Here is a 57,671-nt window from a genome sequence, read left to right as displayed (position 1 = left end):
GCAGAGAACAAGTTAACATAGCTCACAAATGCAAAAAGCGTGCCAATAGACAGCTTCCCTTTTATAGCCAAATACCCTCCAACAACAAGAATTATGACTGAGTTTAAGCCATTTAAGAAATTTGCAAGAGGATTGTGCACCGACCTTATATCAGCAGCCTGGATATTTTTGCTTGTAAACTCAAATGCAACTTTTTCAAAACTTTTCTTTTCAAACTCTTCATTTCCAAACGCTTTGACAACTCTTATACCTGTTATGTTCTCCTGCACCTTTGATGTGAGCTTTTCAAAGGATGTTCTTATTTCCCTGAAGGTAGGTTGAAGTTTTTTGGCAAGGCTTTTGACGTTAAAGTAAATAAGAGGTGTTGTTGCTAAGCTCAAAAACGAAAGTAAAAGGTTCATTGAAAGCATTATAGAAAGTGCCAATATTAATGTAATGACTATGCTAATTACCTGAACAAAGCCCTGATTTAAAAAGTTTCGAATAGCCTCCAGGTCACCTACCATTCTGTTCATAATAGCTCCTGTTGATGCTCTGTCAAAATATTCAAAAGATTGGTATTGAAGCTTTGTGTAGAGCTGCTCTCTGAGCTTATAGATGGCTTTTTGAGATGTGTATTCGAATATGTAGCTCTGAAAATAACTCAAAATTGCCTTAGAAAGCACAAGCCCTGCCAAAATTAGAGCAAAATAGTAAAGCTTTTCAAAGTGCCTTGCAACAAGAACATCGTCAATGATATGCTTTGACACTTTTGGCACTGCCATACTGCAAAATATCCCTGCCAGCGCCAAGATTAGGCCAACCGCTACCAATAGTTTGCAGTCGTCTAAATACTTCATGAGTCTTTTAAGATAGTCCAACTTTTCTCATCCTCTTTTCCTCAAAAATTTAATTTTATTATACACCCAATCTCAAAAAAAGTTAAGTTATTCCCACAAAAAAACACTTTTTCTGCTGCCAAAGTAACACAAAAAGCCACCCGAATCAACTACATTCTCGGATGGCTTTTTATTGGCAATAACTTTTAGTCTTTTATTATTATATCCTCTCTTGCCGGTCCTGTGCCAATGAGAAAAACCTTTGCACCTGTCTCTTTTTCTATAAACTCTATATATCTTTTTGCACTTTTTGGCAAAGCTTCATACTCTTTTGCAGCTTTTATCTCCTCTTCGCTCCAGCCTTCAAACTCTTCATACACAGGTTCACACTCTCTTGCAACCCTCAAAGATGCAGGGAAAAGATCTAAGACTTTTCCTTCAAACTTGTATCCAACACAAACCTTTATTTTTGGAAGGCCGGATAACGTATCAAGCTTTGTAAGTGCAATCTTATCAATTCCATTTATTAAAACCGCATACCTCACAACAACAAGATCAAGCCAGCCGCACCTTCTTGGTCTTCCGGTGGTTGTTCCGTACTCTCTTCCCTTTTCACGAATGCTATCTCCTATTTCATCCAAAAGCTCTGTGGGAAACGGACCTTTCCCAACCCTGGTGGTGTACGCTTTAACAACACCTATTACCTCTTGAATGTACTTTGGTGCAATCCCAGCTCCAATACAAAATCCACCAACAGTTGGATGTGATGATGTAACATAAGGATATGTTCCATAATCTAAGTCAAGCATTGTTGCCTGTGCACCTTCTAAAAGAACCTTTTTGCCAGCTTTTATTGAATCATTCAGAAGTTTTATTGTGTCTGTGATATACGGCTTCAAAATTTCTCCATACTTCATGAACTGTTCTAAAAGTTCTCCAAACTTCATCGGTGTTTTGTGGTAAACATGGGTAAGTATCTGATTTTTCCTCTCATAAACAGTTCTTAGCTTTTGCACAAACTCCTCTTCATCAAGCATGTCACAAACTCTGAGGTTTGTTCTTTCTGTCTTGTCAGTATATGCAGGACCTATTCCCCTTTTTGTTGTGCCAAGGCTCTCTTCGCCTCTCAGTTTTTCCTGCTCTTCATCAAGCACTTTGTGGTATGGCATGACAAGATGTGCTCTGTCGCTAATTTTTAAGTTCTCTGTTGATATTCCCTCTTTTTCTAAACTTTCTATTTCCTGTATCAAAGATTCTGGGTCAATCACAACACCGTTTCCTATGATGTTGAGCTTATTGTTGTAAAGTATTCCTGATGGTATAAGGTGTAGCTTGAAAACCTTGCCGAAAGCTTCAACTGTGTGACCTGCGTTGTTGCCACCCTGAGCACGAACAACAACGTCAGCTTCCTTGGCCAAAAAGTCTACAATTTTGCCTTTTCCTTCGTCACCCCACTGGGTGCCAACTATCGCGCGGATTTGCTGCATTTTTGTATCATTCTCCTTCTTTTATAGGCTAAGATTATTTACCTTAAATAAAATATTAAAAGTCCTTTAATATTATATCAGAATGAAGTAAGTTTTTTAAGTATTCATTTTGTGATATAATTAATTGAAAAATATGCTTGGGAGATGAAATTAAATGAAGTACCTTGAAAATATATTTAAAGACTTTGAAAAAATGAAATGGTACTCTTTTGCGATAATTGCTGTTTTGATATTTATTAGTATCTTCGTGTACCTTGCGCAAAAACGACAAAAGTTCACAACAAAAGCTCTTGTATATGGTGGGGTAGCTATATCACTATCGTTTATACTTTCATTTATAAAACTCTACAGAATGCCACAGGGCGGTTCAATCACACCTGCAAGCATGCTGCCACTTTTTGCATATGCTTATATGTTTGGACCATTTGCAGGAATTGTCGCAGGCATGGCTTATGGAATACTGCAGCTGATTCAAGACCCATATGTTGTTCACTGGGCACAGCTACTTTTAGACTATCCACTGGCCTTTGGTGCTCTTGGACTTTCTGGGTTTTTCAAGAAGAATTTAGCACTTGGAATCTTAGCAGGTGGCTTTGGAAGGTTTGTTTTTCACTTTATATCTGGAGTTGTGTTTTTTGCATCATACGCGCCAAAAGGTACAAGTCCGGTTGTATACTCTGCCATCTACAATGCAACTTATCTTGGTCCTGATCTTGCCGTGTGTTTGATAATATCCTTTATCCCGGGCTTGAGAAGTGCTATTGATAGATTAAAGTCCCATGCTTAGAGAAGAAGCGAACTTTCTAAAACAAAAAAAGCAGGCTTTTTACCTGCTTGCACCGCCACCGCCAGATGACCCTCCACCAAATCCGCCAAAGCCACCACCAGAAGAACCACCACCGCCACCAAAACCACCAAATCCGCCAAAATGGTGATGGTCTTTATCCCAAGGGTCTTGTCCCCACCAGTATGTTCTTCTTTGTCTTCTGTTTATAAGTGAAAAGATTATTATCAGAAATACAACAATAAAAACACCAAATCCAGATATATCTTTCTCTTCATCCCCTACATGGACTGTTGTAGAAGAGCTGTCATTTTGGGTAAAATCTTCAGAAGTACTATATTCCGAAAGCCCATTTATTTTTATCCCATACTCATTTGCAACCTCGCTTGCCACTGCAAAAAATGTATCTTTTATTCCCTTCGAATATTCTTTGTTTTCAAAGGCAGGAATAGCGTATGTATCCAATATCCAGCCTGCCTTTCCATCTGGAATTGCACCTTCCAAACCATATCCAACTTCTATTCTTATTCTTCCTTTTTTGCCTGAAAGTAAATTCTCCTTATTGACAAGAATCAAAACTCCATTGTTAAGTTCCTTGTCGCCAATTCCCCAGCTATTGAATAGCTCATTTGCATACTCTTCTATTGTGTAGTTTCCAAGACTTTCTACTGTTACAACCACTATCTCTGCTTTCGATTTGTCCTCTATCTCTTTTGCCAAAGCCCTCATCTCTTCTTCATCAGAGCTATCAATCAAGTCTGCATAGTCAAAAATGTAGACATTTTCAACAGGTTTTTTGGGAATCTGGGCGGAGGCTTCAGCAAAAGATACAAACAGAAGGCTTGAAACTGCAATTATAAACACCAATGCAAGTGTTTTGCAAACTAAACCCTGTTTTACTTTCATTGCTAATCTTCTCCCTTTCATTTTGAAAAGTCAACCGAAGGCACACTCTTTGCTTGGCTTGATGCTTGAAAATACTGTCTTTCTTCAAACCCAAACATCCTTGCAATCAAAACGTTCGGAAATACTTTTATTTTCATGTTGCACTGTTTTACTGCCTCATTGTAATCCTTTCTTGCAACCGCAATTCTGTTTTCTGTTCCAGCAAGCTCATCCATAAGCTGCACAAATGTTCTATCGGCTTTAAGATTTGGGTAGTTTTCTACTATCATCAAAAGCCTTGAAACTGCAGATGAAAGCTCATCGTTTGCTTTTGCTTTATCTTCTACTGTATTTGAACTCAAAAGTTTTGACCTTGCCTGAGCAAGAGTTTCAAAAATCTCTTTTTCATGTTTTGCATAAGCTTTGACAGTATTAACTAAATTGGGTATGAGGTCTGCCCTTCTTTGAAGCTGATTTTCAACCTGGCTCCATTTACTGTCAACATTCTCTTTAAAGCGCACAAGGCTATTGTATGTCGAAAAGGTGTAGACCACAGCTACTACAACCAAAACTAAAATAGCTAAAAGGATCTTTGTGCCTTTCTTCAATTTTTTCACTTCTCCTCCCTAAATATATTTTTTGGCTACAAGGATATATATACCCACTATTTAATTGTACTAAATCTCATGCTAAAAATTAACTATGTACTTTTTTTACTCTTTAGTTGAATGTATTTGAAAAATTGTTTATAATATCTTTGGAGTCATTTTTTATTTCAATAGTTTTGATTTGGGTAGATTTGAATGTCAAGTGAGAAAAACTTAGCAAGAAAAATTGTGAAATGGGAGGAAATTTTGTGATAAGAATTAAAAGATTTGTTTGCTTTCTGCTGGTATTTATTTGGCTCATTGGCAGTTTGACCATGGCATATTCTCAGCAAGCCTCTTCTCAAAAGTTTGTGTATATAAAACCGCAGTTTGAAAATGTGATGTTCTGGGAAAACGGCTGGATTTCTTATCTTCAAGGTGGCAAATGGGGAATTCTTAGCTCATCTGGCAATGTTCTTTTAAAGCCTCAGTTTGATAAGATAGAGCCTGTAGTTTACGACGGTCCTTCAATAATGGGTATTGAGGATAAATTTTACAAAGATATCTTTGTTGTCTGGCAAAATGGCAGAGCAGGGTTTGTGGATACAAGCGCTAAAATTCTTGTAAAACCAGAGTTAGATTCTCTTGAGGTTTTAAATCCATGGCTAAATTTATATTTTTGCAAACAAGAGGGAAAATACGGTTTTTTGAATCTGGATAAAAAAGCCTATATAAGCCCTCAGTTTGACAAAATGTACTTTGTTGTTGTGTCTTCATACAACCCAATCGCAAAATATCCTAATCCTTATATAAAATGCACTTTACCAAATGAAGACAAAAAAGAATTCTGTCTTTATGCCCTTGACTTGAAAGATGGAGTTTGGCAAAATTCTTATTTGGAATATGTTCTTGCTTCTAAAGACGGAAAGTGCGGAGCTGTTGATACTTTTGGAAATGTATTTGTAGACTTTAAATATAATTCTTTCGAAGAAGTTTTATCAGACAGCAAGTTTACAAAAGCTGTGCAGAATATGTTAGCAAATGAATCAAAGCCTGCAACATCTTTGAACAAAAATGAGACAAACAAAACATCACCTGATTATATTTCCAGCGAAATTAGTGGCAATAAATACTTCCTTGTGTTTCAAAAAGCAACCAGTAAAGGTTATACACAAACTAAAAGCAAAGAATACTATGATAATGTCAAAAATATTGGGTTTACCAATTTCATTGCAGTTTGTAAAAATAAAAAATGGGGAATTGTTGATATAAACGGAAAATACGTAGTTAAGCCTCAACTTGATGATATAAAAGAACTCAGCGAAGGAAAAATAGCTTTTAAACAAAATGGAAAATGGGGATTTATGGACAAAAACTTTAAAGTTGCTATAAAACCTCAATTTGACAAAGCAGAAAATTTCTCTGAAGGATATGCAGCTGTAATGAAGTCAAATTTATGGGGATATATTAATTCTTCTGGAAATTTTGTTATAAAACCTCAATATACTCAAGCAGGTCCATTTTTTGCTCAGATGGCTGCTGTTGCCACAAAGGATTATGTAGGGCTTATAGATACAAAAGGCAGTTTTGTTTTGAAATTTTCAGCAAAGAACTCCCAATACATGTTTGTTGACACTGAAACCTACAGGTTTAGATATGCACCAGATTCCGTATTAAATTCCTCTGGTTATTCGATCTATAAATATACACTTAACTTCCCCAAATTTGGCTATGTTGTGATTGATAAAAAAACAAAAAAAGTTGGACTTGTATTAAGAGGGCAAGGAAAATAACCTTGCCCTCTTGGTTTTTTATGCTGTTTTATGGCAATTTGATCAATGATTTTTTAATGTCTTCATCAGAAATCTCAACATCCTCAAGCCTGCCGCTTAAATAATCATCATATGCAGCTAAATCAAAGTTACCATGCCCGCTCAAGGAAACTAAAATTGTCTTTTTGGCACCTTCTTCACGTGCTTTGATTGCTTCATCTATTGCAGCTTTGATAGCATGAGCAGATTCAGGGGCTGGAATAATACCTTCTGATCTTGCGAATAAAATTGCCGCCTCAAAAACTTCTCTTTGTTTATATGCTCTTGCTTCAATTATTCCATCTTTATAAAGCTTGCTGACAATTGGCGAATCACCGTGATATCGTAGCCCACCTGCATGAATACTTGGCGGAACGAATTGGCTTCCTACCGTGTACATCTTAAGAAGAGGTGTGAGCCCTGCAACATCTCCAAAGTCATATGTATACTTACCTTTTGATAAATACTGAATGTTTATTTGAGTCAAATTTCATAATCATTACCAGTTTTATTGTATACCGAAACTGAATATTTGTCAACCGCAATTCATCTCTATCTTATAGAAGATGGAGACTTCTTGCGAAAAACTCATTAAAAAGACCTTGAAAAACTCCTCTCTCATCTTATCTTTCTCCTCTCATCTTGAGTTTTGGTTGATAGTTTTATTTTATATTTAAGTTATGAGGGTTGCAAATGTTTTGTTTTGAAGGTAGTAGTTAAGTTAACAATCTATTTAATTCCCTTTTTATACAATCTTTCAACTTTTCGTATCTTTTCTTTAAAAATTCTTTGAAAAAGGCCTCTTCTCCTCGGTATTCTGAGTGCATATTTATATCTGGCATTAAATGTTCATGGCGTGCTAATTGATTAATTTTCTCTAAATATATACGTAAGTCCATTTCTTTTATTGCGTTATTTGCTTCCTTGCTTATATACGTCATATTTAAAGGACTGTTTAATATATGGTCTTTTTTCTCACGTATCGCTTTAGTTGATTGTCCAATCTTAATATCCTTTCCACTTGCTAAGGGACATATATGATGAATGTTTACTTGAATCTTGTTCTCGGCAATATCCCATGCAGTAATATAAATATCTTTGTCTGGTTTAAAGTCAAGTGGTTGCAAACTTATAATATATTGCAAAATTGCTTTCTCAATTGCCTTTGGAATAGTATCATGAATAGGATCTTCTCTAAGTAAAACCTGCAGATTAGAGTAACCTTCTTCTTCCAAAATACGATCATAATATCTCTTAAAATATTTATTAATCTCCTCATTGTCTTTTTCAAATATCCATTTGTATAAAGTAACTATATCTCTTATACATTGCTCATTTTGTCTTTCTCTATAAGCGCCACCAAATAATGAAGCCCAGTACCAGTACTCAATTTTATTTAGTGATTTCCTATCATCCCATACTTTGAAGCTATTATATTGAAATTCATCATCATGAATAAAAACATAAGCTATTGGCAAAATCATTAAATCATATGGAATATTAGTGACACCTATTACACCACATCTAAAATGTAAAAATGCTGCTGCTTTTATCAGAGCTCTGACTACTTTTTCGGTGTTAGTATTAATTTTATCTCTTTCAATGGATAACTGTTTTGATTTTTTGATTAATTCAACTTTTAGTTCGTCTACATTACCATATTTTACATTAGAATATAATGAGAGTAAATTCAAATATTGATTTTTAAAAAACTTTGAAATATTATTATCCTCAATTAAACCTATTCTATTAGCTTGCCAATTTGTTGGTTTTGATCCTATATTATTCCCCCATAATGCATCTGATATATCAATTTTTGTAATTACAATTTCCTTAATTCTATTTGTTAAAGAAATCAAATCTGGAGTGGCAGCTTTAGCTACTACTAAATCATAAACACTTAACTGAGTTCCACCCTCATTAATACTTTCAAAAACTGATATAGCACGTGGCATTTGATCTTTATCTAATTTAATCAAATTTATTTCTGTATCAAATAAATTTTCCAAATAACTAGCTACCGATTCAACCCAACGAGCAACTAATGATGCCCATGCATCATTAATTTTCTCTTCTAGTCCACTTTCAATATACTGACGTATTAAAGGATTTATGTTTGATAATATATCTTCTGGCTTTATCTTACCATCTTTCATATCTGCTTTCAATTCGTCTCTTCTTTTCTCTGCAATTTTATATAAGACTTGTCTATGTAAGTCTTGATCTTTATCATGCGCTGTGTACTGCCAAATCGAATATAATGGCACAAAGTATTCTTCAGCTGCTTTCTCTGCAATTTCATTTAATCTTTTATTCATTTCGTCATTTTCTAATAGTTCCATTTTATATTTGGGATGAAACCATTTATTCTTTTCTCTTTCATTTATCTTTTTACACTCAATAAAATCAATTACTTGTTCTGGTTCATATTTATCTAAGCCGTTAAATTTTAATCTTGTCCAGCCAAATATATCTTCTTCTCCATCCTGCGGTTTTATTCTTAAAAACCATCGATATCTAAGATTCTTATAAATTTTTTCTATATCGTTGCCATAGTCTTTGAAAGCGCTACATAATGTGGAAATTCTTTGTTGACCATCTAAAATATATCCACATTCTTCTTTTACTTCATTCAAGTTAATATACTCTGAGACATAACAAACTTTTTTAGCTGGGAACATTCCTCTTTCTCCTTCTAAAATCAAAAATGAGCCTATCGGAAGCTTCACTAATAATGATGCTAAAAGCCTTTTTTGTTTTTCTATTTCCCATACAAATTCCCTTTGGAAATCTGGCAAGACAAGTTTATTTTCTTCTATCGCTTTAAATATTTCTCTTAAAGTAGTCCCCACTTTTATCATCTCCCTTTATTAATTTAATCTTTCAAAGTCTCCAAAATTTCTTTAATAAGTGTTGAATTGGTTAATTCGTTGTCAATTCCATAAGCCATAAAGTCTTCTGCAAAGTCAGCAATGAACTCTATAAATTTACCTATGTATTCATCTTTATCTTCTTTATCTTCCTCAATAATTTTTTCATATAAAACTTCTATTCCCCCTAATACATACTCTTCAAATATTTGCATATTTTCATTAATAATGTTCTCATCATTAGAAAAAGCTCTCTTTATCCTTTCTTCAAGGCTTTCATCTTTTAGAAAATTTTTATCGCAAAGAATAACCAATCTATAGGCAAATTCTAAGCGATGCTTTTCTGCTACTAACTGCTCTGCAAATATCTTAGCCGTTTCATTTTGATTGTTATCAACTGAAGCTTTTTTATTATAGTATAAGCCTACAATTGGAGCTAAGATATATACATCAACATATCGTGGGAACAAAACTTCGCACAATTTTTTCACATATTTTGCGTGTCTCCCTTTAAAAGCATATTCTCTTTCAAACATATACTTTCCTCCTATTCTTTTTCAACATTTATCTTATTTCTTTTATAATTGTATAGGTTTCACTTACTTTTTCTAACTCGTATTTAGCTGCCACTTTGTCTGCTAATACTCTTTGAGCATAATTCCAGTCCTTATTCATTATAAACATGATAACCTGTTCTGCTATTTCAGGAAGAATTCTCGAAACATTTTCTACGTGAATTTCATCTACATTTGAAAATGGAGCATCCATCACTAATGGATATGGTTCAGTATCCAATTCTAAATTTAAATCATCCTTTTTAACTGAAGAATCAGATTTACCAGTATTTATTATTTTTTCTCGTGCCAATTGTATTATTCCACCAATAAAGGCAAAACTCATTATAGTTTCTAATCCTCTTGATTCATCTGCTCTATCTTTTAATTGGTCACTCAAGTATTCAGTTATTAGTTGATAGTCATAATTAGAATCAATAAATATTTTTCTATCTTCTCCATGATACATTTTTGAAAATATGTCGTTTACTTTTTCGTTTAGTTTTTTTCTGATTTCTTCTTCTTTTTGCTTATAAAACTTCTCTAAAAAATCAGAAAGATATTCTACATACTTAATACACAACTTTATAAATCTATTTTTATCAGTTTTATCGCTTAGATTTTCTAATTCTTTACTTTTTTCCCTAATTTCTTTCTCGATTGCACCAAGCTCCATCAATCTTACATTTCTTTCTTGTTCCTTTTCTCTTTTCAATTTTTCCCATCTTTCCTTATCTTGTGCATAAGCCTTTAAATTCTTCTTGTCAGCTATTTCTTTCATATTTTTTTCATTTTCATCTTCTAATCTTCTTATCTCTTCTTTGTTTTCCAAAATCCTCCCATATAAATCCTTTATTTCTTCAAAGAAGTTCCTTCCATTATCTTTATAAACAGAAGCTTCTCCTAAAAAATTACTTACTGCTGTACCAATATACTTCGGAGGCAAATATTCTTTCAGTTCTATTAGTTTTCTATGCTCTTTGCTGTCCTTTAAAATCTTAGTTCCACATAAACACTCACCACGTTCAATTATGTAGTCAATGGTTTCTGTACTTATTTTAGGAACAATTTCAAAAGATAAGCAAAAACTATTTAACTTCGTTTCCAATTTTTCAACAAACGGGGAAAGTAGAAAATTAAATGCCTTTTCTTGAATTAATTTTTCAATTCTTTTTTTATTTTCTTCTATTGTTTTAGCAAGTTCAGCGATTAACTTTTTATTAGCATCAATTTTTGTCTGATATATAATTGTTTCCTGGTTTTCTCTCAAAAATTCCTCTATCTCGTCAATTTTTTTTCACAATTTTTTATTTCATCTTCTAATGTCTTTATTAAATTTTTTACTTCTTCTCTTCTATCTTCTAAATCATCTATTTCAATTTTTAATCTTTTTATAGTCACTTCTCCTTCCTCATCTAAGCTATTTCTTAACATTCCAAGAACGCTATACTTAGGCTTACCTGACAAATGTTCAATTGCATTTGCAATTTCTGCTAATCCAAGAATATTGCGCACTGCTGTAGCTAACTCTTTTTTACCATCTTTATCTCTCTTAGCAAGGTTGCCAATACGTTCTCCATCAAAGAAAAAATATTCAGAAAGTTCTTCAGGTAAGATTTTATTTATAGAATCTTTAATATCAAGTTCGTTTATTATTAGTCTTATATTCCCTTGCTCATCTTTATATTCCATTTCAATTTTAGAATTTGAAACTCTTAAATTTCGTGTTCCAATATACTCATATTGTTGCCTTCTTGTTATTGTATATTCAATTCCCCTATCTACAAGAATAAGAGAAACCATCACTTCTTTTTTCTCTCCCGGTTTCATTGAGTTAGCCTCTTCTAAATTTAGCAAAGTTTCTTTATTTTTAAAATTTGTTTTTCCATACAGAACCCAATAAAATGCTTGAATTAATGTTGTTTTTCCCGCAGTGTTATTCCCAAGAACTACAATTACATTTTTATCTCCATCAACAGGAAACGAAATAACTTGCTCGCCTTTAAATTGTCTAAAATTTTTGATTCTTAACTGCTTCAATATCATTTTCTTAGCTCCTCCTCAATAATCTTTTTTAATTTCTCCACCATATCTCTATCTTTGTATTTTTTTGTTTTTAAATTTTCTCTTTCCTTATCGATGATTTTTAACAACATCCTTATAGCTTTTTCTTTGTCAATATATTCTTCCATCACTATCAGCTCCTTTTATGTTATCTAAATCATACACTTCTTTTATCCTATCAATAAGTTTATACCCTTCACTTGAATTTAAAGCTATTCTACAAAACTCTTCTATTCTTGCAATTTCACGTTTAACCAGAGAAATATCCAATTTTATCTCTTCCCAAGTTTTATGCTTAACCTCCTCAAGTTGTCTTGGTAATATCACAAAATCATAAATGGTAGCATATACTTTGTCCCTTGCTAATCTCAAAATTCTTCCTCTTCTTTGAATATATTCCTTTGGATTAGTAGAACTTGCAAGTATAAATGCAGTCTTTATCGCTGGAATATTAAAACCTTCATCTAAACACTTTATAGCTACAATCGCTTGTAGTTTTTCTCCCTTTTCGAACTCTTCTTTAATCCATTCTCTTTCTTGAATGGTTTCTTTAGATGTAAACCGTGCAACCTTCATGCCAAACTCTTTACCTAATATCTTTGTCACCTTGTCAATCTGTTTAACACCAAAATTTATTGAATCTCTTTCCACTTCAGCATCTTCATATGATGGATTTGATACGCCACAATACACCAGTATATGTCTTTCATTGACATAATCTTTTATATGCTCTTTCAATAAATCCAACTTCATTTTGGCACCTGCTATAATCTTTGCTCTCTTTAGTGCTATCTGTTTTGCCTTCTCATTTAGTATTATATCATAATTTCTATATTTATCTTCATCAATTTCTATATATTTCCCTAATTCTCTGGACAATCTGTTGTACTCTACAAGTTCCTTTTCTGTTAAATATCCTACTATTGGATAATAGTAATAGGGAGTTAACATTCCATTTTTAATAGCAAGTTCAATCGGATAATTAATACATTCATCTCCAAAATAATCATAAATTTTATTTGTGCCTTCAGGGTCAAAGTGCCTTTCTATAGTTGCTGATAAACCTAATCGATATGTAAAATTGTCTAACAATTTTTTTGAAAGTTTTTCTGCACCAAAATAATGGACCTCATCAGCTACTAATAAAGAATTGCATTTTAATTTAGCAAGTTGATTCTGTACCTCATCACTTGAAAATGTCGAATTTGTGGTAATAAAACAAAAATTTTGAACGAAGCCTAAATTATAGTTCCTCACTGTCTGCCTCAACCTGCTTAACCATTCTTTTTGAGATGAACCCGAATAACCAATGATGGGTTTTACATTCCACTTGTAAACTTCTTCAGCCCATTGGTCGACCAAATGCTGAAATGGACAAACAATTACAACTGCAATTTTATAATTCAATTTTTCTGCAAGTCTACTTATAGCACCCAGAGCAGTTACAGTCTTTCCTGTACCTGTTGCCATATTGAAAATTCCATGCCCATTGTTAGAAAGCCAGTTTTCAATAGCCTCAAGTTGGTAATCTCGAAATTGTAAATCTTGGGGTTTTACAAATATACTTTCTCTTTTTTCAGGTTTATAATTTACAAAGAATTGTTTTTTATCAAGTTCTAAATCAAGAGTTGGTTTCATATATTTTTTCAATCTCTCATATCCTACTTTTGGAAAATCAATAACTCTAACTTTATATGTTCTATCATGCCACAAATCGTCAAAATTCTTTTCTTTCTCTTCCACTCTTATTCTTGAGTCTTCTCCCATCCAAGACATGAAAACATCTATCGATTCAAAATTGTTCATATAAGCTGTCCTTGTTTCATTCAAAGACCCTGTAAAGGCTATTTTGTTTCCTTTTTTGTCTATAATAATTCCTATCTTCTCATGATATATTCCTATTTCATTTTCATCCTCCATAAAGGCGAGCTTAATATCTAAATAACCCTTTGCTATAAGATGTGCTAAAAGATTAAGTCTTTCTTCTTCAAAATAGTCTTTCGGCTCTTGAAATGATTCTAATATCCTTTTTTCTATAATAGCTCTTTTTTCATATCCTTTTCTAATTGCCTCAATATCTTCTTCAGTCAAAGCTGGTGAAGCAACAATGTATATCTTTCCATTGTTTTTCACCAGCCCATATAAACCTTTTGTTATTTCAATTAAAGATGTAGAAGAAAAAAAGCCAACTGCCCTTTTATATACTACTGCTTTTTCTAAAACAGGTATCAAGAAATCTCTCACAATATCATCATTAGATGACCTGTAAACCATTTTCAAGTTCAATTCATCAAAACCCATTTTTCTTTTTTCACCTTCGATATCAAAATTTTAATAAGCAATGATTTTTTTCAAGCAGTCAACAAGATATTTGATTTCATCTTCATTATTGAAATATCCCACACTTATTCTTACTGTTCCGCCTCTTTCAACTGTTCCTAAAAATCTATGAACAAACGCTGCACAATGAAAACCTGCCCGGGTCGCAACATTAAATCTCCTGTCCAAAATATAACTGACTTCATCAGCTCTATATCCATCTAAATTTAAAGATACTATTCCTATGTGATTTTGTAAATCTGAAGGCAAATATAACTCGATTTCTAAATCTTTTAATTCCCTTACTAAGATTTGTGTAAGTTCTCTTTCCTTTCTTTCCATTTCTCCTTTTTTCTCTGATATCCATTTGAGAGCAGCATTCAATCCAGCGATTGCCACAATATTAGGACTACCTGCCTCAAACCGCTGAGGCAGGCTATCTGGCATCTCAAGGTTTAGTGAATCACTACCAGTGCCGCCAACAACAAATGGCTCTAATGCTTCTATTGAAAAACTTTTTGGATTCGCAATAAAGCCTCCCACTCCAAAAGGCCCATATAAATTTTTGTGTCCAGCAAAAACTACAAAGTCTGCATTCACTTCGTACAAATCTAAATTTATAAGCCCCATTGATTGTGCAGCATCTAAAATAACTTTCGCTTCGTATTGTTTTGCTAAAGTACTAATTTCTTTAACTGGCAAAATAAAACCTGTCACATTACTGATGTGAGTTATAAAAACACAATCAGGTTTATTCTCTTCAAAAAGTTTCTTAGTTTTATCAATATCCCATTCAAACGTCTCTTTATTAAATGGTAATTCTTTTATTTCGATATTTTCCTTTTTGGATACCTTGTAAAGAGGTCTCAAGACAGAGTTATGTTCAAACGGAGAAACATAGACATTAAAAGCTTTATCCCATTTCAATCCATTAATGATTACGTTTAAGGCCACTGTTGCAGATGGAAATAAAATGACATACTCACTTCTATTAACGTTCACTAATTTAGCAATTAACTCTCGGGTTTCAGCAATAATTTCTTCAGCATCTTTTGCACCTTTATACAATCCTCTACCTGCATTAAAAGCTAAATATCGATTGACATAATCCATTTGATCATAAACTATCTGAGGTTTAGGATATGTTGTTGCAGCATTATCTAAATATATAATTTTTTTCATTTTTTCTCTCCTCTAAATTATTTTAGATGTTCTAATATTATTGAAGCTAACACGTTAAGTTTCTCAGTATCATCAATTGAATTTCCAAATTCATTTAATATCTCCTCAAGAGCATCTTTTAATGTATTCCCTATTTCTGAAATCTCAACCTTTTCTATTATTTTGTTCTCTTCCCTGTCACCATTGTTATATGAAATTTTTATAAAATCGGAGATAGATTTATTTTTTTGTTCTTGCAGGGTTCGAATTATATCCTTGATTTTCTCAATAAAATTTTTATAGCTATTGTCATTCCAATTATAAATATCGATACCCAGCAAAATTGAGGATAAATCAGAAACAATTTTTTTATCTTCATAATCCTCTAACTTCTTCAGATATCTTAAAAAAGAGTTAACTGTATCATTAATAAATCTGCTTTTAGTCATCTCGGGTAATGACAAATACCATTTCCTCAAACCACTTGCAAAAGTATTTTCACTTTCTATACCCAAGATATTTTTAATTTCTATAACAACATTTACAACTATATTTTCCAGATAATTATCAAGAATTATCTTAAGCTTTTTTATTTTTTCAGCAACTTCCTTATATGAATTACTGCCAAAAATTTTCAGAAGTTTATAACTAACGAACTCAAAGGGATTTTGGTCTATTTTAGAAATTTCTCTTTTGAATGTTTTCAACTGTTCTACAGAACACACCTCTTTTATTTCAATTTTGTCAGTATTTTGGGTTATAGGAGGTAACGAAAAATACCATCTTTTCATAGCTTGATAAATTTTTGCATATCTGCTTTTGTTGTTATCCATCAGGTAATCACTAAATAGACTTTCTAACTTCTCAAGATAACTTTCTTTTTCGACTGCATTCTCATCAACAAGTAAAGAATATTGGCCAGGATTTTCATTTATTCCATTAAAGATGGCAGGATTAAACTCTATTTCTTTGTCATTATAGTAAAACACAGTGTTAGAAAGTAAATTTTTTATTTTAAAAGCTAAGAATAAAGGTATAACTCCCCTTCTAAGACCATACGGTGGGTTTTGCAAGGTTTCATACAACTCACAAAATGATTTTTTATAACCACAGGCTTTCTGGAGAAAGATTTCCACTTCTTTTAACACCTTTTCTAGGTTTGAATCTTTAATTTCTTGGCGTAACAAACCCTTGTTTATGATAGCACACTTTATTATAGTTTTCTCTGGCTTATTTCCTTCTATATCATAATTGCCTTTTAAAATATGCTCAATCGCCGACGCTAAAGCCTTTTGCATTTGTGGCGTTAAATTGTTTTTATTAATCATTTCATTATTTATTATGGGAGTTAAACAATATACTTCTTCACAGATATCAGACAAAAAAGAACTTAGCTGTTTTTCAGTCTCTATTTTTTGAAAACCTTTTTCACAAGTATAAAACTGACATTCATTGTAATCAAATAATCCTTCTAAATAATTGTACAATAACTGTTCAATATCTTCTAACAAAATTTCTAAGTTATATATGAGCGTTTCATCTTGTTCTTTTTTTGCTTCTTCTATTAAAAGTTGTAGTGCTAAATATTCCCTTAAATCCTCTATCCTTTCAAATGACCTCTGGGGCACACAAAGAACAATTCTCTTATCATTTATTTGTGTTATTTTTTCTATTGCCTTTGCTATATCCTCTTTATTGTACCATATTAAGTATATTACATATCCATCTGCAAATCTTATATTTTCTATGTCTTTATATCTATTGATACGTTCTAACTCATTCAATTCCATAAATATTTTGTAAAAGTATCTTGTCATTTCAAATTCATCATTATATCTTCGAGGCAAATTAAACTCTAAACCTCTTATCTTCTCAATTGTTTGTCCTACATTTATCTCTTTTACTTTCAAAGTTTTGTACAGATTAATTTTTTCATCTAAATCTTCTATTCGTGAAGCCAAAAAATCCAAAAATTGATTACTCTTTCTCCTTATTATGACTTTCTTTTTAAGTAAATCTTGAACAATTTGATCAAATTTATCTTCATCAATTTGCAAAGCACATTTTAAAAACTCCTCTTTCGGTGGCAATCTTTCCATCTCGTCTACCATATAGAATATTGCCAATGCTTTCAATATCTTTCTTTCATCATCGCTATCTGTTAATTGCAAAGCTCTTTGGACAATTGAATAAATTTCTATTATCTTTTTGTTAAAAATTTCTTTTTTGAATGAAAATTCAAAATAGTCAAAAAGCATATCCACATTCAGTAACTCAATATTATCCCCATTAAGCTTTTTCTCAAGAAAATGCAAAAAGCCTCCTCTTTCTCGTCCAGTCAAAAAAGTAAAAAGTGTTCTTTCATTCTGGGCTACTAACTCACATAATTTAGGCAATACAAATAACGTTACTGGATTTAGCGGAAAACTTTTTTTAGCCAATTCTTTCAGTTCTTCTTCACTATATATAGGTGAAAACAAACTTTTAGCCTGTAAAAATATCTCTTCAATCTTGCTTTTTTGTCTATTCCAAATAATGTTGAACCTTGTCTCATCTTTCTTTATTACTTGTTCTATTAAACTATAATCATCTTTCATTGTATTTATAAAATAAATTTCTCGGAACCTTCCCTCTACTGCTCTGAATTGGTCCTGCCGTATTGATGAGGCATTTTTCAAATAATGGTCAAACGGTTTATGCATAATTCCATCAAAGTAAATTAAACCTTCGTCATCTCTCTCAACCGCTTCAGCTATGTCCTGAATTATTTTCAGCTGAGGATTCCTTTTTTCGTTTACAGCTTCTTCAATAAACTTACTAAACTCATCAAAAACAATATAAATCCCATTGTATAGTCCTGTTTCTCTAAGCTTGTACGAAAATGTTTTATATGTATTTACTACATCATCATTAAGAAAAGGATTAAATTCTGCACCTGCTGTGACTTTTCTATATATTGTGATAAATAAGTCATACGCCTCAAAATCGCATTCTTTTAATTTGTTTACAAAATCCTTTTTTGAAATGTTCAACTGTTCTAAATATTCCTCAAATTTTTTTGATGCCTCTGGATACTCATTACTCCATGAATTTATTTTTTCTATTGCCGCATCAAACGAAGTAAAAATCTTTAACCTTGAAAGATTTTCTCTTTCAATTACTTCATTCAAGGCTGTAAAAAACATTTGTTGAATATCCTTATATGAGTAATTTATTATCACAGGTAGATAAGAAATTTTTTTCTTTATAATTTCATCAATCATTTCAACAACTTGTGAATCGATTCTGCCTATTTTCTCAACTAATTCATTTAAAACAGTTATCTTTGCACTGTTTTCATTACTAGTTTCTTTAGGCAATGACAAAATAAAAAGGAGAATAAGATATACATAAGATTTTCCCTTCCCATAAGGTCCAATAACAATATTAGCTTTCTTATTTTTACTCAACACATTCGACAATAAATTTTTTAATAAAGTTACGTTCTTTTCTGTTGGTATAAAAGCTCTTACCTTTTGTAAATTGTTTAAATCATATCTCAAATTTATCGAGTAATTATAAGCTTCTTCTACTTCAATGAAATCACTATATTTAGTTATAGACATATCTATTCCTTGCTTCATGAGTGTAATACTCCTCCAAAACGTCATTTTTGCTATTTAAATTTACATAAAGGGTATTCAGGTCTGCAGTCCTTACTATTTTGACATACCCTTGCTTTTCCAAAATATCCAAATATCTGTAAAAAGCAAAATTATCAATATTGAATATTTTGCCAATTGCATTGCTTCCAAAGACAACTTCCTCTAAATCAATAGCTGTTTTTCCGTTCAAATAGTCCACGAGAGCATACAAAATAACTAATGGAGGCAATAAATTGAAATTGGGACTTCCTTTTTCATACACACCCTTTTTTCTGTCTTTAAATTTAATTAAACCTAATTTTGCAAATGGAGAGATCAAATTATCTTCTGGTGAAACTTCTTCGTACTTATTATACAAATACATTTTTAAGATACATTCGCAGTCGTCTTCTAAAGACTGAGTTGAATATTTGGTAGGTTTGAAAATTTCCTCAAATTTCTCCTTCATAAGTTCGAATAGCTCTTGCTTTGAAAAATATTTGACATCTATTTTATTAAAAAATAAGTACCATAATGTACAATATTCCTTGTTAGTTGCAATATTATAATGAAGTATCCAAAGTGTAAAATAGTCCTCAAAATACGGATCATATTGGCGTATTTTTTCTCCCAATGAGCTAATACATAAAGTTTTTTTATCATTGCTATATTCCAATAATCCAGTCGAGATAAGCCAATACTTTATTGCACTGACCATATTTGCTCCAACACCTAAAATTTCATTTGCTTCTCTTTTGCTGAACAAATCAGGTCCTTCTGCTTGAAATTTCTTTAATCCTTTCTGAAGCCAGCCTTCTCTGATGTAAAACGAACCGTGTCCTTTCAATTTATATTTCACATTTTCCATAATACTTAAACACCTCTTTTTATAGTTAACACTTTTCTTATATAACAGCCCCCATCAAAATAATGAATACAATTTCCGCATCTTACACATCTATTGTCATCTATTTTGTATTCATTTTCAATGATTTTTATCGCACCCAGAGGACATATACTCTCACAAGCCAAACATCCTATACACATCTGATATTTTGTAATTTGGGCATCTATTTTTTGTTTCATTATTTTTGATTTACTGCCATAAACACTGACTTTTAAATTTGTATCACCTTCAATACCTTGCAACTTTAATACAACATTTTTGTTACTATCGAGCACATAAACTTCTCCCAATAATTTGTTCCCTATTTCAAAATTCAACTCTCCAAACGGTTTGAAATATTCATATAGTTGTTTAGAAATCGGCTTTTTAAGTTCATAATAAAAAGTATTTTCTTCATTGCTGCAAGGTTTATAACTGATAATTGAGTTATTACTATATTCTAATCCCTCTCCACCTTGCCTTGCCTTCCACTTACCTTCTTTAACATAAATTTCTGCATCTTCTTTTCCCAATCTTCTTGCAAAATCTACAAGCAGCTTTTCCCATTTCTCTGTCATCTCTGTCAAATATATACGCGACAAAAATTGCGACCATTCACTATTATTTGGACAGCACCAACAACCTACTCTTGTATAGCCTAATTTGTATGCTTCATTAAAATCAATTCCTGTAGTTAGAATATAAAGCCATACATCAAAATCTGTCCAATTAAATATAGGAGAAATTACTACTTGCCTTGTAATTTTAGGGCTTATAGTAACTTCACTATACTTACTTCTGCTATTACTTTCGCTGCTTCTTATTCCATAAAATGTTAATACTTTTTCTTTATTTTTGAAAAGCATATTAATTTTTTTAGTAATTGGACCAGTTTTGAAGACTGTACAACACCATCGCATCACTCTACTTGGCGGTCCTAAAATATCACACAATTCAAAAAAGTTCGCATCTTTATTGCTTGCAATAATTAGTGGGGTATATGGATTATTTTTTCTAAACCTATTTACATATTCAGTAGTAAAAGGAAATTCTAGTGTAGTGTCCCCGTGAATATGTATTATTTTTGACGTGCTCAAAGCTTTCATTACCAAATCACTAACAACAGTAGAGTCCTTGCCACCGCTAAAAGATATAAATATTTCGTCCAAATTATATCCTTTTGTATTTTCCTTTATAAAATTTTTTGCTTCAAATAATATTTTTTGAAAGTGAGAACTATTTGCCACAATAAATTTTTTGATTGATTCATCAAATTTTTCTTTTTCTTCTTCGTCTTCTACTTCTCTCAGTTTCCCACTAATTTCTTTTAAGTCTGATTCTGAGAGATTATTGTAAACTTGTTTTTTATTTATCCGCAATTCTTTACCATCTATGAAATATCTATTACCACTAATATCAGCCCAAACTGACGAATATTTTAATTCAAAAGGTTTGTTAAGGATTAACTCCATTAGTAACCTTTCTTTTAGAAAAACCGGGCGAACATCTGTTGCTAGATATTTTCCTTCTGACCCACATACTTCGCATCTTTCTGAATAAATGGGTACATTGCACTTTTCACAATAGTATATTTTTGAAGTTAAAGACATCTTTTGATTACACTTTGGACACGCAGATGAATACAAGTCATAGTATTCTACCTTACAGTTCTCACAATATCTTATAATCATTTTTGTACCTCAATTACTTACCTTTATTCAAGTCAATTTATGTTTAAAGATAATTATATCACACCAACTTATGTTTGTACAGTTTTCTGAAAACTCTTCTTAGAATAAATTTCAAAGCACTATATTAGTACTCTTTGAATCACTAAGCTCAATGAAGAAAAAACAAATAAATTTAGGCTAAATTAACTTCATCATGGATTTATTATAATTTAATATCCATAAAAGGTAATGCAAAATTTCATAATCTATGGTAATATTATATTAAGTACTCAGTTTATTTCTACTTCAATATCTGACTTACTTAATCTACAAATTAAAATATGTTGAAGTATACATATAACTCTCACAACGACAGATGGGGAGACAAATGAGATGTTACATTTTGTTACTACATTGAAAGATGAGTTTATTAGGTACATTCCCACTTTAGAGAAAAAGATAACAATATTGAGTGCATATGTAACCTATGAGGCTTTCCTGTTTGTAAACAATGAATTGATAAAAAATAAAAAAGACAACATAGAAAAAGTAATTGTTTTGAGGTTTGATTTAAAAGACTTTTATAATTCTGTAAGTGAATTTAAATTTGAAGAAAGTATCAAAAAATACAAATGGAAGGTATATATTAATTTTGATATGCATTCGAAAAACTATTACTTCGATGATAAATTTGCAATCATAGGAAGTCACAATCTGACAAAAAGCGGTATCGGATTAGTAAAAGTAGGCGAGAGTAATATAAAAGAAAGCGGAATTGTGTGTAATTTAACTTCGAGTATGTTGCAATATATAGAAGAGGTAATCAAAAGTTCTATTGAAGTGGATGAAACATTAGCCACAATATTAGATAATTTCATTAACCAGTCTAAAGAAAAACAAACATTATCTGAAGTAGAAGAATTAGATAGCGAATTAAAAAAGTCATTGCTCTTGAAAAAAATTAATAAAACGGCTGTTACTATTAATAAAGAAGAATCCCAGGACATTGAGAAAGTTTTATTGCAAATAATAAAAAAGTCACCTCATAACTTTTTAGAAGAAATCCCTTTAGAAGAGAGAGCACTTTATAAATTTATCCAGTACAATGAATGGTTTAGAAATTATATTATTGATTTAGATAGAAATGAATTTTCCCTCCATAGACCCTTTGAAAACTTAGTGAAGCTATATAAGCTTAAAAACAAAATTTACAGAGAAAAAGTAGATTTAGAAAATCCCAAAATTCCTCAAGAGAGCATTGAGGAATTAGCAATAAAAATAAAAGAAAAATTCAACATAACTGTAATAAAAGATAGAGTTTCATTGTTAGGAGATAAAATATTATTTAAAGTATTTCATCCAAATCACTAAAACAAAGTGAGGTTTATAAAAATGTTAGAGACACATAATAAAGTAAGATTATTAAGTCATGAAAATATAGAAGGATTAAAAAATAAAATAGAAGAAAGTAAAGGCAACTTCCTTCTTATTACTGCAACCGTAAATCTAAAAAGGTTAAGGCTAATCCAAGGAAAAAAAATGAACATTAATTTTGTTAAATACAGACACATAAATAATGAATCGTCTGAAATACCTTGTGATGACTTTAACTTATGTACATTTGAAGATTTTAAAGAATACTTAAGATTTTTAATTCACAAAGAAGGAAAGTATATTTCTACACTAGACCAAAAGATAATTTTATATGAGTTGATAAAAAACTTCTATTTTAGCAAAACTTCTGATGAGTGTCATATTTATCATTCTTTGTTAAATGAGTTGTTTGAATTATATCAATTTCTAATCTTTCGAGAGGTTACAAAAATTCCTCAATCAATTTTAAGCAATATAAAGGATAAATATCCCTCTTTTTTTTATAACGTTTTTGAACTTTTTAATAAATTTTTGGATGAATTAGAGAATATAAGGATCGGAAATACACCTACTATAAAAATCAATAGTGAACAGTTAAATCAATTGATAGGAAAAGATGTTTACATTAATAAATTAAAAAGCAAAGTGTTGGAGGTATTAAACAAATACAATGTAATATTTTTTGATGGTTTTCTGTTCTTTGATGATATCCAGTATTTCATCATCCAACAGGCTATAAAACTTAATAAAGAAGTATACCTAATTTCTAAATCAAACATTTTGGATCAAACTGAAGGAATTATTTTGCAATATTATAAAACACTGTTTAATATTGAATTGAGTGAAATTATAAACTTTAGTAAAAATTTTTATTTATCAAAACCAACTGATTCTGAACATACATCCCCTGAAAATCCAAAAAAATGGTTAGTTACTGTGCGCAATAATTTCTTAAAAGATACTTCTTTTGAAAAAGACCAAGAAGACCATTCCATAATAATTTACAAACCATTTTCTAACAGAGAAGAAGAACTTATATTTGTTATAAAGAAAATCGGAGAGTTAATCAGAGAAAAAATTGATCCAGAAAAAGAAGACCTAAAAAATCAAATAAATAATATTTTAAATGAAATTGCTATTGTAATAGGTATCGAAAAGGATAAACATGAAGAAATGATAGATGCACTTTTGCGCCAATATGGAGTATTTTTGTTTGATCAAAAGATGATGTCTGAAGAAGAATTAAAAACAATTGATATTAATTCTTTTAATAAGATCTACTATAGTAAATTCGATTTCTTTCGAACAGAAATAAAAAAGATTAATGGTTCTGAACTGTCCTTTAAAGAAAAATTAGAGTTATTTGATAAATGTTTTAAAAGGATTAATGTTATAAAAGCAAAAAGACCAATTTCTTCTTACCCCGTAGCTCAATTCATCATTCAGTTGTGTGAACTTATTGTAAAAGGAATAGATGTAGATAAGTTTAAAATTATACTATTTTCTAACTGGAAATATTTTACTGATAACAGTGATAAGTGGAGTGACTACCTGTTCCAATTTAGAATAATCCAAGAGTATTTTAGAAACAGCAATGATATTTCTGAGTGGATAGCAATTACTCTGAGAATTAAAGAAGAAAAAAAATCATTGCTAAATAAATATAGCGGGCATCCTTTCTTAGCTGTGTCCGATGATTTTTTAAATGTTATGGAAGACATACTCCTGCTATTAAATGAAATAAAAAACAAATTGAAAGATGAAGAGACAAGTATAAAAAACTTTATTGAAAAAATAAGGGATTATTTACTCGATTTTGATTCTGATGACATCTTAAAAGTAGGAGATCCAGAAACTGATTTTGAGAGAAAGTTGATTTTGAAAATAAGTGAGACTTTAAAAGAAATAAGTATTTCTTCGTTTTTAACTACAGATGTTGAATATTTTGCAAATAATATTATAAACATAATAGACGAATTTAAAAACGAACCAGAAGAATTTGAAAACGATGAGCTTTACCTCAATGTAGAAAATTTAGAGAACATGCATAAATTTAAATATGTCTTTTTTGTAATGGCGGAAGATGATAAATACCCAAGACCATATAGACTTGAATTTCCATTTTCAGAGGAGATTATAGAAATTATTGAGAATTACAAAATATGCGAAAAACCTGCGCATATTCACTCACTTGATTATCATTTGCAATTAGAAAAATATCTTTTCAAAAACGTTTTAGATTTTACTCAAGAAAGAATATATTTTACTTATTCTCAAAGAGAAGGAGATAAAGAATTAACACATTCAATCTTTATAGAAGATTTAATATCTATTTTGGGCAAAGAAGGCAAAAACATAGAAGAAGTTGCTTTAAGCCCTAAATATCAACCAAGAATTAATAGAAGTTCTATTAACATTGATAAAAATAACATAGTAATCTGCAAGGGTAAATTTAAAGAGAAAATTATAAGAAATGAAGTAGTATTGTATAATTACTGTAAAAAATTATTTTTCTATAAGAAACTTCTAAGTGATGGCAAACATATTGCATATTTTGACACTTATCAATTAGGAAGATTTTCTTCGTGGTTTTATTTTTCAAGTTGCTTATATGAACACTCACAAATATACTCAGGAAAAGTATATAGCATACACGATAATGAATACTGTCTCGATTTAATAAATATTATGAAAAATAATGAAGCTCGATTAAAAAGCTATTTCTCCTTATTGAATGAAAAAGAATTTGATGATTGCATTAAGTTTACAAAAGGTTATATTTATAGACTTATAAAAAGAATTGCTCAAAAGAAGATAAACAATTTTAATGCTATGTCTGTTTACGATAAATATATAATAACATCAATAGCAAACGAAAAAAGCACAATACAAATACCTTTATTCAGTTACTTAGAATTTGTAATAATGTTAACTATTTGGGAACAAAATAATCCAAATGATGCTAAAAGAATATTTGACAGATACTATAACAGGCAAATAGATAAAAATTCCATACAAGATTTTAGTTTAAAACTTTCCGATATTTCAATTCCACTATTAAAATGCAATGCTTGTGAAATAAAAAATATTTGTAAGCTTGACAAAGTTAGCTGGGGGGTATCAGATTGAATATAATGCACTATGCTGAAAAGTTTTCAAAATCTCCATTAACTGAGACTCAACAAAATATTTTGAAGGTAAATTTTCCCTTTTATCTTAAGGCTGGAGCAGGAACAGGTAAGACTGAATTATTAGTGGAGTTAATAATCAAATGTTTAAATGAAAATCCTAAGGCATCTATATCAAATTTTGTAGTTATTACATTTACTAACAAGGCAACATCAGAAGTCAAGAGGAGATTAGTTGAAAGATTATATTTCGATTATTCTTTAAATCATAAGAAATTGTCATCTCTTTCCTCATTATTAGCTGATAATAGAAATATTATGAATAGACAGGAAGATGAGAAAAGAAAATTTGTAGATTTAACATCTATGTTAAATGTCTATACAATCCACGGTTTTTGCGAAATTATTTTACGACAGTATGGATATCTTATAGGTATATCTCCTAAATTTGAAATAAAAAGTGTTACATGGAAGTTAAATGAAATTATTAGAAAGGCTATTGACAATTATGCAGAAAATGAATTTTTAAATGTTTTACCTTCTTATCGACTGCATCAACTTGTAAGAACACTTTATGAAGAATGCGATAATAAAGGTGACGAAATAACTGAAAAAGACATTAAAAATAAGTTTAGGAAAAATCAAGAACAATATTTTTGGTCTAACTTTAAAGATTCCTTTTTGGATCTATTTTTAGAAGTAGGAAGAGAAATTGAAAATTTTAAAAAAGAAAACAATATCTTGACTCCAAATGATTTGATTAAATATGCATCAAAACTTGTTAAAGGAAATGATTTTGTTGCAACTAAACTTGCTTCAAAATACAAGTATCTCTTTATAGATGAATTCCAAGATACTAACCGCAGTCAATTTGAATTGGTAAATACATTACTGGAAAAAGGGGTTAATATATTCCTTGTAGGGGATGAAAAACAATCTATATACTCTTTCAGAGGTGCAGACATCCAAAGCTCAATAGAAATGGGGAATATTATTGCTAATAAGTGTAACAGCCCATTGATAGAAATGACAGATAATTTTAGAAGTAACAAGAATGTGATAGAGGTAATTAACAAAATTTTCTCGCAAAGCTATTCAGCTACATATAAAGGTAAATTATATCAAATTAAATTTGATAATTATCAACCATTAATATTTCCGCAGATAAACAAATCTTACGTTGACCAAAGAAGCTTCCCACAATATAAATGGAAGGGGAAAACCTCAAAAATAGAAAACACTTTAACAATTGAAGAAATGGATATCTCAACAATTATAAAAAAGATTAAAAATGAAATGTGTTATTCAGACAACAGTGATATTAAATATTCAGATATTGCGGTATTATGTAGAAAAAATAGACAAGTTGAAAAAATTGCAGATGAATTAAAGAAAAACAAAATACCAGTAAAAATCTATGGTGGAGGCGGTTTTTTTCAAAGTAACGCAATAATTAGTACATGTAAATTGTTCGAGTATATATCTTACCCTTCTGAAATTACAAAACATGAAGTAAAAAATACAGATTATTATTTTGCTATGTTATCAACAGGCAGAAACGATTTAGAAAAATTTTTAAACGAACTTTCTCTTTATGCAAGAAGCAATATTGTAGCTGACATTCTAAATTTTGTATTTGAAAATACAAATATAGAAGAATATTATATCTCGACAAGCCAACATCAGGAATTATATAACTTATATAAATTACGAGAGATAGTTAGAAATATCCATAATCAAGAATTTTTGCATCCTCTTTCCTTCTTTGAATATCTAAATAATATGATACTGACCGGACAAAAAGAAGAAAATGCAGATTTTATTGAGGATAAACAACAAGATAGCATTCAAGTAATGACTATTCACAAATCAAAAGGATTAGCATTCAATATTGTAATCATTCCTTTTATAGATGAACCAATAGTGATAAGTGACACTGAGCCATTAATTACTTACAGGAAAACTGAAAAAGAAATGATGATTGGCTTTAATAAACATAAATTGAAAATTTATAATAATATAGAAGATGACTTAGACTTTTCTTCTATGGTAACCGATGAAATAAAAAAGCAATTTGAAGAGGAGTTGAGAGTATATTATGTGGCCATTACAAGAGCACGAGAATTGATAATACTAAAAACAAATAATAGAAGGGAAAATAATATTTATCGTAATACAATAACATCTTTTTTAGACTGGATTAAACAAATAGATAATTTCAATTTTTATAATAAACATTTTAAACTCTTAGAAAAAGGCAAACTTTGATAGTTGTGGTTTTATTAATTAATAAAGCAAGTTATTGTTGAACATATATAGTTTAAATCGGTAATATTTATAATAAAATAAAAAACGGCTGTCCCATTCATTTTTTGGGGGCAGCCTGTTCTTTTTTATCCTCACAGCTTCTTATAACAAAACCACCAATCAAAACACTCAATCTCGCCAGCTTTGGCTTTTTGAAGCCTTTCTTTTGCTAAATCTTCTGTTGCAGCAGGTGGAATTATTACTTTATCGCCAATCAACCCGTTGTTTGGCCAGTTCTCAGGAGTAGCAACACCGTTTTGGTCTGATGTTTGCAGTGCCTTTAGCGCTCTTAATATCTCATCAATGTTTCTTCCAACCTCTTGAGGATAGTACATCATAAGCCTTAAAATTCCTTTATCATCTACTATAAAAACAGCCCTGACTGTGTTTGTTCCTTTTGCCTCATGAAGCATTCCTAAAGTGGTTGCCACTTTGCCAAGCTCATCTGCAATAACAGGGAACGGAATTTTTACACCAAGCTTTTCTTCAATCCACTCAATCCACTTTATGTGAGCAAAAACTTGGTCAACCGAAAGTCCAATCAGCTCAGCGTTAAGTTTTTTAAACTCCTCTGCCTTCTTTGCAAATGCCACAAACTCTGTTGTGCAAACAGGTGTAAAGTCTCCTGGATGCGAAAAGAGCACAAACCATTTTCCTGCATAGTCATCAGGAAGTTTTTTCATACCGTGAGTTGTTTTTACCGTCATGCTCGGGAACTTCTCACCAAGCAATGGAATTCTGTTTATATTTTCCATTATAACCACTCCTTTAAAACTTTTTTTGCCCAATTTACTTATACCATCTTAAAAAGATTTATAAACACAAATTAATAAATAAAATTTTATTTTTTATTAACTCTAAATTTGTATAAATTGCAAAATTGAAATGACTTTTCTCTTTTTATTGGCAATATTTCTTTATTGCTATGGATTTTGTTTGCAAAGAATACAAAATTGGTTTATAATAATATCAAAAATAATAAACATTTGTTTTTGTGTGGGGGTAACATTTGTGAATTTGAACATTGAGCAGAAGAAGTTATCTCAGGCAAAGCCAAACGGGCATATGCTGGTAAAAGGTGTTGCAGGCTCAGGAAAAACAACTGTTGCAATATATAGATTAGTCTATCTTCTGAATGAATATTGCTTTGCGCCAGATGACAAAATTTTAATGGTAACTTTTAATAAAACGCTTGTAAATTATTTAAAATATCTCTATAACAAGTTGGAAGATGCATATATTTCATTTGATTCTCTGGTAAATGACAACAAGGATAAGGTTAAGATAGCTTCAATTGACAGCATAATTTATGGATTTTTTCAGGAATACAAAGAATATTCTGGCGAAAATCTTGAGATTGTCAACAACAAGGCAATAAAATATAATTTTTTAAATCAGGCAATTGTTAAGATTAAAGAAAAATACCCAAAGGTTCAATATATAGACCTTTCTTTTGCCAATTTTCTTTTAGATGAGATTGAGTGGATAAAATCATGTAATATTAGAGAATTGGAGGAATATCAAAGCACCGATAGGATAGGTAGAACTGTTCAGAATCAAAAGGATATGCCTCAGAAGATAGCAAAGAATTCAGAGACAAGAAAAGCTATATTTGAACTCATGCAGCTTTATACCTCGCTTTTAAAAGAAAATAAACTTGTTGACTTTAAAGATATGGCCTTGATTGTACTGGATTATTTGAAAACAAATGAACACAAGATTACAAAATATACACATATCATAATAGATGAAAGCCAAGACCTCACAAAGGTTCAATTAGAAATTTTAAAGCTTCTTTATAACTCCGAAAAAAGCTATTCCAGCATAATGTTCATTGCAGACACAGCCCAGAGCATTTACACCCACTCATGGCTTGTCAGGGGAAGGTCGTTTGCAAGCATTGGATTTGACATGACAGGAAAAAGTTATACGCTGTCTAAAAACTACAGGACAACTGTTCAGATTGCAAATCTTGCATATAGCTTAATAGAAAAGACACCAGAAATAATAGAAAATGAAAATTTTGTAAAACCTGCTTTAATAGACAAACAAGGTCCTCTGCCTGTACTAAAGATTTTCCAAACCGAAGAACAAGAAGCAGAATTTGTTTGCAATGAAATTGCAAACAAATTGGCATGTGAATTTCAATTAAAAGATATAGCAGTGATTTGTAAAAATAGAAGGTATCTGGAGTCTTTTTATAATTATGCTTCTTCAAAAGGGATAAAAGCCATATTTTTAAACTCAGATTCGGGTGAAAACTTTGAAGAAGAGGGTATAAGACTTATCACCATGCACTCTATAAAAGGTTTAGAGTTTAAAGTAGTTTTTATCATTGGACTTAATAGCAACATCATCCCATACTCATCATGTGAAGACAATGAGGTTGCAAAGCTACAGGAGACAACTGACAAAAAGCTCTTTTACGTTGGTATGACAAGAGCAAACGAAAGGCTGTATCTGTGCTGCTCAAGAAAACCATCAAAATTTTTGAGTGAGCTGAATACAAAACTTCTTCGAATTGATTCTAAATGTAGTCTTCGCAGTTTTTACAAGCTAAGGATTGATGATTACAGATACATAAACAAAATCAGAGACATTTACTGCAAAGAAGAAGAGGTTCGCCAGTGGCTTATAAATGAACTTATTGAAACTTATAAATACCCAGAAGAATTGATTGATGTTGAGTACAGGATAAACGTATTTTCAAAACCTGCATTTGTGGACGTTGTTGTGTTCAGGTATGACCAAAATAAAGAAAAAGTACCATTTATAATTTTTGAGGTAAAGCCATATCTTTCTGGAATAAACCATGGGGCTGAACAGCTCAAAAGCTATTTGAATATAATTCCAAAATGCTCTTTTGGAGTTGTGACAGATGGAAACAGCATTTTAATATTTGATAGCAGATTTGAAAATGTTGATGATTTTCCACACTTTGATATAAGTATGCTTCCTTCTCAAATTGAAGAATATGAAGTTGTAGATTTCAGAAGGTCGAAAACTTACAGACTTAGAAAATTGGTAGACACAGGACATATTGACTTAGTTCAAGATGGACATTTAATAGAGATAAAATCAGAAGATGTTCTTAAGATAAACCTGTATGAAAAGGTTTCAGCAGGAGTGCCCGTGGAAACATCTGATGAGGCAATTGGTAAGGTTGCTCTGCCAACATCTATTATCTCTGATCCTGAAAGATATTTTGCTATTAAAGTTAAGGGCGACAGCATGGTGGAAGCAAATATAAAAGACGGAGACATTGCAATTGTTCAAAAATGCAATACTGCAGAAAATAGAGATATTGTTATTGCATGGCTTGACGGAGAAATAACTGTGAAAAGATTTTGCAAAATGGGAAGCACAGTCCTGCTCATTCCTGAAAACAGCAAATATGAGCCAATCAATATTAAAGAAGGAGAACTTCGGATAGTTGGAAAAGTTGTCGGCGTGATGAGGAAAAAAAGATAACTTTTCCCTTTCAAAAATAAAAGGTGGGATTCTCTTGACTTTGTCAGTTTGAAGCTCAAAAAGCTTGGGAGGGCTGGGTTGGTCAATATTCAAAATATTTTTCAGAAAATTTCTCGCGATCCCAAGTTCGATTTTTTGCAATTTCCAAGAGACTATAAATAATTTTGTGAAAAGTATAATGACCTCCTTCTTGGTAAGAATCAGAATATAAACAAAAATATCCAAGAGGGAGGTTTTTGTTATGGAAAATGTTTTAACAAAAGAGCAATTACTTGAATTCATAAGAAAAAATAACATCCAAAGTGTAAGCGACATTTATGAAAGCTTAAAGGACCTATTTAAGGATGTGCTACAATGTTTTTTAGAAGCAGAGATTGAAGACAAAATCATAGTCCTGTATTTCTGCAGGAATGACAACACGAGATATTCATGAGCAAATTAAAGATATTTATGGTATCGAAATATCTGCTGAAATGGTTAGCAAAATTACAGAAAAAATTATTCCTGAGATGAGATAATGGCAAAATAGACCATTGGAAAAGATATATCCATTTATTTTCATGGACGCGATCCATTACAAGATAAAAGATGAGGGTAAAATTGTGAATAAAGCTGCCTATGTTGTTTTAGGTATTAACATTGAAGGATATAAGGATGTTTTAGGAATATGAATTGGAGAAAGTGAAAGCTCTAAATTCTGGTTGGGCGTTTTGAATGACTTGAAAACAAGAGGAGTAGAAGAGGTACTACTATTTTGTGTTGATGGGTTGACAGGTTTAAAGGAAGCAATAGAAGCAGTGTTCCCAAAAAGCGATATTCAAAGGTGTATTATTCATCAGCTCAGAAATTCGTTCAAATATGTTTCATACAAGCATATAAAAGAATTTTCAAAGGATTTTAAAAAAGTGTATCAGGCAACTAATGAAGAAGAAGCACTGGAAAATTTTTATCATGTAAAAGAAAAATGGGGGAAACAGTATCCTTATGCGTTCAGGAGTTAGGAAAGCAACTGGGAGCTACTTACATCGTTTTTTAAGTTTCCCCCGACAGAATAAGGAAGATAATTTATACAACAAACATCATAGAAGGAGTTCATAGACAATTTAGAAAAGTGACAAAGACAAAATCAGTATTTCCAAACGATACAGCGTTAGAGAAAATGCTTTATCTTGCAACAAAAAATGTTGTAAGAAAGTGGACACAGAGGTATAGAAATTGGGATATAATATTAAATCAGCTTTTGATAATGTATCCTGAGCGTTTGAGAGAGTATATAAAGTAGATAGCAATCAGCAGTTCGTATTTTAAACTGCTTCCATGGAAGCAGTTTAAAACAATAAATCAAAAACAGAGTATTATAACCCAGTATTAAATTTTGTCCAGGATTTTAAAAATTTGTGCATAAAAATTTTTAAAATGGTAATACTAAAAAATAGAAAGTAGACAAGTTTATCCTGAATGATCTCTTACCAAGAAGGTTGGTCTAATTTAAATACACAAGATTATTTACAGACCCTTATACCTTTTAAAATTTTACCACACATTTATATTCTCACCATTCCATTTCCTGCTGCTTCTTCTTCTTAAATTCACTGAGTGAACTACCATCCACCTGAAGAGGTGGTGGGGACGTAAAGAAGTTTGATAGCAGCTATGCCACCCTTATTCTCACAGGGTGGTTCACATCACCATTACCAGCTATCTGCTTCAAAGCAGATTCTCCAGTCATTTTCTTTAGTATATTTACCGCTTTTCACCTCATTCTTATTTTCTTATTCTCATTTTGTTAACTTTTCTATCTTAATCCTCTTGCTTCTTCTCCATCATAAATTATTCTTCTTATTTTTTCTTTTATATTCTCATATATCTCTTTTTCTTCTTCATCCTCTACTCTTTCTTCTTTCTTCAAAATTACTGCCCTCAAGTTTATTACAAACTCCACCATAGTTACTATAATTAAAAATAACATATTGCAAAATATATATGTAGCCCAAAAAATAAAACTTATAATACTAACTCCGATAAATATTACATTCATATCTAAAAAATGAAATGCCCAAAAATCTTCTAAAACATCATCTTCATATTCTTTTTTGTATATTTTAAAATCCTCTGATTTAATCCATCTCATAAAACCCTCTTTTGGATTATCCAATAAAATATACTTAAGTTTTCCCAACGCCATTTCTATTGATCGCTTTTCTTCTGAAGTCAATTCTACTAAATTCTCCGAAAGAGTAATATTGTCATCTTTCATTATATGCCGCCATATAAGCGCAATCAAACTATAACATCCCACAGCAGGAAAGTCAAAAAGTTCATTACCTATAAACCCAGGTTCTATTGATAATCCAAAAACTAATGTTTTTGTAATAGGCCTTATCCTATCATCCACATTTAGCTCATTCCTATTAACTACCTCTTTTGCGTACTTGAATAATAAGAAAGTAAAAATTACAGCAACAACTACCACTACAGTTCTTTGCAATGTACTAATCTTCGTAATAGTGCTTTTTTCTTTTTTGTCTTCTATATGTCTTACTACTATCCTATTCATCTTTTAAGCTTCACCACCTATTCTTACCAAGCACCCTAGCGTGCTTTTTACTTCTTCATCAGAAGAATTCTTACTTATTAATCTCACCTCATACAATCCTTCTACCCTTTCTTTTTTTATTTTTAATTCACTCAAAAGCTCTTCATCTTCTTTGTCCCCTTTTTTCACTAACACTATATTTTCCTCGTCTTTTACAAATATACCTCCTTCTTTTACCTCAGCTTTTTTATTTTCCCTGTATAGTATCATTGGTATCTTTACTATTTCTATGCTAAGTTTTTCTTCATCTTTTTTTTCTCTTTCATAAAAACCTTTGACCACAAAAATTGCTAATAGCATTACCATTAGTAGCATACTCATAATCCATATGATTTTGAGTACGGTTATACGACTACTATTCGTTATATCCTGTATTAACCAATATGTAAATTCTATTGTTACAAATATCCCCGCAATTAACGAACCTACAATTAACGACGGAACTATTTTCCCAAAAAAACCTCTTGAATTACCTAAAGCTGTTACATAATAAATGGGTGAAATATTGCTACAACTGACTATTGTCTTCTCTTGCCTTCTTAACTTAAGCAATTTTATAGCAGCTCTCGCCACTTTTTCAGCTAATATTTCTTCATTAATTCTCTCTTCAGCTTGTTCCTTTTTATTTTCATTATTTTCTACTATTTCTTCTTCTAATAATTCCTCTATCAATATTTTTCTACCTGAATCTTCTTCATGATACCTTATATTTTTGCCTACAACATATCCATCTAAATATCTATCTTCTTTTACAGAGTAAGGTAAATATATCTCTTCTCCTCCTTCTGTCACAATTCTCTTAAAAATATAAAACTCCTCATCTGTTTTATATTTACAATTTGATTCGTTACATTTTAATATTAGTGCTATTTCTTTTTCGCTACTATACACTAAAAAATCCCTTTTAAACGCTGTTGTCTCAAAATATTTATTTACAACCCAAAACTTTCTTATCACAACTGCTACAATTACCACAACTATTTTTTTAAAAATTGTCAACAGTTCATACAATGCTAAATATGAAATATACCCTCCCCCAAAAAAAACAAGAGTTGATAATCCTATTCCTACCACACCCAAAAAAAGAATGTACAAAAATACCTGCTTAAAAAACAGTAAAATACCATCTGACACATCCCCTGTTATTCTTTTGCTCACATACACTATGTCTGCAAAATACAATATCAACCTCAGAACAAACAATATTAGCACAGATATCAACAAAGCCTTTATTAGCTTATTTACAGCTCTTTCTACCTTTTCTCTACTCTCCATACTCTTCGCCTCTTCTTCTTTTAATTCCAAACTAAATCCCCTAAAAACAAAAATGTATAAACGCTCTCCTACAGCTCAAATGAGTCTGCAGGAGAGCACCTCTCCTTATCAATATGCTGATACCCTGCCTACCCTCGGCACTATCATCCTATTCACAGGTGCCATATAGCCAAATGTTAAATCTACTCCCGGTACTCTCGGCTCGCCTCCTCTTACCGCCCCTAAGTTAAAATCAGCCCCCAACATTGATTGCAGACTCCAACTAAAATTCTGGATTTGCTCCACTATACTTGGCCCATTTGGAACAATTCTTATGACATTCCTGCTTACTACATTCTCTGGAATAATTCTTTTGCTTTCTTTTAACCATACGTTATCTTCACTTGTTCTTACATTATCTTGTATATAAGGTTTTGGTTCTAGTTCTTTTACTCGTTCTGTTCTCTGATTTGTTTCACTAATTACATTTGGTATTAAAGGCTCTTGCGAGCCAAGTTCCCTCCATTTTGATATACCCTTTTTGATTCCTCGTACAATTATCCTTCCTAAGTTAATACCCTTTGCTGCTTCCTCTACAAGTTTTTGGTAAAATATAGCAGATTTCTTTGAAACATTTTGAAAATATTGTCCGACATATTTCTCAACTTTTCTATCCCAATTTACACTCACTGCCGAAGCAGCTACGTTAGCTAAATAATTCTTCAAGAAAGTCTTATAGACTGGTTCATCTGGTTTTTTGTTCCTCAAGGTTTCTTCCACTGTTGAGGGCAATGCTTTTATTGCAGCTTTGAAGTGAGTTTTTGGATCAATTAATTTCTTTGCACCATTCTTTATAGATTCTTTGATGGCTTGTGAACTTAAGGTTTTGGCAGCGACTGTGGCTGCTTTTGCTGCTTTTGCTGCTTTTACTGCTTTTGCACTATACGTTATTGCAGTAAACGATCCTCCTATTAATACTCCTGCTGCTGACACAACTAAGTTTGTCAAAATACTTCTCTTCCAGTTGAACCCTTTCAAACTCCCCTTGTGTTCAATCCTATGCACTAAAGTATCCAAACCCACCCCAATTGCAGTCTGCAAGGCTAATCCTCCTACAAGGACTAACAGTGGCACTATCGCAAGCTCTCCATCCGGATCATATAAATTCACAGGATTATTTGTACAGTAAGTGTATAGGTTCAAACTCTCGGGGTCTGTTATATCTCCCCTTATACTATCCTCTTTCACAAACCTCCCTATCCTACTATCATAATACCTTGTCTTTAAATAATACCACTCCAATTCCTTGTCATAGTAGTATCCTGCATATCTTATCGGGTTCTCTTGCCCTGTCTCTATTTCTTTTATTACATTACCATACAAATCATATTCATATATATTCTTCCTCTGCCCGCTTTTGTCAAACGTGATAAGTACATCTCCATGCCCATCTTTCATAAAATACTCTGTATTACTACCGTCCGTCCTTCCTATCATACTCAAGCCCCATATGCTGCTGAATCCTTTGCCCGTTGCATCGCTTTCATATATAAGATTGCTGCCAGACCAGTAGTATGTTTTTACATCATTTGCTGTTATCTTCTTTGTTCTGAGCCCATCTCCGTCGTATTCAAATTCTACCACATTATTGTCAATCTTTGCCCATACCATCCTGCCAAGCTCATCATATCTAAATTCACTTACCTTAATCTTCTCTTCTATCTCATAAACATCTTCATATACCGTCTCGTAAACTACCTCTTTTACAGCAATACTTTGGTCATAAGTTGAATTTTGCGAATCGTATGCACTGCCGTGTACACTATCATATACTGAAACTACTACTGTGCTATTGTTCGAACTATATGCTGAGTTATATACGCTTGTCTGTACCTGAACATTCTCTGCAGTATATGCATCCTGATATACAGTCTGTAAATCTTGCTTTTCTATCCCTTTTGCAACTACTTTGCTTTCCTGACCCTTGTATACCCTTGCGCGCCATCTTTCCTCTGCTCTTATCAAATTCCCGTTGTTGTCATAGCTGTAGTTGTTAACACCTACAATATTCCCTTCTCCGTCTCGAGATTCAATGCTCAATAGTCTATTTAATTTATCATATGTGTAAGTCTTCTCAACGCTGTATACTTCTCCATAATCGTATCTAATATTCAGCCCTTCAGAATTAAGACTATCTCTGCTTATACCTGTCGGGACCTCAACTATCTCCTTTATTCTATTGCCTACATTGTCATATTCATATCGAGTTAATCGCCCAAATCTATCTTTGACTTCAGCTACTCTACCTACCTCATCATACTTGTACTCTGTCCTACCTATAGGCTCCTGTTTGTATATCATATTGCCATTGTCATCATATCCATATTCATACTTGTAAATATATGTGCTTGTACCACCACCTTGTTCTATCACGCTGCTAGGAGTATAATACTTATCTATCTCATTCCTTACAACATCTCTTGCTGTAACCACTAATCCTTTAAGTAAGTTCCTGCTATCATATTCGTACTCAAACTTCAACTTATTCGGATACTCTATTGATTTCACATTTCCATTCTCATCGTATGAATATCTTGTGCTACCATCTGAGGTTATCACCTCTTCAAGTCGATTCATCTTGTCATACTTGTATTGCGTCACATATCCGCTCGGGTCCTTTACCTTTATTACATTACCTTCTTGGTCGTATTCATATTCTATACTCTTGCCATCTGGATATATTTTCCTTATCAACCTATTTAGCTTATCATATTCATATTTGTTTATCCCTGTTTTGTCTGACATCTGAATTCTGTTGCCTTCTTCATCATAACTATATCTCACTTCTACTCCACCAGCTTTGACATGCACTACCCTGTCAAGTTGATCATAGCTATACTCTATCCTAACTCCATTCTTGTCTATTGCATATACTATATTCCCTACCAAGTCATAGCTATATCTTTCTTCATTGCCTATTGCATCTATTACTTTGACAGGCCTGTCTATCTCATTGTATTCATACCTTGTTATATTGCCATTCCCATCCTTGACCTCAATTAAATTATCCTCTTCGTCATACCTGTACTCTGTCACAGCTCCATTCTCTTGTGTAACTCTTACCAACCTGTCCAAATTGTCATACCTGTAGGTTACATACTTGCCGTCTGGTCGTATTATCTTTACTATATTCCCATTCTCATCATATTCATAAATAGTTTTCCTGCCATCGTTGTCTTGGACAGTTCTCAACCTGTTCAATCCATCATAACTATAATACATTCTGTTCCCTCTTGCATCTATTCTGCATATTACATTGCCTTCTCCATCATACTCAAATCTAATCTTATTTCCATATGGATCAATTATTGTCACTAGTCTGTTATTTGCATCATATTCATACTTTGTTGTGTTTCCTCTTCTGTCTGTCTTTGCTATATTATTCCCAACAGCATCATACTCCAGCCTACTTTCATTTCCATACGCGTCAATTACCTTTACTACCCTATTCAATTTATCATACTCATACTTTGTTGCATTTCCTCTTCTATCAATAAGCTGTGTTCTATTACCCATCTTGTCATATGCGTATTTGATTACATTTCCTAACTTGTCCTTATATACAACAACTCTACCAAGCTCATCATACATATATTCCTCGCTTCTTCCTTTTGCATCTGTGACCTTGACAACTCTGCTCTCTGCATCGTACTCATACTCTGTTTGTGCTCTGTTTGGCGCTATTACTCTTTTTACTCTGTCACGAGCATCATATTCGTACCTTGTTTCTCTTCCTTTTTTGTCTTTAAAGCAAATTACATTTCCACAACCGTCATACTCATATGTTACTGCTTTGCCGTTGCTGTCTTCTACCTTGATTACCCTGTTTAGTTTGTCATAGTAGTATTTTGTCACATATCCTCTTGGATTGGTGATACTGATTACATTACCATTATCATCATAGTTATAACTCCTTCTAGTTCCATCTGGATAATATACCGTTATTAACCTTCCTGCTAAATCATATGCATATGAAGTAGTAGCACCGTTTTTATTTGTCTCTGATATTTTATATCCTTCAGCATTGTATTGGTAACTTCGGGTTTTACCTAAAGGATCAATCACTTTCGTAAGTCTTCCTAATAAATCATATTCATATCTTGTCTCTTTTCCTAAGGCATTTACCTCCGATATTTTTCTTCCTGCTAAATCGTATTTGAATTTGGTTTTATTACCTTCTGCATCTTCTACCTCAACAAGTCTGTTAAGCTCATCATAAGTATATTTGGTTACTCTTCCTTCAGGGTCTATCTCCTTTATCTTGTTCCCTACAGGATCATAAAAGTATTGATACTCTCCACCCATCGCATCAATTTCTTTTATAAGCCTGTTTTTATCATCGTATACATATCTTGTTTTGTTGCCAAGGCGATCGATTTCTTCTATTAAATTACCTACTTTGTCATATACATATACTTTTGTTTTACCAAACGCGTCTATTTCTTTTGTAATTCTGCCTTCTGGATCATACTCAAACCTTGTTACATATCCTCTTTCATTTATTTCTTTTATTTTTCTGCCTAACTGGTCATATTCATATTTTGTCTCATAACCTTCTGCGTCAACCACTCGTGTTAAATTGTTATATTCATCTTCATAATAGTATCTCGTCTCATTACCATTTTTATCTATATACTTTGCAAGTAAACCTTTGAGTTTTATGCCCGAATTTATAGAATAATATTCATATCTTTCCTTGTTTCCAAGTGGATCAATCTTCTCAATTAAATTTATACCCTCGGCATCATAAACATATTTGGTAGTAGCACCAATTCTATCTGTCTGCTCAATTAAATTATTATTGTTGTCATATTTCATTTTTATTGAATTACCATAAGCATCTATCACCTGGATAATATTGCCACGTCCATCGTATATTTGTGTAGTCTTTGCTGTTTCTAAACTAGGAGAAGTCTTTATTATCTGAATTGTAACCTGCTTTGTCATACTACCCTTCTCTTTCAGCTCCTGGTATTTCTCGCGTGTAAGATCGCTCACAACCACATCCTTATCCAAATCAGGAGTTGTCACATCTATCCACTTTGAACCGTCATAAATCTCATACTTGTAGTCACAACCCCCACCCAATGCATTTCTCTCTTTTATTGGTTTTAGTTCTTCATTGAATACTATCATACTCTCATTACCATTTTCGTCTATATAATATCTTACTCTGTCTTCATCATCGTATATTAAAAATCTGATTATATCTTCCCCATCATATTGCCTTACTATCCTACCTAAAATATCATATTCATTCCTTACCACTTGGTGCCCGTTTGCATCAATTATCCTCTTGAGCCTATCTTTCTCATCATATTCATATTTTGTCTCTGCGCCATCAACCCCAATTACTTTTATTAGTCTATCCTTGTTATCATATACAAATTCTACTTTCCTACCTATTTTACCTTTGATGTTCTCTCTTATACATACCAGGTTATCCCCTTGAAAGATAAATTCTAACTTTCTGCCGAATACATCCCTTGCCGCAAATATCTTGTCACCAGAATACTCAATAATAATGTAATTTTCATTCCTATCACCAATTTTGATAAGCTTTCCACTCTTGTCAAAAACATATCTCGTCAAATCTCTTTGTATCAATACATATTCACTACCTGACAAAACTACCTTGTCAGCTTTGTTACTGTCTGATAAGTAAATTCCATCTCCATTATCATCCACAAATACTATCGTACTACCACTTGGATATGTTACTTCAATTCCATTGTTTAGCTCTTTGACATATGCTGCGCAAATATATGCAGATTTACCTTTATATACAATTCTGTGCCAACCACTGCCGTTCTTGTTACCATCCTCTTCAATTTGCACCTTTGTCCCCTTAGTCAAATACCCTATCTTTTTGGTATTTACATTCGGTCCTTCTCTTACATTCAATACCCCTGCTTGGACTATCCCGACTCCCGCTACCTTTGTAAGTTTGCTGTCAAAATTGGTTCTAAAACCTTTACCTACTATCGTCTTTTGTTGATTAGCAAACGAATTGTAATACCTCACAAATTTAAACTCAGGACCATTCCCTTCTATGCTAATATCCTCAAACTCTTCCATGTAATTTCCCGTAAGTAAATTGGTCATAGCTGTGGTTATCCACTTATGAAACTCCTCATTGTCTAAACCTACATCATTGTACTCTATACTTAACACTTCTTGAGGTTTTAGATTCTTTTCTGCTTCCTTTTGAAGAGTTATCCATTTAGTCAATTTCTCATATATTAGCTCTATTTGCTTGTCTACATCTTCCTGAGAAAGTCCTCCTGTATTATCAACGTAAAAATAGTCTCCTTTTGTCTTATCAGCTATATCATGTAATAACTCCCTATCGCAGTCTTTGCCCAATGCGATAGTATTTACTACTATTTCTTGTTTTATTAGCTCTGGTAGTACATCATTTGGATGAATCCCTGTGTTGTGATATCCGTCTGACAAAAGTACTATTATCTTTTTAGATTGCTCTTGGTCAAATAATTCCAGCGCAGCTTTCAATCCTCCCCCTATATTCGTAGAACCACCTGTCCATCTCATCGCATTTAGTGCTTGGAGCAATTTGTTCTTGTCAGATGTCAAATTCGATCTAACATATACAGAGCTATCAAAATCTACTAACCCAACTCTATTATTAAGTTCGTCTATATTTTGTATAAATTTCTTTGTTGCTTCTATTCTGTAATAATTTGGGTCATTAGACGACATACTACCTGAGTTGTCAAGTACAAACACAATGTCTACTTTGGATAGATCAACTGGCATATTCTTATCGCCAAGCAAAAATGTGCTGAAATGTTCTGTCTTACCCGAAACTCGATTATACACTGTATCTACTACAACATCTTCAAGTGGCTCTAATATCTTCTTGTCATAATTGACATAATACAACATCAAATTATTCTCGTCTACACCATTAAGTTCTGCTTCATCATAGTTCACTACTATCTCTGCCCTCTTTATATCAAACCCCCCAGCAGTTATCTCTATCGCTTTACCTACTATCCCTTTCAATGAGTTAATAAACACATTGTCAGACCTCTTTACCTGTAAGGGAGCTATTAAAATATTCGCATCAGAAAGTGCTTTTACAAAAACTTTACCATCTTCCGAGACTGCATATTTCTCGGCACTTGTCAAAGGGTTTTTTGCCAATGGATCTGTCCCCATCACAACCTCTGATCCATCATATATCCCATCATTATCAGTATCCGGCACTAATGGATTTGTTCCTTTCTTTACTTCATAACCATCACTCAACCCATCTCCATCACTATCGTTCTTCTTCAAACTTGTCGCATATTTTAACTCCTCTACATTTGTCAATCCATCTCCATCTTCGTCATCATCTGGATTAAATTTTGCTGCAACTGTAACTCCTTCCCCCATGGCTACCTCATTTGAGTATTCACTTTCTCCTAATTCGTTAATGGCTTTCACTACATAGTAATACACTGTACCTGATGTCAAATTAGTATCTTCAAATACATTTGTAAGTAAATTTTCTGCAATTGCATAGTATGGTCCTCCACTGACTGTGCTCCTGTAAAGGGTATACCTCTCTGCTCCATTGGCTTTCGTCCATGTAAGCCGTGCACTCGTCCCATTGTATGTCCCAAATAACTTTGGTGACTGTGGTAGTGCTTTGTACACTACCTCATTCGAATTCATACTGGTAGTTCCATTTGCTCCCACTGCCGCAACCACATAGTAATACGTTGTCTTCCCATCCATAGGACCATCTACATACGCTGTTGTAATAACTCCGCTTGCTAATACCTCATACTCCCCGCTTACCTTCCCTCTTTTTACAATGTAACTCCTTGCACCTTTTACCTCATTCCAAGTAAGCTCTACATATTCCCCTTTTTTTGCTATTTTCAACACCGGTGCTGTAAGTTTTTCTTCCAGTGGATTATAACTAGAATTTTCTTGAACTAAATTGTTTGACTCTCTTTTGGTAAATAACGGATCTATTTCATTCACTGGTCCCTCTATGTTTTCATTCTTTGTCAGTTGTACACACTCGTTCACTCTTATCCTTGCAATCTTTTGTATTTTTATCTTATCCCCATCATCTGTCAGAACAGTTACTTCAACAGTCACAATATAATCCTTGCCTTCTTCTGCATCTGTCGGACTCCAAATCGCACTCTGGTTATCTTTTGCTACCTCAAGCTTACCACCACTTGCCTTCCACTCTGCCGTAAACTTGACACCCTTTACTTTGCTCTTTAGCGTGAGCTTTGCCTTTTCTATTATACCTACTTCCTCTTTATCAACAACAAGTTCAAAAAATTCGCTCGCATTCTCTTTAGTTATTTGATGATCTGTTGCTTTATAGGTAATAAATACATCTACTTTCAATGCCCTTGCAACTATCTCTGCCGCTTCTGCTCGGCTAATATAACTTCTTGGTCTAAATGTGCCATCGTTATAACCTTTGATCAAGCCTTTCTCAACCGCAAAAATTATTTCTTTATATCCAAAATTGTTAACACTCACATCTTTAAATTTTATCTTCTTATCATTTTGCTTGCTCTCACTTGCTGCTTGCTCCCTATATTTACTCACTCTTATTAGCATTAAAACAAACTCTTCACGTGTAACTTTTTGGTTTGGTCTAAATGTTTTGTCAGAATAACCTTTAACCAAACCATATCTCGCAGCTACATTTATGTAATCTCTACTCCAATGATTTGAAATATCTTTAAAACTATCTTCTCTTAATTTCTTTATTTCCTCCTCAAGAAGCTCTTTCTCAAATATTGTCCTAAGTAAAATCACAACAGCTTCAGCTCTTGTTAACTTCTCATCTGGCTTTGCTAACATTACTCCATTTACCTTCACTCCACTAATAATTCCCTTCTCTATCATCCATCTAAATTCATTTTCTGCCCAGTGTCCTCTTAAATCTTTGTAATTTGGATTTTGATCTTTAAGGCTACTACCTTGTGAAAAGACATATAGATTTGTATTAAAAACAAAGACGAAAAGTATGAAGAATGCTAATAATGCTTTCAACTTCTTTGGAAATCTCACTTGTATCTCCCCTATCCCCAAAAATAATTGAATTATTTAAACTAATTTGTATACTCGAGTAGTATTTTATACAATAATGCAAAAAATGTCAACCATATTATTGTTAAATTAACGTTAACTTCTTGCATAGTTAGAAGAGTATTTGCCGTAACAAAAAAAGTGGGAAAATGTTTGAAAAGAAATTGTTGGCTATCATGTTTATTCGCAAATGTAAATTCCCATGCCAAGGTCATTTTTCTTCACTTTTCCTGTAACCAAGTAAATTAAGTTTTTATCACTTTTAAAAACCATAGCCTGCACATATCCCTTTGGCTAAATATTTCTCTCCCGTCAATTCTGTATCCGTTGCAAAATGAGAAAGGATATTTTTTAATTTTTCGTATTAACTATTTTTTCTTTCAATGGTTATATCTTTTATTCAATAATTTTATATTTTGTTACCTTAAAAATACGAAGAAGAAAGTACTACAAAAAATTAAGGGGCTGTTCCAAAAAAATAATTGGATAACCCTTTTTTACAATATATAGCTTTTGTTCTATTGAGTTTTACCTATATATTGCAAACAAAATTTTAAAATTTCGTTTTTATCCAGGATTCTATTGTATTTTATTGCAAAATCTTTATTATAAACTACAAATTATATTACCCCATTTTGCTAATTATACAATTATACTAAGGTTTTAATTCAATGATTATCACATCATTTCACACTATTTAATAACGACTGGGACAGGAATAGGTGAATAGACACCAACACCACCATTCCCCAATTGACCTCTGCCATTTGTTCCCCAAGCCCATACTGTGCCGTCTTTTTTTTAGTGCTAAGGAATGCCATTCACCAGGTGCAATTGCTACCACATTTTTTAATTCTTCGACTTAGACTGGAACAGGGGAGTATTCATCGGTACCTTTCCTCAATTGTTCGTAATAATTATATTTACATTCCCACACCCAAACGGTGCTATCTTTCTTCAGCGCTAAAGAATAATCTTTGCCAGCGCCAATTGCAACCACATCTTTTAAACCTCTGATTTGGAAAGGAACAGAAAAATCTCTATTATTGCCATTTATGAATTGAATACTTTCATTTAATCCCCAACACCAAACTGTTCCATCTTTTTTTAGCCCTAAGATATAACTGTCCCCTGCCGCAATTGTCCCAATATCTTTTAACCCTTTAACTTGAACAGGAACAATGGAATATTCACACCAGCACCTCTATTCCCCAGCTGACCATCTTTATTACTTTCCCAAGCCCAAACTGTGCCATCTCTCTTTAGGGCTAAGGAATGAAAACTACAGCAGCAATTTGAATTATGTTATTCTCTAATTTACTTAATTATGTAGTTTCTAAATAACTTTTACTTTGATATGTAGCCGTTAAAACTGGAGCAATAACGCTCAACAATATTGCAAAAATCATAATAACACTACCTATCTTCTTTTTCTTAACTTTCATTATTCCTCTACCTCCTTGCAACTTCGAATTTCATCCCTTTGCAGGAATACCCAAGGGGGTTTCTTGTTTTTTATCATCTACTCTTTCAATCCAACCTCAACCTTGCTATCTCCTTGAAGCTTTCAAGAGAGCTTGCTTTTATCATTGAGTTTGAAACTGAGTAGAGCACATCCCCAATATACAAAAGCCTGTCTATTTTCTCACAATATCCATCATCAATTTCATGCGAAATCTTGCCCCTTAAAACAAAACCTTCTTTCAAATCTATGCTATATACAAAAGCACCTGTGAAGTTATGCCCTTTTTTGTCGTAAACCTCTACAGGGAATGCAAAAATGTTTTTAGTCTTATCAAACAAAAGCGCTTTGTGATTATTAAGAAGTTCAGAATAGGTACCCTTGCCCCCAATTATGACCTTGAAAAGCTCTTTTGGATTTTCTACATCCTCAACATTGAACATTGCAATTTTCAGTCCTAAAGGTATTGCATATCTTTCATCTAAATCCTCTGCATCCCTGCCAAATCCTATTATGTGATTTTCATCATATGGATGAAGATATGTTGAGTATCCTGGAATTTTGAAATATCCAAGCACTTTTGGATTGTGAGGATCTTCAAGGTCAATTACAAAAAATGGGTCAAGCTCTTTGAAGGTAACAAGGTATAGTCTTTTTCCAATAAATCTTGCTGAATATATTCTCTCTCCTTTTGCAATATTATCTATCTTCCCAACTACTCTCAAGTTTTTATCAAGAACATATACAGCATTAAAATAATCGTAATTTTTTTCTAAAAAATAAAGCCTTTCACCAGTTGTTGCAATTCTGAAATAACCATCTTGTTCATCCATTGAAAATTGATTCAACACTTTTCCACTGATAACACTTGCTGCCTCAAGATTAATTTTCCCTTTTGAAAGTTCAAATCTACTAATCATTGTTTTTCTTACATAACTATACCATGGTCTTGTATTATCTTCCCATTTTTCAGGCCAGTAAACTTTTTTTATTACTTCAGAGCACAAATAAAGATTTTCTTGCGAACAGTAAACTATATCCCCTCCACCAAGCACACACTCAACACAAATTTCATCTTCTGACTCAATATCAAAACTCCCAATAACAGTAATGCCATAGTTTATAAAATCTGGAATATACTTTATTCTGTCAAAGCTTATATATATCTTTTTTGAATCACCTGTAATACTATCTGAAAAGTATGGTTTGAAATCTTGCTCAGAGTAGGATTTATTAGCGTAAATTCTATATGGGAATTGCTTTTCTGTAACAATGTAAAGACTTGTTCCTATTTTCCTTGATGTCAGATATCTTCCCGAAATTGAAACCCTTCTTATTTCCTTAGGATTTGATTTGTCAGAAATGTCATAAACAATACAATACGTCTCTATCAATAACTGATATGGCACATAAACTTTTATTTTCTTTGTATCGATATCAGGAAAATTATTTTTTTGAATAACAGGTTCCCTATCAACAATCTTTTCTTTTTCACAAATAACAACAAGATACCTGCCATCAACATAAAATTCTTCTGGATAGAACTCATCGCTCAATTTAATTTTAGATAAAACTTTCATTTCCTCAGGTGGATAAGCTTTAACAATTACAATTCCATTATCTTTTATCTTTGGATATGGTTTTGCAATGTATATATACTGCCCGTCTGTCTTTGCAATATCAGCTTCATCAACGCCCATAACCTGCACATTTGTCTGTGAATAAAAAGACTCAGAACCCTCTTTATTTTCATCCTTTATAACAAAATCTGGTGCTGATTCATACATTATATTTTCTCCTGAACCCATGTATGGATTTTTTTTCTGAGCTTCATCAACAAGTTTTTTAAAGTTGCTAAAAGTTCCTACTTTTTGTAGAAAGCTTTTTGGTTTCGACTGGTCTGACATGACAAAATTAATACCAGAAGATAATATAGATAATATTATAAATAAAGCTACCATCATTCCTAAAAAACGTTTTTTCATCATCCACAGCACTTCCTTTAAACTTTTTTAATTTTAAAACGCACAAAATGCTAAATTGTTATTATTACAATTCAATTACATAACTACAAACATTATATCAGAAAATAAAAAAGGTTTGTTGAAATATTTTGCCTTTTTTATTGACAAAAAAGTTACCCATAGCAAAATAATTTATGCTTAAGTTGAAAATACCAAAATTAATAAACTTAAATTATTGAATTTAAAAAAAGCCACAGATAATTTTTACTTGGAGCTATCTGTGGCTTTATACGTTGCATATTATTCAATTTTTCTACTCATTAACCCTTATCCTTGCAATTGATGAAACTTTTATATTATCTCCATCAATTCGCATAAGTTTAACACCTTGTGTATTTCTTCCCTGAACTGGAATTTGAGAAACCTCAAGCCTTATAAAAATCCCTTCTGTTGAGCAAAGCATTATCTCATCCTCATCATTTACCATCTTTATATCAACAATCCTGCCTGTCTTGTCTGTTACCTTGTAAGTAAGTACACCTTTTGCACCGCGCTTTGTTTTTCTATACTCTTCAATCTCGCTTCTTTTACCAAACCCGTTTTCTGTGACGCAAAGAAGATACTTTCCATCGCTTGCTTTTTCCATCCCAACAATAAAATCACCATCTTCCAGCGTCATACCTTTTACACCCTGTGCAGTCCTTCCCATACTTCTTACATCGTTTTCATTGAATACAACACAGTATCCATTGCTCGATACAAGCACAATCTCATCGTTTCCAGATGTGAGTTTTACATCAACAAGGCTATCATCATCGGCAAGGGTTATTGCTTTTTTGCCTGCTTTGGTTGTATTTTCAAACTCGCTCAAAAGCACCTTCTTTATTGTGCCGTTTTTGGTGCACATCATAAGATAGCCTTCTTTGAAGTCCTTCACAGCCATAGTAGCAGTAATTTTTTCATCCTTGCCAATCTGAATAAGGTTGACAATTGCAGTGCCTTTTGCCTGGCGCGAACCTTCGGGCACTTCATATGCTCTTAAACGGAAAACTCTTCCTTTGTCTGTGAAAAAGAGAATGTAGTGGTGTGTTGTTGTGACAAAGACATCTTCAACAAAATCCTCTTCTCTTGTTGATATTCCCGTGATGCCTCTGCCTCCACGTTTTTGGCTCTTGTACGTGTCAAGAGGAAGCCGTTTTATATACCCAAAATGGGTAAGTGTGATTACAGTTTCCTGCTCTTGAATCAGCTCTTCTTCCTCAAAGTCTTCATGCTCATCTTGGATTATCTTTGTCCTTCTCTCATCCTTGTACTTTTCTTTTATCTCCAAAATCTCTTTTTTTATGATTTCTTTTACCATTGCATCACTTGCAAGCACGTTTTTGTAATACTCTATCATCTTGATTAGCTCTGCAAGCTCTTCTTCAATCTTTTGCCGCTCAAGGCCAGTTAAACGCTGAAGTCTCATGTCAAGAATTGCTTGAGCTTGGACCTCTGTAAACTGAAATCTGCTAATGAGCCTTTCTTTTGCCTCATTTACTGTTCTGGATGACCTAATGATTGAGATTATCTCATCTATGTGGTCAAGAGCTTTTTTAAGTCCTTCTAAAATGTGAGCTCTTTCTTCTGCTTTTTTGAGATCATACTTTGTTCTTCTAACAATTACCTCTTTTTGATGTTCAATGTAAAGATTTAGCATGTCCATAAGAGTAAGAACTTTTGGCTGGTTGTCAACAAGCGCAAGCATGATTATGCCAAAGCTGTCCTGAAGCTGGGTGTTTTTGTATAGCTGTTTTAACACTACATTTGCATCCGCATCTTTTTTGATTTCAATAACAATCCTCAGACCTTCTTTGTCAGACTCATCTCTTATATCAGAAATTCCGTCAATCCTTTTCTCATGAACAAGCTCGGCAATCTTTTCAATAAGCCTTGCCTTGTTAACCATATATGGAAGTTCTGTAACAACTATTCTCTGTCTTCCCTTGGAGGTCTGCTCAATTGTTGCTTTCGCCCGTACGATAATTTTCCCTTTTCCTGTTGCATAAGCATCCTTTATACCCTTTTTGCCGATGATATACCCGCCTGTTGGAAAATCAGGTCCTTTGATTATTTTCATTATATCATCTAAACTTGCATTTTCATTGTCAAGTAGGTACACAATTGCGTCTATCACTTCTGCAAGGTTGTGAGGCGGTATGTTTGTTGCCATACCAACCGCAATTCCCTGGCTACCATTTACCAATAGATTAGGAAACCTTGATGGCAAAACCTTTGGTTCTTTTGCCGATTCATCAAAGTTGGGCATGAAATCAACTGTCTCTTTTTCAATGTCGCGAAGCATCTCGATAGCAATTTTGCTCATACGCGCTTCAGTGTAACGCATAGCAGCTGGAGGGTCTCCATCTACCGACCCAAAGTTTCCATGTCCGTCAACAAGAGGATGGCGCATTGAAAAGTCCTGTGCCATTCGAACAAGGCTTTCGTACACAGCAGCATCGCCGTGCGGATGATATTTTGCAAGAACATGCCCGACAACTGTTGCAGATTTTCTGTAAGGCTTGTCAGGTGTAAGACCTATCTCGTTCATTGCATATAAAATTCTTCTGTGAACAGGCTTTAAGCCATCTCTCACATCTGGCAGCGCACGAGATACAATTACGCTCATTGCATAGTCTATATAGCTTTTTTTCATCTCTTCCTGTATATCAACAGGAATTATCCTAAAATCGAGCTCTTCCATGCTTTAATTTTTCCTCCCTTTATAGTGTTCACTTTTTCTCATGCTTTTTTATCCATTCAACAACATCTTCAATATCAATACTACCTTCTGCAATTCTTATAGCTAAATCTACTGCCCCTTCTCTTGTATATTCTAAGATAATATTGTTGAGTTTACATAATATTAGTAAAACACTTATACCTAATCTTTTATTACCATCTATTAGGGGGTGATTCCTTATTATTGAGTAAGATATAACTGCAATTTTTTCTACATCAGTTTTATATAGCTCCTCTCCATCAAATGTTTGAAATGCATTGTTCAATGAGCTTTCAAGCAAACCTTTGTCTCTTATCCCAAACGTACCTCCAAATCTTTCTATTAACTTTTTAGCAATCAACAATACATCCTCAATACTCAACATTATCATTTATCAGCTAACTCCTTTAATATCTCGTAATTTTCTTCAATAACTTTATCAATTATTTCTTCTATATTTTTTTTCCATTTCATCTTTTTAAATTCAATAAAATCCAAAACTTCTCTCTGAGTCTCTTCAGGCAGTTTTATAACTTCTTCATAAATTTTTTTCGCAACTTCCACTTTGAAACACCTCTTTTCTATATATCCAAATTCCTCACATACTTAGCATTCTTTTCAATAAACTCTCTTCTTGGCTCTACCTTGTCACCCATCAGAATTGTGAAGATCTCCTCTGCCATCACAGCATCTTCAAGCTCAACTCTAAGAAGAATTCTTCGTGCAGGGTCCATGGTAGTCTCCCAAAGCTCTTGTGCATTCATTTCACCAAGTCCTTTAAAACGCTGAACCTGAGCATCTTTCATTTCCTGCAATACCTTTTGAAGCTCTTTATCGTTGTAAGCATATCTTACCTGCTTGCCTTTTGTTATCTTGTAAAGCGGTGGCTGGGCAATATAAATGTGTCCGTTTTCTATAAGCGGTCTCATGTATCTGTAAAAGAATGTAAGAAGAAGAGTTCTTATGTGAGACCCGTCAACGTCAGCATCTGCCATTATTATGACTTTGTGGTATCTTAGTTTCTTTAAATCTATGTCATTCCCAATTCCAACGCCAAGTGCCTGAATTAATGGAAGAAGTTTGTCGTTTGAATAAATCTTGTCCTGGCTTGCCTTTTCGACGTTGAGCATCTTACCCCAAAGAGGCAAGATTGCCTGATAGCGCCTGTCACGCCCTTGTTTTGCAGAACCGCCTGCAGAATCACCCTCAACTATGAATATCTCGCATTTAGCTGGATCTTTTTCTGAACAGTCTGCAAGCTTACCAGGCAAGTTTGAGCTATCCAAAGCAGACTTTCTTTTTATCACAAGCTCTCTTGCCTTTTTTGCCTCTTCGCGCGCTTTTGCCGCCAAAATTGCTTTGTCGATAATCTTTTTTGAAATATCAGGATTTTCTTCTAAAAAAGCTGCCAGCCTTTCAGAAACAAGATTTTCAACAGCCCAGCGCGCCTCGCTATTCCCAAGCTTTGTTTTTGTCTGTCCTTCAAACTGCGGCTCGTGAATCTTAACAGACACAATAGCTGTCATACCGTCTCTTATGTCCTCACCAAGAAGCTGTGTATCACCTTTTATGAAGTTATACTTTTTTGCATATTCATTTACAGCTTTTGTGACAGCAGTTTTAAAGCCTATAAGGTGAGTTCCACCGTCTATGGTTGCTATGTTGTTCGCAAATGAATAGATGTTCTCTCCAAAATCTTCTGTGTATTGAATAGCAATCTCAATGAGTATATCGTTTTTCTCACCCTCAATGTATATTGGCTCTTGGTGCAAAACTTCCTTATTTCTGTTCAAAAACTTTACAAACTCTGCAATACCACCATCGTATTTTAACTCAACGGGTTTTACATTCTTTTCTCTCTCATCAACAAAGACTATCCTTATCCCCTTGTTCAAAAACGCAAGTTCACGAAGACGCTGCAGTATCACATCGCCGTCAAACTCTATGGTCTCAAAAATCTCATCGTCGGGCAAAAATGTAACTTTTGTACCTGTCCTGTCGGTAGTACCAATAACTTTTAGCTCACAGGTTGGTTTTCCTCTTTCATATCTTTGATAGTATACCTTGCCGTCTCTGTAAACCTCAACTTCTAAATAGCGCGAAAGAGCATTTACAACAGAAGCACCAACACCGTGAAGACCACCTGATACTTTGTAAACTCTCTCGTTAAACTTCCCACCTGCGTGAAGAACAGTAAATACAACCTCAACACCACTTTTTTGAAGTTTTGGGTGAATATCTACCGGAATTCCTCTTCCATCGTCAATGACAGTAACAGAGTTGTCTTTGTGAATCACCACTTCAATGTTTTTACAAAACCCTGCCATTGCCTCGTCAATTGCATTGTCAACAATCTCATACACCAAATGGTGAAGACCTCGCTGGGAAGTTGAACCTATATACATTCCAGGACGTTTTCTTACCGCCTCAAGTCCTTCTAAAACCTGTATTTCACTTGCTGAATATTGCTGAGAATTTGTATTTACCATATCCAATTTGATCTCACCTTCCAAACAAATAATTTTTAAAATCATTCTTGGTCTAAATAGTTTTCAAAATAGAGGTTGAAGTTCAAAAGCCTTTTTGCGATTGTCCCCGGCGACACAGGAGATATTATTCCGTACATTCTTCCATCAACCTCAAGGATTATGATAGACTTTTTTATATCATCATTTATAACAACAATCCTATCTTGAGCCTTCAGGTTTTCTAATATTTTAAGATTATCCTCTGAACGCACAAAAGAATCCCAGCTCAGTATCACAAGAAGTTCTGCGCTGTTGATTACATAATCCTCACCAATGTGAGCAAACATCCTCTTTACACATCCTTAAAAAAATTTTTTACATACTTCGTTCAAGAAAAATCAAGTTTGCACTGCCAAACTCCAGTATTCCTTCTCTTTCAAGAACACTTAAATCTTCTGCAGATGTCACAAACGACTGGTATTGGCTTATAAATTTCACAAGATTTTTTCTTTTAAAACTATCAAGCTCAGAAAACACATCGTCTAAAATTAGCACAGGCTCTGGATAAAGAAGAGAAGTTGCAAGCACAACTGAGATTGCTGCAAGTTTTATCTGCCCTTCAGATGCAAAATTTATTGCCGGTTTTTTATCTATCAAAATCTCAAAGTCATCTCTGTGAACACCTTTTGTTGTATATCCAAAACTCAAATCTTTATCAATATTCTTTTTTATCTCTTTGTAATATTCTTTATCGTTTGAAGCAATAATCGATGGCATATATTTAAGTTCAAGCATTGATTTGTTTTCAAACACTAAACTAAATATCTTTTGCGCTTCAATGGATAGTTTATTTATAACCTCCTGTCGTTTTTGAAAAATTAAAAATCCAAGCTGACTTATTTGCATATCGTATACATCTATTATATCCTTTTTATCATAACTTTTCAAAAACGCGTTTCGTGAAAGAAGTGCTCTGTGGTATTCTGAATAAACTTTTGTCATGTAAGGGTAAAGCTTTGTAACTTCCATATCTAAAAATCTGCGCCTCAGTTTTGGCTGATGTTTTATAAGTTCTGTCGCATCTGGCTCAAAAAAGACAAATTTAAATGTACTTATCAGCTCAGACAATTTCTTTATTTTCTTATCATTTATCATTATTCTCTTATCTAAGGCTTTATCTACATAACAGAAAACATTATATTCAGTGTCTCCAACCTCGGCCAACATCTCAAGCTTGAAATAGAAAGAATCAAAGTTTATTGCATCTATATCTCGACTTTTAAAAGATTTTCCACACATACAAAAATATAGAGCCTCAAGAAGAGAAGTCTTTCCTGAGGCATTATTACCGACAATTAAATTCATTTTATCTTTGAACTCAAAAAACCTTTGTTTGTAACCCCTGAAATTTTCAACGTAAATGCTTTTTATCTTCATACTCTTACAACCTCTAAAAAATGCTTTACTCTGGCATCTTTATAGGAAGAACAAGGTAGATGTAGTTAGGGTCGTCTGGCTTTTGCACAATTGAAGGGCTTGTCTGCGATGTTATAAACAGGTTTATCTCTCCATCAAGCTCTTTCAAAACGTCTAAGAAATACTTGACATTAAATCCAACTCTGATGTCTTTACCCTCGACTGAACAAAGCACATCCTCTTCATACCTTCCATCAGCAGACACAGATTTTACTGTGAACATCATACCGTTTGTCTCAAATATGACAGCTTGGATGTTGGTTTTTTCATCTTTTGACACTATTGAAGCTCTTTCAAGTGTGCTTTCTAAAACATCAGATGAAATTGAAATTTTGGTTGAATACTCTGTTGGGATTGCACTTTTGTAATCGAAAAACTTTCCGGAAATAAGTGTAAGTATCACCGTTGTTGAACCTATCTCAAATGTTGCCTGGTTTTCAAAAAATGATACTCTTACCTTTTCTGGCTCTTCAATGTCCACTATCTTTGTGATATCATCCAAGTTTTCTGCAGGTACAATCTTCGAAAAACTTCCTTCAACCGCAACTGGTTTTATTTTACATATTGCAAGTCTGTGCCCGTCCATCCCAACAAGATTGACAAAATCATCATCTTCTTTTTCAAAGAGCACGCCTGTAAATGTTGGTCTTGTCTCATCTTTTGAGGTTGCGAATATTACCTTGTCAACAGCATCAACAAACTCGCTTGCAACAAACTCGCAAAAACTCTCAGAAGGTTTTCTATCCATCTTTGGAAAATCAAGCGGGTCAAGAGTAGGAAGCCTAAACTCTATCTTCTGGCTTCTGATTTTTACCTCGTTTTCTTCCCTTATAACTTCCACGTCACCGCTTGGCAGTTTTTTGACTATGTCAGAAAGAAGTTTTGCTTTTAAAAGTGCTGATCCTCTATCTAAAATCTCTGCTTCAAATTCTGTTTGCATCTGCATTTTCATATCGTTTGTGGTAAATATTATTCTATCTTCAGCTTCGATTAATACACACTCTAAAATTGATGTTACCTTTGTTGATGCTGCAGCAGGTATTACCTTGGAAATATTATCTTGTAAAACTTCTTTATCCACAATAAACCTCATTTTTTTCCCTCCTTTTTTTATGTGGGAGTTTCAAATACATACCACCAAATAAAACTTTCAGTAGTATTCACAGTAATAGCTGTGGATAAGTTAATAACAGTGTCAAAAGCTTGTGAAATTTGAGGTTTTGGATGTATATATTCCTGTTGATAAATTTTAAAGTTTTCAACTAAATTCACATGTGAAAATTGAAATTCACACAAAGTTATCCACATGTTATTATTCTCTGTGGATAAGTCTTTTTTTGATTGTTTCAACAGTATTTTTTGTGTTTGAATCTGTGTTGATAAGTTCCTTGATTTTTTCACAGGCATGAAGTACTGTAGTGTGGTCCTTTCCGCCAAACGCCTCGCCTATTTTAGGAAGCGATACATTTGTAAGTTCTCTTGCTAAATACATAGCTATCTGTCGCGGGAATGCTACGTTTCTTGACCTTCTTGATGATTTAAAATCTTCAAGCCGAATACCAAAATAGCTTGCAACTTCTGCCTGGATATCCTCTATTGTGAGCTCTTTTTTTGTGTTTGTGTCGATAAACTCTTTCAAAGCCTTTTCAGCAAGATCTAATGTTATTTCTTTGTCAGGAGCCATTAGCTTTGAATATGCAAGAATTTTATTGAGAGCACCTTCGAGTTCTCTTATGTTTGTTTCAATCTTTGATGCTATAAACTCTAAAATATGCTGTGGTACAGGTGTTCCTTCAAGCTGGCATTTTTTGCTCAAAATTGCTATTCGCGTCTCAAAGTCTGGCGGCTGAATGTCTGTTATAAGTCCCCATTCAAAACGAGAGCGGAGCCTGTCTTCTAAGGTGTTTATTTCTTTTGGTGGCCTGTCTGATGAAAGTATTATCTTCTTGTTTGCCTCATACAAAGTGTTGAAGGTGTGGAAAAACTCTTCTTGTGTTCTTTCCTTTCCGCCTAAAAACTGAATGTCGTCAATTAAAAGAACATCGACGTTTCTGTACTTGAGCCTAAACTCGTCTGTCTTTTCATCTCTTATTGCGGCTATAAGCTCGTTTGTGAATATCTCTGATGTAACATACATAACCTTTGTGCCAGGATAAAGCTTTAAAACGTGATGACCTATTGCATGCATAAGATGAGTCTTTCCAAGCCCGACACCGCCATAAATAAAAAGTGGGTTATATGTTCTCTCACCCGGTGGTGTTTCTGCCACGGCCAGTGCTGCGGCATGTGCAAGTCTGTTGTTGTTCCCAACAACAAAGGTTTCAAAAGTATATTTGGGATTTAGCTGTGTTACTATCTCTGGTTTTTCGTCTTGCTTTGGTTTTAGAAACCTTTTGTACTTTTCAACCTCATCAGGAAGAATTACTTTTATGCTGAGATGCGGTGAAAATAGCTGCCTTATAGCATTTAAAATGACAAGTGAATACCTGTTTATTACTATATCCCTGTGAAAATCAGCAAATGCTTTTAAAATCAATGTATCATTGTCGTCAAAACAAAGAGGTACAAGCGATTCAAACCATGTGTTATATGATATATCTGTCGGACTTGGATTTATTTCTTTTTTCACAGCCTCCTTTATCTTTTCCCACACTTCATTCACGTCATATTCTACCATGTGAATATCCACCCTTTTTATGTAGTTTGAAATTCTCACTTTTTAAGTGTTATCCACAATGTTATCAACAACTGTGGAAAAC

Annotated in this window: 34 protein-coding genes and 4 pseudogenes (1 of these 38 running past the window's edge); 7 read left to right on the top strand and 31 right to left on the bottom strand. The window is 32.9% G+C overall.

Going from position 1 to position 57,671, the window contains the following annotated elements; all coding sequences use genetic code 11:
* Both CALKRO_RS00175 and CALKRO_RS00170 read right to left on the bottom strand, forming a co-directional pair.
* Positions 1-860: the start of an ABC transporter ATP-binding protein gene (locus tag CALKRO_RS00175; RefSeq protein ID WP_013429112.1), read on the bottom strand. Its footprint begins 883 nt before the window's first position; 860 of the gene's 1,743 nt are visible here — the first part of the coding sequence; its start codon is at positions 858-860; its stop codon lies off the left edge, out of view.
* A gap of 164 nt (positions 861-1,024) precedes the next feature.
* Positions 1,025-2,305 carry an adenylosuccinate synthase gene (locus CALKRO_RS00170; RefSeq protein ID WP_013429111.1) on the bottom strand — a complete coding sequence of 427 codons (1,281 nt, stop codon included), beginning with the start codon at positions 2,303-2,305 and terminating at the stop codon, positions 1,025-1,027.
* Between the two features lie 154 nt (positions 2,306-2,459).
* Here CALKRO_RS00170 and thiT point away from each other — a divergent pair, with 154 nt between their 5' ends.
* Complete coding sequence (gene thiT / locus CALKRO_RS00165) at positions 2,460-3,092, top strand: energy-coupled thiamine transporter ThiT (RefSeq protein ID WP_013429110.1); 633 nt, start codon at positions 2,460-2,462, stop codon at positions 3,090-3,092.
* Between the two features lie 39 nt (positions 3,093-3,131).
* Here the strand turns inward: thiT and CALKRO_RS00160 are convergent, their stop codons facing one another.
* Both CALKRO_RS00160 and CALKRO_RS00155 read right to left on the bottom strand, forming a co-directional pair.
* The gene (locus CALKRO_RS00160; RefSeq protein WP_013429109.1) at positions 3,132-3,995 is read right to left on the bottom strand and encodes a TPM domain-containing protein; all 864 of its coding nucleotides are present in this window, start codon (positions 3,993-3,995) and stop codon (positions 3,132-3,134) included.
* A 17-nt stretch (positions 3,996-4,012) separates the two neighbouring features.
* The gene (locus CALKRO_RS00155) at positions 4,013-4,582 is read right to left on the bottom strand and encodes a LemA family protein (RefSeq protein WP_013429108.1); all 570 of its coding nucleotides are present in this window, start codon (positions 4,580-4,582) and stop codon (positions 4,013-4,015) included.
* 248 nt (positions 4,583-4,830) lie between these two features.
* Between CALKRO_RS00155 and CALKRO_RS00150 the strand changes: the two genes are divergently transcribed.
* Positions 4,831-6,354, top strand: a complete 1,524-nt coding sequence (locus tag CALKRO_RS00150; RefSeq protein WP_013429107.1) for a WG repeat-containing protein — start codon at positions 4,831-4,833, stop codon at positions 6,352-6,354.
* Positions 6,355-6,382: 28 nt separating this feature from the next.
* On the opposite strand, the pseudogene CALKRO_RS00145 reads toward CALKRO_RS00150, so the two are convergent.
* The 11 genes and pseudogenes from CALKRO_RS00145 to CALKRO_RS00100 form a co-directional block, all read right to left on the bottom strand.
* Positions 6,383-6,835: pseudogene (locus tag CALKRO_RS00145) on the bottom strand (pyridoxal-phosphate dependent enzyme); the annotation flags it as partial.
* 253 nt (positions 6,836-7,088) lie between these two features.
* Positions 7,089-9,224 carry a DUF262 domain-containing protein gene (locus CALKRO_RS00140; RefSeq protein WP_013429106.1) on the bottom strand — a complete coding sequence of 712 codons (2,136 nt, stop codon included), beginning with the start codon at positions 9,222-9,224 and terminating at the stop codon, positions 7,089-7,091.
* A 23-nt stretch (positions 9,225-9,247) separates the two neighbouring features.
* On the bottom strand, positions 9,248-9,778 hold the full coding sequence (locus tag CALKRO_RS00135) for a hypothetical protein (protein WP_013429105.1): 531 nt from the start codon (positions 9,776-9,778) through the stop codon (positions 9,248-9,250).
* A 28-nt stretch (positions 9,779-9,806) separates the two neighbouring features.
* Positions 9,807-11,066: an AAA family ATPase gene (locus tag CALKRO_RS00130; protein ID WP_041741449.1), complete on the bottom strand. Its 1,260-nt coding sequence runs from the start codon at positions 11,064-11,066 to the stop codon at positions 9,807-9,809.
* An 8-nt stretch (positions 11,067-11,074) separates the two neighbouring features.
* The gene (locus CALKRO_RS00125) at positions 11,075-11,842 is read right to left on the bottom strand and encodes an AAA family ATPase (protein ID WP_041741447.1); all 768 of its coding nucleotides are present in this window, start codon (positions 11,840-11,842) and stop codon (positions 11,075-11,077) included.
* Complete coding sequence (locus CALKRO_RS13585) at positions 11,839-11,988, bottom strand: hypothetical protein (protein WP_013429104.1); 150 nt, start codon at positions 11,986-11,988, stop codon at positions 11,839-11,841. The genes CALKRO_RS00125 and CALKRO_RS13585 overlap by 4 nt, the downstream gene beginning before the upstream one ends.
* Positions 11,972-14,161 (bottom strand): DEAD/DEAH box helicase family protein, encoded by a 2,190-nt coding sequence (locus tag CALKRO_RS00120; protein WP_013429103.1) that lies wholly within the window; start codon positions 14,159-14,161, stop codon positions 11,972-11,974. Before CALKRO_RS00120 ends, CALKRO_RS13585 begins: the two co-directional genes overlap by 17 nt.
* A 30-nt stretch (positions 14,162-14,191) precedes the next feature.
* Positions 14,192-15,361: an aminotransferase class V-fold PLP-dependent enzyme gene (locus CALKRO_RS00115; RefSeq protein ID WP_013429102.1), complete on the bottom strand. Its 1,170-nt coding sequence runs from the start codon at positions 15,359-15,361 to the stop codon at positions 14,192-14,194.
* Positions 15,362-15,378: 17 nt separating this feature from the next.
* Positions 15,379-18,963 (bottom strand): hypothetical protein, encoded by a 3,585-nt coding sequence (locus CALKRO_RS00110; protein WP_013429101.1) that lies wholly within the window; start codon positions 18,961-18,963, stop codon positions 15,379-15,381.
* Positions 18,932-19,831, bottom strand: a complete 900-nt coding sequence (locus CALKRO_RS00105; RefSeq protein WP_013429100.1) for a DUF4007 family protein — start codon at positions 19,829-19,831, stop codon at positions 18,932-18,934. Before CALKRO_RS00105 ends, CALKRO_RS00110 begins: the two co-directional genes overlap by 32 nt.
* Positions 19,832-19,836: 5 nt before the next feature.
* The gene (locus CALKRO_RS00100) at positions 19,837-21,459 is read right to left on the bottom strand and encodes a phosphoadenosine phosphosulfate reductase domain-containing protein (protein WP_202795076.1); all 1,623 of its coding nucleotides are present in this window, start codon (positions 21,457-21,459) and stop codon (positions 19,837-19,839) included.
* A 453-nt stretch (positions 21,460-21,912) separates the two neighbouring features.
* Between CALKRO_RS00100 and CALKRO_RS00095 the strand changes: the two genes are divergently transcribed.
* From CALKRO_RS00095 to CALKRO_RS00085, 3 genes are read left to right on the top strand one after another with little or no spacing between them, the layout of a single operon-like run.
* Complete coding sequence (locus CALKRO_RS00095) at positions 21,913-22,890, top strand: phospholipase D family protein (RefSeq protein ID WP_013429098.1); 978 nt, start codon at positions 21,913-21,915, stop codon at positions 22,888-22,890.
* Positions 22,891-22,911: 21 nt separating this feature from the next.
* Entirely contained in the window at positions 22,912-26,022 is a 3,111-nt protein-coding gene (locus CALKRO_RS00090) for a PD-(D/E)XK nuclease family protein (RefSeq protein WP_013429097.1), read from the top strand.
* Positions 26,023-26,027: 5 nt separating this feature from the next.
* The gene (locus CALKRO_RS00085; protein ID WP_237699158.1) at positions 26,028-28,289 is read left to right on the top strand and encodes a UvrD-helicase domain-containing protein; all 2,262 of its coding nucleotides are present in this window, start codon (positions 26,028-26,030) and stop codon (positions 28,287-28,289) included.
* A gap of 131 nt (positions 28,290-28,420) precedes the next feature.
* Here CALKRO_RS00085 and CALKRO_RS00080 read toward each other — a convergent pair whose 3' ends face one another.
* Entirely contained in the window at positions 28,421-29,083 is a 663-nt protein-coding gene (locus CALKRO_RS00080; protein ID WP_013429095.1) for a peroxiredoxin, read from the bottom strand.
* A gap of 256 nt (positions 29,084-29,339) precedes the next feature.
* On the opposite strand from CALKRO_RS00080, the gene lexA reads away from it, so the two are divergent.
* Positions 29,340-31,799: a transcriptional repressor LexA gene (gene lexA / locus CALKRO_RS00075; RefSeq protein WP_013429094.1), complete on the top strand. Its 2,460-nt coding sequence runs from the start codon at positions 29,340-29,342 to the stop codon at positions 31,797-31,799.
* 241 nt (positions 31,800-32,040) lie between these two features.
* Positions 32,041-33,081: pseudogene (locus CALKRO_RS00070) on the top strand (IS256 family transposase).
* A 513-nt stretch (positions 33,082-33,594) separates the two neighbouring features.
* Here the strand turns inward: CALKRO_RS00070 and CALKRO_RS00065 are convergent.
* The 15 genes and pseudogenes from CALKRO_RS00065 to dnaA all read right to left on the bottom strand — a co-directional run bounded on the left by CALKRO_RS00065 (position 33,595) and on the right by dnaA (position 57,589).
* Positions 33,595-34,356, bottom strand: a complete 762-nt coding sequence (locus CALKRO_RS00065; protein ID WP_013429093.1) for a hypothetical protein — start codon at positions 34,354-34,356, stop codon at positions 33,595-33,597.
* A 3-nt stretch (positions 34,357-34,359) separates the two neighbouring features.
* The gene (locus tag CALKRO_RS00060; protein WP_237699104.1) at positions 34,360-35,700 is read right to left on the bottom strand and encodes a hypothetical protein; all 1,341 of its coding nucleotides are present in this window, start codon (positions 35,698-35,700) and stop codon (positions 34,360-34,362) included.
* 78 nt (positions 35,701-35,778) lie between these two features.
* Complete coding sequence (locus CALKRO_RS00055) at positions 35,779-44,763, bottom strand: S-layer homology domain-containing protein (RefSeq protein WP_013429091.1); 8,985 nt, start codon at positions 44,761-44,763, stop codon at positions 35,779-35,781.
* Between the two features lie 711 nt (positions 44,764-45,474).
* Positions 45,475-45,537: pseudogene (locus CALKRO_RS14125) on the bottom strand (hypothetical protein); the annotation flags it as partial.
* A gap of 106 nt (positions 45,538-45,643) precedes the next feature.
* Positions 45,644-45,922, bottom strand: a complete 279-nt coding sequence (locus tag CALKRO_RS14120) for an RCC1 domain-containing protein (protein ID WP_408605138.1) — start codon at positions 45,920-45,922, stop codon at positions 45,644-45,646.
* A 14-nt stretch (positions 45,923-45,936) separates the two neighbouring features.
* Positions 45,937-46,059: pseudogene (locus CALKRO_RS14115) on the bottom strand (hypothetical protein); the annotation flags it as partial.
* A 252-nt stretch (positions 46,060-46,311) separates the two neighbouring features.
* On the bottom strand, positions 46,312-48,231 hold the full coding sequence (locus CALKRO_RS00045; RefSeq protein ID WP_013429089.1) for a beta-propeller domain-containing protein: 1,920 nt from the start codon (positions 48,229-48,231) through the stop codon (positions 46,312-46,314).
* 289 nt (positions 48,232-48,520) lie between these two features.
* Positions 48,521-50,950, bottom strand: a complete 2,430-nt coding sequence (gyrA, locus tag CALKRO_RS00040; RefSeq protein WP_013429088.1) for a DNA gyrase subunit A — start codon at positions 50,948-50,950, stop codon at positions 48,521-48,523.
* Between the two features lie 28 nt (positions 50,951-50,978).
* Positions 50,979-51,359, bottom strand: a complete 381-nt coding sequence (locus CALKRO_RS00035; RefSeq protein ID WP_013429087.1) for a type II toxin-antitoxin system death-on-curing family toxin — start codon at positions 51,357-51,359, stop codon at positions 50,979-50,981.
* Entirely contained in the window at positions 51,356-51,532 is a 177-nt protein-coding gene (locus CALKRO_RS13650; RefSeq protein ID WP_013401986.1) for a hypothetical protein, read from the bottom strand. Before CALKRO_RS13650 ends, CALKRO_RS00035 begins: the two co-directional genes overlap by 4 nt.
* A gap of 17 nt (positions 51,533-51,549) precedes the next feature.
* Positions 51,550-53,457: a DNA topoisomerase (ATP-hydrolyzing) subunit B gene (gyrB, locus tag CALKRO_RS00030; RefSeq protein WP_041741822.1), complete on the bottom strand. Its 1,908-nt coding sequence runs from the start codon at positions 53,455-53,457 to the stop codon at positions 51,550-51,552.
* A gap of 41 nt (positions 53,458-53,498) precedes the next feature.
* Positions 53,499-53,783, bottom strand: coding sequence for an extracellular matrix/biofilm biosynthesis regulator RemA family protein (locus CALKRO_RS00025; protein WP_012660681.1), 285 nt, complete (start codon positions 53,781-53,783; stop codon positions 53,499-53,501).
* 28 nt (positions 53,784-53,811) lie between these two features.
* The gene (gene recF / locus CALKRO_RS00020) at positions 53,812-54,873 is read right to left on the bottom strand and encodes a DNA replication/repair protein RecF (protein ID WP_013429085.1); all 1,062 of its coding nucleotides are present in this window, start codon (positions 54,871-54,873) and stop codon (positions 53,812-53,814) included.
* A 25-nt stretch (positions 54,874-54,898) separates the two neighbouring features.
* Complete coding sequence (gene dnaN / locus CALKRO_RS00015; RefSeq protein WP_013429084.1) at positions 54,899-56,005, bottom strand: DNA polymerase III subunit beta; 1,107 nt, start codon at positions 56,003-56,005, stop codon at positions 54,899-54,901.
* Positions 56,006-56,224: 219 nt separating this feature from the next.
* Complete coding sequence (gene dnaA, locus CALKRO_RS00005; RefSeq protein WP_012660677.1) at positions 56,225-57,589, bottom strand: chromosomal replication initiator protein DnaA; 1,365 nt, start codon at positions 57,587-57,589, stop codon at positions 56,225-56,227.
* Positions 57,590-57,671: the final 82 nt, after the last annotated feature.

Origin of the sequence: Caldicellulosiruptor kronotskyensis 2002, from assembly GCF_000166775.1 — a bacterium.
In the GTDB taxonomy this organism is placed as follows: Bacteria; Bacillota; Thermoanaerobacteria; order Caldicellulosiruptorales; family Caldicellulosiruptoraceae; genus Caldicellulosiruptor; species Caldicellulosiruptor kronotskyensis.
The sequence above is the reverse complement of the archived record's forward strand: the minus strand, read 5'-3'. Positions and strand labels throughout refer to the sequence as shown.

Coding starts and splice junctions, on each gene's coding strand:
- thiT (WP_013429110.1), top strand. CDS start 2,460: ATGAAGTACCTTGAAAATATATTTAAAGACTTTGAAAAAATGAAATGG.
- CALKRO_RS00120 (WP_013429103.1), bottom strand. CDS start 14,161: ATGGGTTTTGATGAATTGAACTTGAAAATGGTTTACAGGTCATCTAAT.
- dnaN (WP_013429084.1), bottom strand. CDS start 56,005: ATGAGGTTTATTGTGGATAAAGAAGTTTTACAAGATAATATTTCCAAG.
- CALKRO_RS00105 (WP_013429100.1), bottom strand. CDS start 19,831: ATGGAAAATGTGAAATATAAATTGAAAGGACACGGTTCGTTTTACATC.
- CALKRO_RS00135 (WP_013429105.1), bottom strand. CDS start 9,778: ATGTTTGAAAGAGAATATGCTTTTAAAGGGAGACACGCAAAATATGTG.
- CALKRO_RS00160 (WP_013429109.1), bottom strand. CDS start 3,995: ATGAAAGTAAAACAGGGTTTAGTTTGCAAAACACTTGCATTGGTGTTT.
- CALKRO_RS13585 (WP_013429104.1), bottom strand. CDS start 11,988: ATGGAAGAATATATTGACAAAGAAAAAGCTATAAGGATGTTGTTAAAA.
- CALKRO_RS00025 (WP_012660681.1), bottom strand. CDS start 53,783: ATGTTTGCTCACATTGGTGAGGATTATGTAATCAACAGCGCAGAACTT.
- CALKRO_RS00080 (WP_013429095.1), bottom strand. CDS start 29,083: ATGGAAAATATAAACAGAATTCCATTGCTTGGTGAGAAGTTCCCGAGC.
- recF (WP_013429085.1), bottom strand. CDS start 54,873: ATGAAGATAAAAAGCATTTACGTTGAAAATTTCAGGGGTTACAAACAA.
- CALKRO_RS00065 (WP_013429093.1), bottom strand. CDS start 34,356: ATGAATAGGATAGTAGTAAGACATATAGAAGACAAAAAAGAAAAAAGC.
- gyrA (WP_013429088.1), bottom strand. CDS start 50,950: ATGGAAGAGCTCGATTTTAGGATAATTCCTGTTGATATACAGGAAGAG.
- CALKRO_RS00035 (WP_013429087.1), bottom strand. CDS start 51,359: ATGATAATGTTGAGTATTGAGGATGTATTGTTGATTGCTAAAAAGTTA.
- CALKRO_RS00125 (WP_041741447.1), bottom strand. CDS start 11,842: ATGATATTGAAGCAGTTAAGAATCAAAAATTTTAGACAATTTAAAGGC.
- CALKRO_RS00110 (WP_013429101.1), bottom strand. CDS start 18,963: ATGAAGCAAGGAATAGATATGTCTATAACTAAATATAGTGATTTCATT.
- CALKRO_RS00115 (WP_013429102.1), bottom strand. CDS start 15,361: ATGAAAAAAATTATATATTTAGATAATGCTGCAACAACATATCCTAAA.
- CALKRO_RS00100 (WP_202795076.1), bottom strand. CDS start 21,459: ATGTCTTTAACTTCAAAAATATACTATTGTGAAAAGTGCAATGTACCC.
- CALKRO_RS00045 (WP_013429089.1), bottom strand. CDS start 48,231: ATGATGAAAAAACGTTTTTTAGGAATGATGGTAGCTTTATTTATAATA.
- CALKRO_RS00085 (WP_237699158.1), top strand. CDS start 26,028: ATGCACTATGCTGAAAAGTTTTCAAAATCTCCATTAACTGAGACTCAA.
- gyrB (WP_041741822.1), bottom strand. CDS start 53,457: ATGGTAAATACAAATTCTCAGCAATATTCAGCAAGTGAAATACAGGTT.
- CALKRO_RS00170 (WP_013429111.1), bottom strand. CDS start 2,305: ATGCAGCAAATCCGCGCGATAGTTGGCACCCAGTGGGGTGACGAAGGA.
- dnaA (WP_012660677.1), bottom strand. CDS start 57,589: ATGGTAGAATATGACGTGAATGAAGTGTGGGAAAAGATAAAGGAGGCT.
- CALKRO_RS00095 (WP_013429098.1), top strand. CDS start 21,913: ATGTTACATTTTGTTACTACATTGAAAGATGAGTTTATTAGGTACATT.
- CALKRO_RS00090 (WP_013429097.1), top strand. CDS start 22,912: ATGTTAGAGACACATAATAAAGTAAGATTATTAAGTCATGAAAATATA.